General features: G+C 76.2%; 59 protein-coding genes, 1 tRNA gene and 1 riboswitch (2 of these 61 only partly in view). Of the genes, 30 read left to right on the forward strand and 30 right to left on the reverse strand.

Annotated elements, in window-relative coordinates:
* Positions 1 to 503 carry the 3' portion of an ABC-F family ATP-binding cassette domain-containing protein gene (locus tag BLQ97_RS06510; RefSeq protein WP_091364413.1) on the forward strand. It extends 1,306 nt beyond the left edge of the window, so only the last 503 of its 1,809 coding nucleotides appear in the window; its start codon lies off the left edge, out of view; it ends in the stop codon at positions 501 to 503.
* A 153-nt stretch (positions 504 to 656) separates the two neighbouring features.
* Here the strand turns inward: BLQ97_RS06510 and BLQ97_RS06515 are convergent, their stop codons facing one another.
* Positions 657 to 1,361 carry a hypothetical protein gene (locus tag BLQ97_RS06515; protein WP_091364415.1) on the reverse strand — a complete coding sequence of 235 codons (705 nt, stop codon included), beginning with the start codon at positions 1,359 to 1,361 and terminating at the stop codon, positions 657 to 659.
* Between the two features lie 185 nt (positions 1,362 to 1,546).
* On the opposite strand from BLQ97_RS06515, the gene BLQ97_RS06520 reads away from it, so the two are divergent.
* The 8 genes from BLQ97_RS06520 (at position 1,547) to mnhG (ending at position 9,793) form a co-directional block, all read left to right on the forward strand.
* On the forward strand, positions 1,547 to 2,716 hold the full coding sequence (locus BLQ97_RS06520) for a sensor histidine kinase (RefSeq protein WP_139173488.1): 1,170 nt from the start codon (positions 1,547 to 1,549) through the stop codon (positions 2,714 to 2,716).
* Entirely contained in the window at positions 2,713 to 3,372 is a 660-nt protein-coding gene (locus BLQ97_RS06525) for a response regulator (RefSeq protein WP_091364419.1), read from the forward strand. The genes BLQ97_RS06520 and BLQ97_RS06525 overlap by 4 nt, the downstream gene beginning before the upstream one ends.
* 72 nt (positions 3,373 to 3,444) lie before the next feature.
* On the forward strand, positions 3,445 to 6,321 hold the full coding sequence (locus BLQ97_RS06530; RefSeq protein ID WP_091364422.1) for a Na+/H+ antiporter subunit A: 2,877 nt from the start codon (positions 3,445 to 3,447) through the stop codon (positions 6,319 to 6,321).
* Complete coding sequence (locus BLQ97_RS06535; RefSeq protein ID WP_091364424.1) at positions 6,318 to 6,809, forward strand: Na(+)/H(+) antiporter subunit C; 492 nt, start codon at positions 6,318 to 6,320, stop codon at positions 6,807 to 6,809. The genes BLQ97_RS06530 and BLQ97_RS06535 overlap by 4 nt, the downstream gene beginning before the upstream one ends.
* A complete protein-coding gene (locus tag BLQ97_RS06540; RefSeq protein ID WP_175471625.1) occupies positions 6,806 to 8,503 on the forward strand; it encodes a Na+/H+ antiporter subunit D in 1,698 nt (565 codons plus the stop codon). The genes BLQ97_RS06535 and BLQ97_RS06540 overlap by 4 nt, the downstream gene beginning before the upstream one ends.
* A complete protein-coding gene (locus BLQ97_RS06545) occupies positions 8,500 to 9,063 on the forward strand; it encodes a Na+/H+ antiporter subunit E (RefSeq protein ID WP_091364426.1) in 564 nt (187 codons plus the stop codon). The genes BLQ97_RS06540 and BLQ97_RS06545 overlap by 4 nt, the downstream gene beginning before the upstream one ends.
* Positions 9,060 to 9,389: an MrpF/PhaF family protein gene (locus BLQ97_RS06550; RefSeq protein ID WP_091364428.1), complete on the forward strand. Its 330-nt coding sequence runs from the start codon at positions 9,060 to 9,062 to the stop codon at positions 9,387 to 9,389. Before BLQ97_RS06545 ends, BLQ97_RS06550 begins: the two co-directional genes overlap by 4 nt.
* Positions 9,386 to 9,793, forward strand: coding sequence for a monovalent cation/H(+) antiporter subunit G (gene mnhG / locus BLQ97_RS06555; protein WP_091364431.1), 408 nt, complete (start codon positions 9,386 to 9,388; stop codon positions 9,791 to 9,793). Before BLQ97_RS06550 ends, mnhG begins: the two co-directional genes overlap by 4 nt.
* A gap of 36 nt (positions 9,794 to 9,829) precedes the next feature.
* Here mnhG and leuA read toward each other — a convergent pair whose 3' ends face one another.
* The 3 genes from leuA to BLQ97_RS06570 form a co-directional block, all read right to left on the reverse strand.
* Positions 9,830 to 11,566, reverse strand: a complete 1,737-nt coding sequence (leuA, locus tag BLQ97_RS06560) for a 2-isopropylmalate synthase (RefSeq protein ID WP_245691924.1) — start codon at positions 11,564 to 11,566, stop codon at positions 9,830 to 9,832.
* A 179-nt stretch (positions 11,567 to 11,745) separates the two neighbouring features.
* Complete coding sequence (locus BLQ97_RS06565) at positions 11,746 to 12,381, reverse strand: helix-turn-helix domain-containing protein (protein WP_175471626.1); 636 nt, start codon at positions 12,379 to 12,381, stop codon at positions 11,746 to 11,748.
* Between the two features lie 207 nt (positions 12,382 to 12,588).
* Positions 12,589 to 14,181 carry a phospholipase D family protein gene (locus tag BLQ97_RS06570; protein WP_091364434.1) on the reverse strand — a complete coding sequence of 531 codons (1,593 nt, stop codon included), beginning with the start codon at positions 14,179 to 14,181 and terminating at the stop codon, positions 12,589 to 12,591.
* Between the two features lie 95 nt (positions 14,182 to 14,276).
* Here BLQ97_RS06570 and BLQ97_RS06575 point away from each other — a divergent pair, with 95 nt between their 5' ends.
* From BLQ97_RS06575 to BLQ97_RS06585, 3 genes are read left to right on the forward strand one after another with little or no spacing between them, the layout of a single operon-like run.
* The gene (locus tag BLQ97_RS06575; RefSeq protein ID WP_091364436.1) at positions 14,277 to 15,545 is read left to right on the forward strand and encodes an aspartate kinase; all 1,269 of its coding nucleotides are present in this window, start codon (positions 14,277 to 14,279) and stop codon (positions 15,543 to 15,545) included.
* Positions 15,542 to 16,597, forward strand: a complete 1,056-nt coding sequence (locus BLQ97_RS06580; protein WP_091364438.1) for an aspartate-semialdehyde dehydrogenase — start codon at positions 15,542 to 15,544, stop codon at positions 16,595 to 16,597. Before BLQ97_RS06575 ends, BLQ97_RS06580 begins: the two co-directional genes overlap by 4 nt.
* 19 nt (positions 16,598 to 16,616) lie before the next feature.
* The gene (locus tag BLQ97_RS06585) at positions 16,617 to 17,900 is read left to right on the forward strand and encodes a glycosyltransferase 87 family protein (RefSeq protein ID WP_217637081.1); all 1,284 of its coding nucleotides are present in this window, start codon (positions 16,617 to 16,619) and stop codon (positions 17,898 to 17,900) included.
* On the opposite strand, the gene BLQ97_RS06590 is transcribed toward BLQ97_RS06585, so the two are convergent.
* From BLQ97_RS06590 to BLQ97_RS06610, 5 genes are all read right to left on the reverse strand, one after another.
* Positions 17,833 to 19,665 carry a S9 family peptidase gene (locus BLQ97_RS06590; protein WP_217637082.1) on the reverse strand — a complete coding sequence of 611 codons (1,833 nt, stop codon included), beginning with the start codon at positions 19,663 to 19,665 and terminating at the stop codon, positions 17,833 to 17,835. The two genes, BLQ97_RS06585 and BLQ97_RS06590, sit on opposite strands and share 68 nt — an antisense overlap.
* 4 nt (positions 19,666 to 19,669) lie before the next feature.
* On the reverse strand, positions 19,670 to 20,773 hold the full coding sequence (locus BLQ97_RS06595) for a hemolysin family protein (protein ID WP_091364442.1): 1,104 nt from the start codon (positions 20,771 to 20,773) through the stop codon (positions 19,670 to 19,672).
* Positions 20,770 to 22,119: a hemolysin family protein gene (locus tag BLQ97_RS06600; RefSeq protein ID WP_091364444.1), complete on the reverse strand. Its 1,350-nt coding sequence runs from the start codon at positions 22,117 to 22,119 to the stop codon at positions 20,770 to 20,772. The genes BLQ97_RS06595 and BLQ97_RS06600 overlap by 4 nt, the downstream gene beginning before the upstream one ends.
* Positions 22,120 to 22,221: 102 nt before the next feature.
* Positions 22,222 to 22,295: transfer RNA gene (locus BLQ97_RS06605), tRNA-Pro, on the reverse strand.
* A 50-nt stretch (positions 22,296 to 22,345) separates the two neighbouring features.
* A complete protein-coding gene (locus tag BLQ97_RS06610; RefSeq protein ID WP_091364447.1) occupies positions 22,346 to 23,254 on the reverse strand; it encodes a metallophosphoesterase in 909 nt (302 codons plus the stop codon).
* 62 nt (positions 23,255 to 23,316) lie between these two features.
* On the opposite strand from BLQ97_RS06610, the gene BLQ97_RS06615 reads away from it, so the two are divergent.
* Positions 23,317 to 23,769: a GatB/YqeY domain-containing protein gene (locus BLQ97_RS06615; RefSeq protein ID WP_091364449.1), complete on the forward strand. Its 453-nt coding sequence runs from the start codon at positions 23,317 to 23,319 to the stop codon at positions 23,767 to 23,769.
* Positions 23,770 to 23,802: 33 nt separating this feature from the next.
* On the opposite strand, the gene BLQ97_RS06620 is transcribed toward BLQ97_RS06615, so the two are convergent.
* From BLQ97_RS06620 to bagA, 3 genes are read right to left on the reverse strand one after another with little or no spacing between them, the layout of a single operon-like run.
* Entirely contained in the window at positions 23,803 to 25,998 is a 2,196-nt protein-coding gene (locus BLQ97_RS06620) for a transglycosylase domain-containing protein (RefSeq protein WP_091365728.1), read from the reverse strand.
* Between the two features lie 43 nt (positions 25,999 to 26,041).
* The gene (gene bagB / locus BLQ97_RS06625; RefSeq protein ID WP_091364452.1) at positions 26,042 to 27,283 is read right to left on the reverse strand and encodes an ATPase BagB; all 1,242 of its coding nucleotides are present in this window, start codon (positions 27,281 to 27,283) and stop codon (positions 26,042 to 26,044) included.
* Positions 27,280 to 28,272: an ATPase BagA gene (gene bagA / locus BLQ97_RS06630; RefSeq protein WP_091364455.1), complete on the reverse strand. Its 993-nt coding sequence runs from the start codon at positions 28,270 to 28,272 to the stop codon at positions 27,280 to 27,282. The genes bagB and bagA overlap by 4 nt, the downstream gene beginning before the upstream one ends.
* 116 nt (positions 28,273 to 28,388) lie before the next feature.
* Here bagA and sp36 point away from each other — a divergent pair, with 116 nt between their 5' ends.
* From sp36 to BLQ97_RS06645, 3 genes are read left to right on the forward strand one after another with little or no spacing between them, the layout of a single operon-like run.
* Positions 28,389 to 28,562 (forward strand): Sp36 family protein, encoded by a 174-nt coding sequence (sp36, locus tag BLQ97_RS06635; RefSeq protein ID WP_091109157.1) that lies wholly within the window; start codon positions 28,389 to 28,391, stop codon positions 28,560 to 28,562.
* Positions 28,563 to 28,572: 10 nt separating this feature from the next.
* Entirely contained in the window at positions 28,573 to 29,061 is a 489-nt protein-coding gene (locus tag BLQ97_RS06640) for a RidA family protein (RefSeq protein WP_091364458.1), read from the forward strand.
* Positions 29,058 to 29,864 carry an NUDIX hydrolase gene (locus tag BLQ97_RS06645; RefSeq protein ID WP_091364461.1) on the forward strand — a complete coding sequence of 269 codons (807 nt, stop codon included), beginning with the start codon at positions 29,058 to 29,060 and terminating at the stop codon, positions 29,862 to 29,864. The genes BLQ97_RS06640 and BLQ97_RS06645 overlap by 4 nt, the downstream gene beginning before the upstream one ends.
* A 197-nt stretch (positions 29,865 to 30,061) precedes the next feature.
* Here BLQ97_RS06645 and BLQ97_RS06650 read toward each other — a convergent pair whose 3' ends face one another.
* The gene (locus BLQ97_RS06650; RefSeq protein WP_281181379.1) at positions 30,062 to 30,739 is read right to left on the reverse strand and encodes a Crp/Fnr family transcriptional regulator; all 678 of its coding nucleotides are present in this window, start codon (positions 30,737 to 30,739) and stop codon (positions 30,062 to 30,064) included.
* 148 nt (positions 30,740 to 30,887) lie between these two features.
* Positions 30,888 to 31,127 carry a hypothetical protein gene (locus BLQ97_RS06655; RefSeq protein WP_091365730.1) on the reverse strand — a complete coding sequence of 80 codons (240 nt, stop codon included), beginning with the start codon at positions 31,125 to 31,127 and terminating at the stop codon, positions 30,888 to 30,890.
* A gap of 107 nt (positions 31,128 to 31,234) precedes the next feature.
* Here BLQ97_RS06655 and nth point away from each other — a divergent pair, with 107 nt between their 5' ends.
* From nth to BLQ97_RS06680, 5 genes are read left to right on the forward strand one after another with little or no spacing between them, the layout of a single operon-like run.
* Complete coding sequence (gene nth, locus BLQ97_RS06660) at positions 31,235 to 32,017, forward strand: endonuclease III (protein ID WP_245691925.1); 783 nt, start codon at positions 31,235 to 31,237, stop codon at positions 32,015 to 32,017.
* Complete coding sequence (locus BLQ97_RS06665; protein ID WP_091364463.1) at positions 32,014 to 32,601, forward strand: TlpA family protein disulfide reductase; 588 nt, start codon at positions 32,014 to 32,016, stop codon at positions 32,599 to 32,601. Before nth ends, BLQ97_RS06665 begins: the two co-directional genes overlap by 4 nt.
* Complete coding sequence (locus BLQ97_RS06670; protein WP_245691926.1) at positions 32,598 to 33,368, forward strand: NUDIX hydrolase; 771 nt, start codon at positions 32,598 to 32,600, stop codon at positions 33,366 to 33,368. The genes BLQ97_RS06665 and BLQ97_RS06670 overlap by 4 nt, the downstream gene beginning before the upstream one ends.
* A complete protein-coding gene (locus tag BLQ97_RS06675; RefSeq protein WP_245691927.1) occupies positions 33,365 to 33,826 on the forward strand; it encodes a plastocyanin/azurin family copper-binding protein in 462 nt (153 codons plus the stop codon). The genes BLQ97_RS06670 and BLQ97_RS06675 overlap by 4 nt, the downstream gene beginning before the upstream one ends.
* Positions 33,827 to 33,829: 3 nt before the next feature.
* Positions 33,830 to 35,011 (forward strand): MarP family serine protease, encoded by a 1,182-nt coding sequence (locus tag BLQ97_RS06680; protein ID WP_091364465.1) that lies wholly within the window; start codon positions 33,830 to 33,832, stop codon positions 35,009 to 35,011.
* Positions 35,012 to 35,136: 125 nt separating this feature from the next.
* Here BLQ97_RS06680 and BLQ97_RS06685 read toward each other — a convergent pair whose 3' ends face one another.
* The 3 genes from BLQ97_RS06685 to acs form a co-directional block, all read right to left on the reverse strand.
* Positions 35,137 to 36,003, reverse strand: a complete 867-nt coding sequence (locus BLQ97_RS06685; protein WP_245691928.1) for an alpha/beta fold hydrolase — start codon at positions 36,001 to 36,003, stop codon at positions 35,137 to 35,139.
* A gap of 98 nt (positions 36,004 to 36,101) precedes the next feature.
* Complete coding sequence (locus tag BLQ97_RS06690) at positions 36,102 to 36,623, reverse strand: phage holin family protein (RefSeq protein ID WP_245691929.1); 522 nt, start codon at positions 36,621 to 36,623, stop codon at positions 36,102 to 36,104.
* A 135-nt stretch (positions 36,624 to 36,758) separates the two neighbouring features.
* Entirely contained in the window at positions 36,759 to 38,711 is a 1,953-nt protein-coding gene (gene acs / locus BLQ97_RS06695) for an acetate--CoA ligase (protein WP_091364469.1), read from the reverse strand.
* 135 nt (positions 38,712 to 38,846) lie between these two features.
* On the opposite strand from acs, the gene BLQ97_RS06700 reads away from it, so the two are divergent.
* Positions 38,847 to 39,554, forward strand: coding sequence for a (2Fe-2S)-binding protein (locus tag BLQ97_RS06700; RefSeq protein WP_245691930.1), 708 nt, complete (start codon positions 38,847 to 38,849; stop codon positions 39,552 to 39,554).
* 7 nt (positions 39,555 to 39,561) lie between these two features.
* Here the strand turns inward: BLQ97_RS06700 and BLQ97_RS06705 are convergent, their stop codons facing one another.
* Both BLQ97_RS06705 and BLQ97_RS06710 read right to left on the reverse strand, forming a co-directional pair.
* Positions 39,562 to 40,587, reverse strand: a complete 1,026-nt coding sequence (locus BLQ97_RS06705; RefSeq protein ID WP_091364472.1) for an S-adenosylmethionine:tRNA ribosyltransferase-isomerase — start codon at positions 40,585 to 40,587, stop codon at positions 39,562 to 39,564.
* Positions 40,584 to 41,330, reverse strand: a complete 747-nt coding sequence (locus BLQ97_RS06710; RefSeq protein ID WP_091364474.1) for an SDR family NAD(P)-dependent oxidoreductase — start codon at positions 41,328 to 41,330, stop codon at positions 40,584 to 40,586. The genes BLQ97_RS06705 and BLQ97_RS06710 overlap by 4 nt, the downstream gene beginning before the upstream one ends.
* A gap of 46 nt (positions 41,331 to 41,376) precedes the next feature.
* On the opposite strand from BLQ97_RS06710, the gene soxR reads away from it, so the two are divergent.
* Both soxR and ygiD read left to right on the forward strand, forming a co-directional pair.
* Complete coding sequence (gene soxR, locus BLQ97_RS06715) at positions 41,377 to 41,913, forward strand: redox-sensitive transcriptional activator SoxR (protein ID WP_091364475.1); 537 nt, start codon at positions 41,377 to 41,379, stop codon at positions 41,911 to 41,913.
* 10 nt (positions 41,914 to 41,923) lie between these two features.
* The gene (gene ygiD / locus BLQ97_RS06720) at positions 41,924 to 42,775 is read left to right on the forward strand and encodes a 4,5-DOPA-extradiol-dioxygenase (protein ID WP_175471627.1); all 852 of its coding nucleotides are present in this window, start codon (positions 41,924 to 41,926) and stop codon (positions 42,773 to 42,775) included.
* Here the strand turns inward: ygiD and cobA are convergent.
* Genes cobA through BLQ97_RS06765 form a run of 10 tightly spaced genes read right to left on the reverse strand, consistent with a single transcriptional unit; the run spans position 42,772 to position 52,022 of the window.
* Entirely contained in the window at positions 42,772 to 44,031 is a 1,260-nt protein-coding gene (gene cobA / locus BLQ97_RS06725; RefSeq protein WP_091364477.1) for a uroporphyrinogen-III C-methyltransferase, read from the reverse strand. The two genes, ygiD and cobA, sit on opposite strands and share 4 nt — an antisense overlap.
* Entirely contained in the window at positions 44,028 to 45,098 is a 1,071-nt protein-coding gene (gene cobC, locus BLQ97_RS06730) for an Rv2231c family histidinol phosphate aminotransferase CobC (RefSeq protein ID WP_175471628.1), read from the reverse strand. Before cobC ends, cobA begins: the two co-directional genes overlap by 4 nt.
* Positions 45,095 to 45,442, reverse strand: coding sequence for a cobalamin biosynthesis protein (locus tag BLQ97_RS23815; RefSeq protein ID WP_245691933.1), 348 nt, complete (start codon positions 45,440 to 45,442; stop codon positions 45,095 to 45,097). The genes cobC and BLQ97_RS23815 overlap by 4 nt, the downstream gene beginning before the upstream one ends.
* A complete protein-coding gene (locus BLQ97_RS06735; RefSeq protein ID WP_091364481.1) occupies positions 45,433 to 46,284 on the reverse strand; it encodes an energy-coupling factor ABC transporter ATP-binding protein in 852 nt (283 codons plus the stop codon). Before BLQ97_RS06735 ends, BLQ97_RS23815 begins: the two co-directional genes overlap by 10 nt.
* Positions 46,281 to 47,018: a cobalt ECF transporter T component CbiQ gene (gene cbiQ / locus BLQ97_RS06740; protein ID WP_091364482.1), complete on the reverse strand. Its 738-nt coding sequence runs from the start codon at positions 47,016 to 47,018 to the stop codon at positions 46,281 to 46,283. Before cbiQ ends, BLQ97_RS06735 begins: the two co-directional genes overlap by 4 nt.
* A complete protein-coding gene (locus tag BLQ97_RS06745; RefSeq protein ID WP_091364484.1) occupies positions 47,015 to 47,323 on the reverse strand; it encodes an energy-coupling factor ABC transporter substrate-binding protein in 309 nt (102 codons plus the stop codon). The genes cbiQ and BLQ97_RS06745 overlap by 4 nt, the downstream gene beginning before the upstream one ends.
* Positions 47,320 to 48,003 (reverse strand): energy-coupling factor ABC transporter permease, encoded by a 684-nt coding sequence (locus BLQ97_RS06750; protein WP_091364486.1) that lies wholly within the window; start codon positions 48,001 to 48,003, stop codon positions 47,320 to 47,322. The genes BLQ97_RS06745 and BLQ97_RS06750 overlap by 4 nt, the downstream gene beginning before the upstream one ends.
* On the reverse strand, positions 47,990 to 49,372 hold the full coding sequence (locus BLQ97_RS06755) for a cobyrinic acid a,c-diamide synthase CobB (RefSeq protein WP_091364488.1): 1,383 nt from the start codon (positions 49,370 to 49,372) through the stop codon (positions 47,990 to 47,992). The genes BLQ97_RS06750 and BLQ97_RS06755 overlap by 14 nt, the downstream gene beginning before the upstream one ends.
* Positions 49,369 to 49,983: a cob(I)yrinic acid a,c-diamide adenosyltransferase gene (cobO, locus tag BLQ97_RS06760; protein ID WP_091364489.1), complete on the reverse strand. Its 615-nt coding sequence runs from the start codon at positions 49,981 to 49,983 to the stop codon at positions 49,369 to 49,371. Before cobO ends, BLQ97_RS06755 begins: the two co-directional genes overlap by 4 nt.
* A 2-nt stretch (positions 49,984 to 49,985) precedes the next feature.
* Positions 49,986 to 52,022, reverse strand: a complete 2,037-nt coding sequence (locus tag BLQ97_RS06765) for a putative cobaltochelatase (RefSeq protein ID WP_091364491.1) — start codon at positions 52,020 to 52,022, stop codon at positions 49,986 to 49,988.
* Between the two features lie 61 nt (positions 52,023 to 52,083).
* A riboswitch (cobalamin riboswitch) is annotated at positions 52,084 to 52,164 on the reverse strand.
* Between the two features lie 105 nt (positions 52,165 to 52,269).
* Between BLQ97_RS06765 and BLQ97_RS06770 the strand changes: the two genes are divergently transcribed.
* From BLQ97_RS06770 to BLQ97_RS06795, 6 genes are all read left to right on the forward strand, one after another.
* Positions 52,270 to 52,740 carry a hypothetical protein gene (locus BLQ97_RS06770; RefSeq protein WP_139173494.1) on the forward strand — a complete coding sequence of 157 codons (471 nt, stop codon included), beginning with the start codon at positions 52,270 to 52,272 and terminating at the stop codon, positions 52,738 to 52,740.
* Complete coding sequence (locus BLQ97_RS06775; protein WP_091364495.1) at positions 52,737 to 53,204, forward strand: hypothetical protein; 468 nt, start codon at positions 52,737 to 52,739, stop codon at positions 53,202 to 53,204. Before BLQ97_RS06770 ends, BLQ97_RS06775 begins: the two co-directional genes overlap by 4 nt.
* Positions 53,201 to 53,494, forward strand: a complete 294-nt coding sequence (locus tag BLQ97_RS06780) for a transcriptional regulator (RefSeq protein WP_091364496.1) — start codon at positions 53,201 to 53,203, stop codon at positions 53,492 to 53,494. The genes BLQ97_RS06775 and BLQ97_RS06780 overlap by 4 nt, the downstream gene beginning before the upstream one ends.
* Positions 53,495 to 53,496: 2 nt before the next feature.
* Positions 53,497 to 54,558: an AbrB family transcriptional regulator gene (locus BLQ97_RS06785; protein ID WP_091364498.1), complete on the forward strand. Its 1,062-nt coding sequence runs from the start codon at positions 53,497 to 53,499 to the stop codon at positions 54,556 to 54,558.
* Between the two features lie 44 nt (positions 54,559 to 54,602).
* Positions 54,603 to 54,899, forward strand: a complete 297-nt coding sequence (locus tag BLQ97_RS06790; RefSeq protein ID WP_245691935.1) for a hypothetical protein — start codon at positions 54,603 to 54,605, stop codon at positions 54,897 to 54,899.
* A 68-nt stretch (positions 54,900 to 54,967) separates the two neighbouring features.
* Positions 54,968 to 55,291, forward strand: coding sequence for a hypothetical protein (locus BLQ97_RS06795; RefSeq protein WP_091364499.1), 324 nt, complete (start codon positions 54,968 to 54,970; stop codon positions 55,289 to 55,291).
* A gap of 4 nt (positions 55,292 to 55,295) precedes the next feature.
* Here BLQ97_RS06795 and BLQ97_RS06800 read toward each other — a convergent pair whose 3' ends face one another.
* Positions 55,296 to 55,387 carry the 3' portion of a type II toxin-antitoxin system PemK/MazF family toxin gene (locus BLQ97_RS06800; RefSeq protein WP_091364500.1) on the reverse strand. 418 nt of this gene lie beyond the right edge of the window, so only the last 92 of its 510 coding nucleotides appear in the window; its start codon lies off the right edge, out of view; it ends in the stop codon at positions 55,296 to 55,298.

Consider the following 55,387-nt stretch of genomic DNA (forward strand, 5'->3'; position numbering starts at 1 on the left):
TGCTGCTCGACGAGCCGACCAACGACCTCGACATCGACACGCTCACCCAGCTCGAGGACCTGCTCGACTCCTTCCCCGGCACCGTGCTGGTGGTCAGCCACGACCGGTACTTCGTCGACCGGGTGTGCGACTCGGTGGTGGCGCTGATGGGCGACGGCTCGCTGGCCGCGCTGCCCGGCGGGGTGGAGGAGTACCTCGACCGCCGGGCCGCGGGCGAGGCCGCGCTGCCCTCGGCGGCCACCGGGCCGGCCCCGGCCGCCGCGCCCGCGCCCGCCGGGCCCTCGGCGGCCGAGGTGCGGGCCGCCCGCAAGGAGGCCGCCCGCCTGGAGCGGCGGCTGGAGAAGCTCGGTGCCGAGGAGGAGCGGCTGCACGCCGACCTCGCCGCCGCGGCCACCGACCACGCGCGCGTGCTGGAGCTCGACGGCCGGCTGCGGGCGCTGCTGGCCGAGAAGGAGCAGGTGGAGACCGACTGGCTGGCCGCCGCGGAGCTCGCCGAGGGGTGATCCCCTCCTACCGCACCGCAGCGCGTCCTACCCGACGGTGGGCGGTCGGGTAGGACGCGCGACGTCTCAGGTGGCCTTCCTGCAGGGTCCCGCCGCGAGCTCGCGAGTGGCGGGGGGCAGGGAGGTCCTTCCTCTGGTCATGGCTCGCCCGGCTCAGGCGGCGACGGCGGCCTCGGCGCGGGCGCGCCGCACCATCCGCAGGCCGACGACGACCGTCGGTCCCGCGCCGACCGCGGCCAGGGCGCCGTGCACCAGCGGCGAGAAGGGGATCGCCGCGGAGGCCACCAGGCAGCCGACGGCCGGCAGCAGCAGCCACCAGCCGGTGACGCCGGCCCGGGCGAGGCCCGCGTAGCCCACGATCGGGCCGAGCAGTCCGAGCAGGGTCAGCACGCCCACGACCGCGACCCCGGTGTTGGCGCCGACGGCGTCGTAGAGGCCCAGGGCGGTCGCCGGGTCCAGCTCGCGGCCGATCGCGCCGGTCCAGTAGTCGTAGAGGACGAAGCCGGCCACGGTCACCAGGCCCAGCGCCGACATCAGCGCCCCGACCACGGTGGGGACGCGCCCCCGGCGGCCGCGGACCAGTGCGGGGACGCCCAGCCAGGCCAGGGCCAGGGCCGTGTTGCCGTAGTGCAGGAGCATCGCCGAGAGCGTGGTCCGGCCCTCGTCGCGGCCGAGCGCGGCGATGTAGTCGGCCGCCGCGGGGGAGTCCTGCGGCGGGGAGGTCACCATGCCGGCGACGTAGAGCAGTGATCCCGCGACGAGCGCGCCGCCGGCCAGCGTGAGCATCAGGGCGCCGGTGCCGCGCGCGGGGCGCTCGGTGGTGTCGGGGGTGCGGGTGGGGAGCGGGGAGGTGGTCATCGGTCCTCGTCGGTCGGGCACCGCATCGGTGCGGTGCGTCGGCGAGGACTCTGCGGCCGGGAGGGCGCCGGGCACGTCCGTCCCGGCGGACCGACCGGTCTCCGTCGTGAGGGGGAGGCGCGGCGCCCGTCCATCGGCCGCGCGGGTGATCCCGGCCGGTCCCGGCGGCCCCTAGCGTGCTCGCCGTGCCCCGCTGGTCCTCCTCCCCGTCCGTCCGCCGGCTGGCCTGGCCGGTCCTCGGCGCGCTGCTCGCGCTGCTCTCCGTCGTCGAGACGGCGACCGACGAGGCGTTCGACTACCCGCTGGCCACCTCGCTGCCCGGGGTCGCCGTGGGTGCGGTCGTCGCGCTGGGCGTCCGCCGGCCCGGGCCGGCCGCGGTGGCCGGCGCGCTGAGCGTGCTGGGCAACTACGCGCTGGGCACCCCCGGCCCGGGAGGTGCCCAGCTGATCGGGATGGCCGTGCTGGTCGGGCACGCCGCCGCCGTCCTGCCGGTCACCCGCGGGGTCCGCGCCGCCGCGCTGGCGACGGCGGTCGTCGTCGGGGCCGGCCTGGTGCTCGGGCCCTCGACGTGGGAGAGCGTCTTCTACCTCGTCGTCAGCGGGACCGCGTACGCCGTCGGGGCGCTGGTGCGGCGCTCGCGGGAGCGCGCCCGCGAGCTGCAGGTGCTCGCCGCGCGGCTGACCGAGCAGCAGGAGGCCGTGGCCGCCGCGGCCACCACCGCCGAGCGGGCCCGCATCGCCCGCGAGGTGCACGACTCGGTGGCGCACGCGGTGAGCGTGATGGTGCTGCAGATGGGCGGCCTGCGGCGGCTGCTGCCCGACCACCCCGAGGCCCAGGAGGTCCTGCTCGGGCTCGAGCGGCTCGGCCGCGAGTCGGTCGACGAGATGCGCCGGGTGGTCGGCATCCTGCGCGAGTCCCCCGGCGGGGACCCCGCGCCGCAGCCGTCGCTGTCGCGCCTCGACGCCGTGCTGGCCGAGCTGCGCGCCGGCGGGATGCCGGTCGAGCTGGCGGTCACCGGCGAGCCGGCCGAGCTCCCGCAGCTGGTCGACGTCTCCGCCGTCCGGGTGGTGCAGGAGGCGCTGTCCAACGTCGTCCGGCACGCCGGGGCCGCCGCCACCCGGGTGGAGGTCGCCTGGAGCCCGGGGCGGGTGACGGTCACCGTGACCGACGACGGCCGGCCCCGCGTGGAGCCGGTCCCGCACGCGCCCGGCGGGCACGGGCAGCTGCACATGCGCGAGCGGGTCGCCGTGGCCGGCGGCGACCTCGACGTCGGCCCGGTGCGCGGCGGCGGCTACCGGGTCCGGGCCGGGTTCCCGGTACCGGTGGTGTCCGCGCCCGCGGCGGTGGGGGCGTGACCATCCGGGTGGTGCTGGTCGACGACCAGTCGATGGTCCGCACCGGGCTGCGGATGGTGCTGGCCGCCGAGCCCGACATCGAGGTGGTCGGCGAGGCCGGCGACGGCGCGGCCGGCGTCCGGGTGGTCACCGAGACCCGGCCCGACGTCGTCCTGCTCGACGTCCGGATGCCCGGGGTGGACGGGCTGGAGGCCGCGCGGCGGATCGTCGACGCCGGCCTGCCCACGCGCGTCGTCGTGCTGACCACCTTCGACGAGGACGAGTACGTCGCCGCGGCGCTGCGGGCCGGGGTGAGCGGCTTCCTGCTGAAGGTGGCCCCGCCGGAGGACCTCGTCGCCGCCGTCCGCACGGTCGCCGCCGGCCAGGGCCTCCTCGACCCGGCGGTGACGCTGCGGGTGATCCGCTCCTTCGCCACCGCCCCGGCCCCCGACCCGGCCCGCGCGGGCGCCCTCGCGCAGCTGACCGAGCGGGAGACCGACGTCCTGGCGCTCGTGGCCGCCGGGCTGTCCAACGCCGAGATCGCCGCCCGCCTGTACCTGGGCGAGGCGACGGTGAAGACGCACGTGAGCCGGGTACTGCTCAAGCTGGGCCTGCGCGACCGGGTGCAGGCGGTGGCCTTCGCCTACGAGTCGGGGCTGATCACGCCCGGAAGGTAAGCTGAGGGCACCGCCGGCCGTCGTCGACCGACGTCTGTGGTCCCCGAGCCGCCCTCGACTCCCGGGAGACCCGTGATCGCACTGCTGTCCCTCCACCTGCTGGCCGCGCTGCTGGCTCCCCTTCTCGTGCGGTGGTGGGGCAGACAGGCCTTCCTCGTCCTGGCGCTGGTCCCGGCCGCGGGCCTCGTGTGGACGGTGCTGCAGCTGCGCGCGGTCCTCGCCGGCGACGACGTCCGCGAGACCGTGTCGTGGATCCCCGCGCTCGACCTCGACGTGGCGCTGCGCCTCGACGCCCTGGCGCTCACCTTCGCCGCGCTGGTCACCGGCGTCGGCGCCCTGGTCTTCGTCTACTGCGCCCGCTACTTCGGGCCCGACGACGAGGGCACCGGCCGCTTCGCCGGCAACCTGACCGCGTTCGCCGGGTCGATGCTCGGCCTGGTCCTCTGCGACGACATGCTGCTGCTCTACGTCTTCTGGGAGCTCACCACCGTCTTCTCGTTCCTGCTGATCGGGGGGTCGGGACGGCGGCTGGCCGCGCGGCGGGCGGCGTCGCAGGCGCTCATCCTGACCACCGCCGGCGGGCTGGCCATGCTGGTCGGGCTCATCCTCGTCGGGCAGGCCAGCGGCTCCTTCCTGCTCTCGGAGGTCGTCGCCGACCCGGGCAGCGGCACTGCCGTGGTCGCCGGGACGGCGCTGGTGCTGGCGGGCGCGGTCACCAAGTCGGCGATGGTCCCCTTCCACTTCTGGCTGCCCGCCGCGATGGAGGCCCCGACCCCGGTCAGCGCCTACCTGCACGCCGCCGCGATGGTGAAGGCCGGCGTCTACCTCGTCGCCCGGCTGGCCCCCGGGCTGGCCGACGTCCCCGGCTGGCGCCCGGTGGTGCTGGGCCTGGGCGTGGCGACCATGCTCGTCGGCGGCTACCGCGCGCTGCGCCAGAAGGACCTCAAGCTGCTGCTGGCCTTCGGCACGGTCAGCCAGCTCGGCTTCCTGCTCACGCTGGTCGGCGGGGGCAGCCGCGAGCTGGCCGCGGCCGGGCTGGCGATGACGCTGGCGCACGCGCTGTTCAAGTCCACGCTGTTCCTCACCGTCGGCGTCATCGACCACGCCACCGGGACCCGCGACCTGCGCCGGCTGTCCGGCCTCGGCCGGCGGCTGCCCGTGCTGGCCGCGATCGGGACGGCCGCCGCGGCGTCCATGGCCGGGCTGCCGCCGCTGCTGGGGTTCGTCGGCAAGGAGGCGGCGTTCGCGGCGCTGTGGGACGCGGGCCTGCCCGACCGCACCGCCGCGGCCGTCGTCCTCGCCGGGCTGGTCGCGGGGTCGGTGCTCACCGCCGCCTACACCGCGCGCTTCGTGTGGGGCGCCTTCGCGCGCAAGCCCGGCGTCGAGGGGGCCGGGGTCGGGCACCCGCCGGAGCCGCTGTTCCTCGCCGCCCCCGCCGTGCTGGCGCTGGCCGGGCTGGTCCTCGGGCCGGCCAGTCCGCTGCTGGAGCCGCTGGTGGCCGGCTACGCGGACACCCTGCCGCTGCTGGCGCCGGAACCGGAGCACCTGGGCCTGTGGCACGGCTGGCAGCCGGCGCTGGTGCTGTCGGCGGTGTCGATCGCCGGCGGTGCGGCGCTGTTCGCCGTCCGCGGGCGGGTGACGCAGCTGCAGCGGCGGCTGGCCGTCGGCGCCTCGGCCGACGAGGGCTACTGGAACGTCGTCCAGGCCGTCGACCGGCTCGCGGTGCTGGTCACCGGCACCACCCAGCGCGGCTCGCTGCCGGCCTACCTCGGCACCATCCTGGTCGCCGTCCTCGCGCTGCCCGGCACGCTGCTGCTCACCCGCGCGCCGTGGCCGGGGGAGTGGCGGGCGTGGGACACCCCGGTGCAGGCGGTGGTGGGCGTCGTCGTGGTGACCGCCGGTGCGCTGGCCCTGCGGATCCGGCAGCGGCTGTCCGCGGTGCTCGTCGTCGGCGTCACCGGCTACGGCCTCGCGGTCGTCTTCGCGTTGCAGGGCGCCCCCGACCTGGCGCTCACCCAGTTCCTCGTCGAGACGCTCACCCTCGTCGTCTTCGTGCTGGTGCTGCGCAAGCTGCCCAAGGACATCACCGAGCGGCACCGGCCCCGGGAGCGCGCCGTCCGCGGGGTGATCGCCGTCGCGGTCGGCGCCTTCATGGCCGCCGTCGGGGCGGTGGCGCTGTCCGCCCGCACCGCCGCGCCGGTGTCGCAGGACTGGCCCGGGCCGGCGTACGAGTTCGGCGGCGGCAAGAACGTGGTCAACGTGACGCTGGTCGACATCCGCGCCTGGGACACCCTCGGCGAGATCTCGCTGCTGGTCGTCGCGGCCACCGGCGTGGCCAGCCTGGTCTTCCTGCGACGGCGCACCGGCGGCGTCGACCGGGTCGACCGCGAGCAGCTGGCGCAGCGCCGGCAGCGCAGCCGGCGGGCGCCGCGCGACCGCTGGCTGGCCGCCACCTCGACCCTCGACCCGGCCCGGCGCTCGGTCGTCCTCGAGGTGGTCACCCGGATCCTGTTCCACACGATCGTCGTCTTCTCGCTCTACCTGGTGTTCAGCGGGCACAACGAGCCCGGCGGCGGCTTCGCCGGCGGGCTGGTCGCCGGCCTGGCGCTGGTGCTGCGGTACCTGGCCGGCGGGCGCTACGAGCTGGGCGAGGCCGCACCGGTGGCGCCCGGCCTGCTGCTGGGCTGCGGGCTGCTGTTCGCCGGCGGCACCGGGGTGGCCGGGCTGCTGCTCGGGGCCGGGGTGCTGCAGACGGCGGTCCTGGAGACGACGCTGCCCGTGCTCGGCGACGTCAAGCTCGTGACCTCGCTGTTCTTCGACCTCGGCGTGTACCTCATCGTCGTCGGGCTGGTCCTCGACGTGCTCCGCAGCCTGGGCGCGGAGCTGGACCGCCAGGAGGACCAGGAGGACCCGATCGAACTGACCCCCGGGGAGGTGGTGCTGCGATGACCCCCACGATCGTGCTGCCGGTGATGATCGGCGGGCTGTACGCGGCCGGGGTGTACCTGCTGCTCGACCGCAGCCTCACCCGCGTGCTGCTCGGCTTCGTGCTGCTCGGCAACGCGACCAACCTGCTGGTGCTGTCGGCCGGCGGGCCGTCCGGGCTGGCGCCGATCCTCGGCTACGGCGACCCGGAGGGGTTCAACGACCCGCTGCCGCAGGCGCTGATCCTGACCGCCATCGTCATCACGTTCGGCGTCTCGGCGTTCGTGCTGGCGATCATCCACCGCTCCTGGCGGCTGGCCCGCAACGAGGCCGTCGGCACCGACGAGGAGGACCGCCGGGTCGCCGCGCGGCGGGCCACGGACGCCGACGAGCTCGACCCCGACGACCTCGATCCGCAGGACCGCGCCGCCGGCCACGCCGACAGCCTGGCCGCGGACCCCGAGGACCTGGCCGACGACGTCGACGTGCCGGCGGGGAGCGGCACCCGGTGATCGAGGTCCTCGCCCCGCTGCCCGTGCTGCTCCCGCTGCTGGGGGCGGCCGGTGCCCTGCTGGTCTCCGGGCACCCCACCTACCAGCGCACCCTCAGCACGGTCGTGCTCGCCGTGGTGCTCGCCGTCTCGGTGACGCTGCTGTTCCTGGCCGACGGCGAGGGGGCGAGCGCGGTGTCCGTCGGCGGCTGGCCGGTGCCGCTGGGCATCGTGCTGGTCGTCGACCGCCTCTCGGCGCTGATGCTGGTGGTCGCCTCGACGGTGGCGCTGGGCGTCCTCGTGTTCGCCGTCGGCCAGGGCGCGGCCGACGGGTCGGAGGAGACGCCGCTGTCGATCTTCCACCCGACGTTCCTGGTCCTGGTGGCGGGCGTCGGGAACGCCTTCCTCGCCGGCGACCTGTTCAACCTCTACGTCGGCTTCGAGATCCTGCTGATGGCCTCCTACGTGCTGCTCACCCTCGGCGGCACGGCGGCGCGCATCCGCGGCGGGGTCACCTACGTCATCGTCAGCCTGACCAGCTCGCTGGTCTTCCTGGCCGGGATCGGCCTGGTCTACGCCGCGACCGGCACGGTGAACATGGCCCAGCTCGCCGTCCGCCTCGGCGAGCTGCCCGAGGGCACCCAGGTGCTGCTGCAGTCGATGCTGCTCATCGCGTTCGGCATCAAGGCCGCGGTGTTCCCGCTCTCGGCCTGGCTGCCCGACAGCTACCCGACCGCGCCGGCCCCGGTCACCGCCGTCTTCGCCGGCCTGCTCACCAAGGTCGGCGTCTACGCGATCATCCGCACGCAGACGCTGCTGTTCCCCGGCGGCGCGCTCGACGACGTGCTGATGTGGGCGGCGCTGGCCACGATGCTGGTCGGCATCCTCGGTGCCGTCGCGCAGAGCGACCTGCGCCGGATGCTGTCGTTCACCCTGGTCAGCCACATCGGCTACATGGTGTTCGGCATCGCCCTGGGGACGGCGGCGGGCCTGGCCGGCGCGGTCTTCTACGTCGCCCACCACATCGCCATCCAGACCACCCTGTTCCTCGTCGCCGGGCTGGTCGAGCGGCAGGGCGGCACCACCTCGGTCAACCGGCTCGGCGGGCTGGCCCGGCGCTCGCCGCTGCTGGCCGTGCTGTTCTTCGTGCCCGCGATGAACCTGGCCGGCATCCCGCCGCTGTCGGGGTTCATCGGCAAGCTGGGCCTGCTGCAGGCCGGCGTCGCCGACGGCAGCCCCGCGGCGCTCACGCTGGTCGCCGGCGGGGTGGTCACCAGCCTGCTCACCCTGCTCGCGGTCGCCCGCGTCTGGACCCGCGCCTTCTGGCGGTCCCCGAACCAGTCGCCGGCCGACGACACCGCCGCGGCCGCGGCCGCCGACGCCGGGCCGCAGCGGGCCGGAGGGGCGGACGGGGCCGACGACGACGGCGCGGCGCCCTCCGGCGACCGGCCGCGCACCGCCCTGCAGGACGCCTGGCGCCGGCACACCGCGGTGGCGACGGCGTCCGAGCCCGACCTCCCGCCCGCGGCGGGCGCCGTCCGGGCGCTGCGCCCGCTGCCCCGGACGATGGTGGGCGCCACTGCCGCGCTGGTCGCGCTCACCGTGGCCCTGACCGGTCTCGCCGGGCCGCTGTACGGCCTCGCCGACCGGGCCTCGGTCGACCTGGTCGAGCGCACGCCCTACGTCGCGTCGGTGCTGGACGAGGGGGACGGGTGAGCGTCGAGCCGGCCGCGACCCGCCTGCGCCACCAGGTCCCCCTGCTGGCCTGGCTGGTGCTGGTCTGGATGCTGCTGTGGGGGACCTGGTCGTGGGCGAACCTGCTCTCCGGCCTGGCCGTCGGGCTGACGGTGCTGGTGCTGCTCCCGCTGCCGCACGTGGTCGGCGGCGTGCGGCTGCGGCCCCTGCCGGTGCTGCTCTTCCTCGGCCACTTCGTCACCGACCTGGTGGTGTCCGGGGCCGAGGTCGCCTGGCAGGCGCTCCGGCCGCAGGGGCTGCGCCGGACCGCGATCGTGCAGGTGCAACTGCGGGCCGACTCCGACCTGCTGCTGACGATGGTCGCCGAGGCGACCTCCCTGGTCCCCGGCTCCCTGGTGCTGGACCTCGACCGGGACCAGCGGGTGATGACCCTGCACCTGCTGCCGGTCCGCGACCGCGACGACGTGGAGCGCAAGCGGGCGCACGTCCTCGTGGTCGAGGAGCGCCTGGTGCTGGCCTTCGGCTCGGCCGACGACGTCGCCGCCCTCGAGCGGGACCGGGCGGAGGTGGCGGCGCCGTGACGGTGGTGGCGGGCGCGCTGTACGCACTGATCGGCGGGGGAGCCCTCCTCGCCCTCGTCCGGCTGGCCCGCGGCCCCTCGCTGCTGGACCGGGTCGTGGCCACCGACACGCTGCTGGTGATCATCTCCGCCGGGCTGGCCGTCCACGCCGCGCTGGTGCGCGACCCGACCCTCGTGCCGGTGCTCGTCGTGGTCGCGCTGCTGGCCTTCGTCGGGTCGGTCTCGGTCGCCCGATACGTCGGCGGCATGCTGCTTCGGTCGCGGACCGAGGACGGCCGGGACGTCGGCCTGCCGGTGGCCGCCGAGGAACGGGAGAGCCGGTCGTGACCGCACTCGCCGACGTCGTGGCGTTCGCCTGCCTGCTGGCCGGCGCCTTCCTCTGCCTCACCGCCGGGCTGGGACTGGTCCGCTTCCCGGACGTGCTGTCCCGCATGCACGCCGGCACCAAGCCGCAGGTGGTGGGCGTGCTGCTGGTCATGGTCGGGGCCGCCATCCGGCTCGGCGGCTGGTCGAACGCCTGGATGCTCCTGCTGGTGGCGGCCTTCCAGCTGCTGACCGCACCGGTCAGCGCCCACCTGATCAGCCGGGTCGCCTACCGCCGCCGGCACGTCCGGCGCGACCTGCTGCTCGTCGACGAGTTCCGCGGTGCCGGCCACCAGGACGACGGTTACCGGGGCGACGAGCCCGGCGACGCCCCACCCGAGGACCCGGGGTCCCACCCGGGCGGCTGAGACCGGGGCGTGCACCGCACGCCCCGGTCCCGGCGCTCAGCGCTGCGCGCGGTTGACCGCGGAGACGACGGCACGCAGCGACGCGGAGACGATGTTCGGGTCGATCCCGACGCCCCACAGCACGCGGTCGCCGACGGCGCACTCGACGTAGGCCGCGGCGCGCGCGTCCCCACCGGCACTGAGCGCGTGCTCGGCGTAGTCCAGGACGCGGACGTCGACGTCCAGGGTCTTGAGCGCGTCGACGAAGGCCGCGATCGGGCCGTTGCCGCGGCCCTGCACGGTGACCGGGACGCCGTGGTCGGTCAGCTCCACGACCATCTCGTCGAGCTGGTCGCCGTGCGCGGTGTGCCGGTGGCCGGCCAGCGCGAAGCGGCCCCACGGGGCGTCGGGGTCGGGCAGGTACTCGCTGCTGAAGGCGGCCCACATCTGCTGCGCGGTGACCTCACCGCCCTCGTCGTCGGTGTGCCGCTGGATGACCGCGCTGAACTCGATCTGCAGCCGGCGCGGCAGGTCGAGCTGGTTCTCGGTCTTCATGATGTAGGCCACGCCGCCCTTGCCGGACTGGCTGTTGACCCGGATGACCGCCTCGTAGCTGCGGCCGACGTCCTTGGGGTCGATCGGCAGGTAGGGGACGGCCCACGGCATCTCGTCGACGGTCCTCCCCGCGGCCTGCGCGTCGGCGGCCAGGGCCGAGAAGCCCTTGTTGATGGCGTCCTGGTGGGAGCCGGAGAAGGCGGTGTAGACCAGGTCGCCGCCGTAGGGGTGCCGCTCGTGCACGCCGAGCTGGTTGCAGTACTCGACGGTGCGGCGGATCTCGTCGATGTCGGAGAAGTCGATCTGCGGGTCGATGCCCTGGCTGAACAGGTTCAGCCCCAGGGTGACCAGGTCGACGTTGCCGGTGCGCTCGCCGTTGCCGAACAGGCAGCCCTCGATGCGGTCGGCGCCGGCGCGGTAGCCCAGCTCCGCGGCCGCGACGGCGGTGCCCCGGTCGTTGTGCGGGTGCAGGCTGAGCACGATCGAGTCGCGGCGGCCGATGTTCCGGTGCACCCACTCGATCTGGTCGGCGTAGACCGTCGGCTCGGCCATCTCGACGGTGGCCGGCAGGTTGATGATCGTCGGCCGGTCGGGGGTGGGCTCCCACACGTCCGTGACCGCGTTGCAGATCTCGACGGCGAAGTCGAGCTCGGTGCCGGTGAACGACTCCGGGCTGTACTGGTAGCGGATCTCGGTGTCGCCCATGTCCTCGGCCAGCTTGCGCACCAGCTGGGCGCCGTGGACGGCGATGTCGACGATCCCGGCGCGGTCGGAGTTGAAGACCACCCGCCGCTGCAGCGTCGACGTCGAGTTGTAGAGGTGCACGATCGCCTGCTTGGCGCCGCGCAGGGACTCGAAGGTGCGCTCGATCAGCTCGTCACGGGCCTGGGTGAGCACCTGGATGGTGACGTCGTCGGGTACCAGGTCGTCCTCGATGAGCTGGCGGACGAAGTCGTAGTCGGTCTGGCTCGCGGCCGGGAAGCCGACCTCGATCTCCTTGTAGCCCATCCGCACGAGCAGCTCGAACATCCGCCGCTTGCGGTCGGGGGTCATCGGGTCGATCAGCGCCTGGTTGCCGTCCCGGAGGTCGACGGCGCACCAGCGCGGAGCCGTGGTCGTCACGGTCTCCGGCCAGGTGCGGTCGGGCAGGTCGACCGGCACGAACGGCGTGTAGCGGTGGACCGGCATCCGGGACGGGCGCTGGGGGTTGCGGGCGTGCGGGTGCTGCGGGGTGCTCACGGGGGACTCGACTCCTCTGGCGCGGGCTGGACTGTCGCTCCTGTGGGGCGGTCAGCAGGCGCCGGGGACGCACTCACGTCGCGGCGGGACTCCGCGGCGAGGGGGCCGACCTAGGAGAGGGCCTCGCCGCGGCGGGTAAGCAGGAGGCTGCCGCGCACGACGACCACGGTAGCAGCGGGTCAGCTCAGGTCACAGCCACAGGTGCAGTCCCGGGCGTGCCTCGGCGGCCCCGACCGGTCGTCGAGCTCGTCGCACTCCGGCGGGCAGGAGCAGTCGAAGCGCAGGTCGGCCGGTGCGAGTTCCCCGGCGTCGAGGCGGCGCCGGCGCTCCTCCTCCCGGGCCCGCCGCGCCGCCGCCCGTCGCGCCGCGGCCCGCTCGGCCAGACCGTCACCCGGCTGCGGCCGCTGGTGGTCGGGCGGTGTCCCGCGGAGCTCCCGGACCTCGTCGCGGGTCCGCCGATCACGGGTGAACGTGTACGTCACCGGTGGCCGGTCGTAGCGGTGCGGCCCGTGCCACCACCCCTCGTCGCCGTGCCGGGTGTCGAGGTGGGCGGGGTAGCGCCGGCCGCCCTCGTCCCGGACGGCGCCGGCGTCCATCGGCGCGACCACGGCGCCCTCGCCGTCGACCAGCGCCAGCCGCAACCCCGCCAGCCCTGCGACGCGGGACAGGACCCGTGCGTCGAGCCCGCGCTCACCGCTCTCGATGGCGGCGACCGAGGACTTGGACAGCCCGCAGGTCCGGGCCAGGTCGCGCTGGGACCAGTCCGCGGTCCGGCGGATGCGCCTGAGCAGGCCGGGGAGGTCGGCGTCCGTCACGTCCCCAGCCTCGGCCGCCCGATGGCCGGGGACACAGGCGACACGTCCACCTGGGGACGGTCGTGCTCTGCCCACAGGAGCGGGGCAGAGCACGAGCTCCCCGGTGGTAGGGAGTGCACCCTCCTTCGTGCTCTGCCCACGGTGGCGGGGCAGAGCACGACTCAGCTCGGGGGAAGGTGGGCGGTCCCGCCGGTGGGTCGGCCGGCGTCAGAAGTCGCCGCTGAGCCGGAGCCGGAGGGGGCGGCCGTCGGGGTCGTCGACGAGCCGGTAGAGCGGTGTGGCCCACAGCCGGGTGACCCGGGAGAGCTTCTCCGGCCGGTGGTGGCGCACCCGGCCGCGCGGTCGCGGGCCCCGGCGGCCGCCGGCGTGCCAGGCGTCGAGCTCGTCGGCGCAGGCCTCGAGCGTGGTGACGAACGCGTCGGGGTCGAGCAGGTCGGCGTCCTCGCTGCCGTCGTCGGCCCGGTCGGTGTGCTCGCGGGTCAGCCGCAGCCGCAGGTCGCGGGCGAAGGTGCGGGCGCCGTCGCCGGTGCCGGTGGGGTCGCGCGGTTCGCGGGGGTCGAGCGTGGTGTCGAGGACGGCGCTGGACAGCTCGCTGTCGTGCGTCCAGGACCGCCGGTTGAAGTTGTCGCTGCCCACGCTGGCCCAGACGTCGTCGACCACGCACACCTTGGCGTGCACGTACACCGGCGTGCCCTCGTGGTTCTCGAGGTCGAACACGTGCACGCGGTCGCGGCCGGCCCGGTGGCACATCTCCAGCGCCTGCCAGCGGCCCACGTACTGCGGTGTCCTGGCGATGGCGCCGTCCTGGTCGGGCACGCGCGGGACGACGACGACCAGGTGCAGGTCGGGGTTGTCGCGCAGCGCGTCGGCGAACAGTCGGGCGACGTCGGCCGACCACATGTACTGGTCCTCGAGGTAGATCAGCCGCCGGGCCCGCTGGATGGCCTTCGAGTAGCCGCGGGCGATGGAGCGCTCGCCGTCGGGCGCGAACCGGTAGCCCCGGCGCAGGGACGGGTAGGTGCGCAGGGTCTGCACCAGGTGCGGCCCCATGGGAGGCGGGGCGGGCAGCTGCGGGGCCAGCCGGTCGGCGTACATCCGGCTGCGGCGCAGGCGGTCGACGAGGTGGGCGACCGGGTTGCCCTCGTCGGGGTCCTTCGGGTCGTCCCACCGCTCGCGGAAGACCGTGTCCAGCGCCGCCACGGCCGGTCCCTGGACCATCAGCTGCACGTCGTGCCACGGCGGCGTGGGGCCGTAGGCCTTCGCCATCGGCAGCGACTGGGGGTCGCCGCGGTGGTCGGCGTCGTCGCGGCGGCTGTGGCACAGGTCGATGCCGCCGATGAAGGCGGCGTCCTTCGTGGCGTCCTGGTCGTGCCGGCAGACGACCAGCTTCTGGTGGTGGCTGCCGCCGCGGCGCACCCGCTGGTCGAGCACGACCAGCCCGCCGCCGTCCTCGACCTCCCGGTCCAGCGCCCGGTTCTCCCGCTTGCTGAACGACAGCCAGTCCACGTGCGAGCGCCAGACCAGCCCGCGCACGGTGACGCCCCGCCGCACCGCCTCGGTGAACAGCTGGGCGACCGTCGGACCGCCGGGGCGCAGCTGCTCGTCGGGGTCGCCGCGCCAGTCGGTGAAGAACAGGTGGTCGTCCTCGTCGAGCGCCTCGACGCACTCGACCAGCCGGTCGAAGTACTCGGCGCCGTGCACCAGCGGCACGGCGAGGTTGCCCTCGGTGTACGCGGGCAGGTCGGTCGCCGGGTTCCCCCGTTCCTCGGGGCTGAGCAGCCAGTCCTCGGGGTCGGTCACCCCGTGATCACAACGCGCGCGGCGGACGGGCGCAACGGGGTGGCGCCGGACGTCGCGCACGGGGACACGTGCGCCCATCGGTAGCCTCATGCCCCGTGGCCCTCGTCGTGCAGAAGTACGGTGGCTCCTCCGTGGCCTCCGCCGCCCACGTCAAGCGCGTCGCGGAGCGCATCGTCGCGGAGAAGGAGGCCGGCAACGACGTCGTCGTGGTCGTCTCCGCGATGGGCGACACCACCGACGAGCTGCTCGACCAGGCCAGCCAGATCACCGACGAGCCGCCCGGCCGCGAGCTGGACATGCTGCTCACCGCCGGCGAGCGGATCTCCATGGCGCTGCTGGCCATCGCGATCAGCACGCACGGCTACGAGGCGCGCTCGTTCACCGGCTCCCAGGCCGGGGTGATCACCACCTCCAGCCACGGCAAGGCGCGGATCATCGACGTCACGCCCGGCCGGCTGCGCTCGGCGCTCGACGAGGGCTCGATCGTCATCGTCGCCGGCTTCCAGGGCGTCAGCCAGGACACCAAGGACATCACCACGCTGGGCCGCGGCGGGTCGGACACCACCGCCGTCGCCGTCGCCGCCGCGCTGCGGGCCGACGTCTGCGAGATCTACACCGACGTCGACGGGGTCTTCACCGCCGACCCGCGGATCGTGCCCAACGCCCGGCGCCTGGAGACGGTCACCTACGAGGAGATGCTCGAGCTGGCCGCGTCCGGCGCCAAGGTGCTCATGCTGCGCTGCGTCGAGTACGCCCGCCGCTACGGCATCCCCGTGCACGTCCGCAGCTCCTACTCACAGCTCCCCGGCACCGTGGTGACCGGCTCGATGGAGGACCTCAGCGTGGAACAGGCGATCATCACCGGCGTCGCGCACGACCGCAGCGAGGGCAAGATCACCGTCTACGGCGTCCCGGACCGCCCGGGCGAGGCCGCGCAGATCTTCCGCGTGCTCGCCGACGCCGAGATCAACATCGACATGATCGTGCAGAACGTCTCGGCCGAGGCCAGCAAGCTCGCCGACATCTCCTTCACGCTGCCCAAGAGCGACGGCCCGGCGGCCATCGCGGCGCTCGAGCGGGTCAAGCACACCGTCGGGTACACCGACGTCCGCTTCGACCAGCACATCGGCAAGGTGAGCCTGGTCGGCGCCGGCATGCGCAGCCACCCCGGCGTCTCGGCCCGCTTCTTCGGCGCCCTGGCCGACGCCGGCGTCAACCTCGAGCTGATCAGCACCTCCGAGATCCGCATCTCGGTGGTCTGCCGCGACACCGACGTGGACGTCGCCGTCCGCGCCGTGCACGACGCCTTCGACCTCGGCACCGAGGAGGCCGAGGCCGTGGTCTACGGAGGGACCGGACGATGACCAGCACGAGGGACGACGGCCTGCGGGTCGGGATCGTCGGCGCGACCGGCCAGGTCGGCGCCGTGGTGCGGCGGCTGCTCGTCGAGCGGCGGTTCCCGCTCGCCGAGGTGCGCTTCTTCGCCTCCGCCCGCTCCGCCGGCAGCACCCTGCCGTGGGCGGACGGCGAGGTGACCGTCGAGGACGCCACGACCGCCGACCCCACCGGCCTCGACATCGCCATCTTCTCCGCGGGCGCCTCCACCTCGCGGGCGCAGGCGCCGCGGTTCGCCGAGGCCGGCGTCACGGTGATCGACAACAGCTCGGCCTGGCGGCGCGACCCCGACGTCCCGCTGGTGGTCAGCGAGGTGAACCCGCACGCCCTCGACGACGTCCCCAAGGGCATCATCGCGAACCCGAACTGCACCACGATGGCGGCGATGCCGGTGCTGCGGCCGCTGCACGACGAGGCCGGGCTGGTCCGCATCGTGGCCAGCACCTACCAGGCCGTCTCCGGCAGCGGCATCGCCGGCGTCGAGGAGCTCGACTCGCAGGTCCGGGCCGTCGTCGACAAGGCCGCCGAGCTGACCCACGACGGCGCCGCCGTGGCCTTCCCCGAGCCGCAGAAGTACGTGCGGCCGATCGCGTTCAACGTGCTGCCGATGGCCGGCTCGGTCGTCGACGACGGCTCGTTCGAGACCGACGAGGAGCAGAAGCTCCGCAACGAGAGCCGCAAGATCCTCGGCATCCCCGACCTGCGGGTCTCCGGCACCTGCGTGCGGGTGCCCGTCTTCACCGGGCACTCGCTGTCGCTCAACGTGGAGTTCGCCCGGCCGCTGTCGGTCGAGCGGGCCACCGAGCTGCTGTCCTCCGCGCCCGGCGTGCAGCTCACCGACGTGCCCACCCCGCTGCAGGCGGCCGGGCAGGACCCGAGCTACGTCGGCCGCGTCCGGCAGGACCCCGGTGTCGACGACGGCCGCGGCCTGGCGCTGTTCGTCAGCAACGACAACCTGCGCAAGGGCGCCGCGCTCAACACGGTGCAGATCGCCGAACTGCTGCTCGACCGGCGCCGCTAGCCCGCGCGACGGCGGCCCGGTGCGCAGCAGGTCCCGCCCCCGGGCCGCCGTGTCCCGGGCCGCCGTGTCCCGGGTCGCCGGCCAGGCGGGGGTCGTGCTGGCGCTGGTCGCCCTCGCCGCCGTCGTCTCGGTGGTGGCGCCCAACGACCCCTGGCACGACTTCTTCGACCTGCGGGTCTACCGCGGTGCGGTCGCCTCGTGGCTCGAGGGCCGGCCGCTCTACGACTACACCTACGGCCGCAGCCCCTACGGGTTCACCTACCCGCCGTTCGCCGCGCTGCTCGTGGCGCCGATGGCGGTGCTGCCCTACGCCGCCGTGGCCACCGGGCACACGCTGCTCAACCTCGCGGTGCTGGCCGGGCTGGCGTGGTGGCTCGTCACCCCGCTGGCGCGGCGGCACGGCCGGCCGCTGCCGTTCGCGTGGCTCGCGGCGCTGCCGGTGCTGTTCGTGCTCGAGCCGGTCCGGGAGACGATCGGCTTCGGGCAGGTCAACCTGCTCCTCGCCGCGCTCGTGCTCGCCGACGTCGCGGCCCTGCGCCGGGGCTCGCGCTGGGCGGGGGTGGGCACCGGCCTGGCCGCGGCGGTGAAGCTGACCCCGGGCCTGTTCGTCGTGTACCTGCTGCTCACCGGGCGGCGGCGGGCCGCCGGGGTCGCCGCGGCCACCGCGGCGGCGGCCACCCTGCTGGCGTTCGCGGTCGCCCCCGCGACGTCGTGGCGGTTCTGGACGCAGACGCTGTGGCAGACCGAGCGGGTCGGCCGGCTGGACAAGACCTCCAACCAGTCGCTGCTGGGCGGTCTGGCCCGGCTCACCGACCCGGCCGACCCGCCGCGGGCGGTCTGGGCGGTGCTCGCGGCCGTCGTCCTGGTGGCCGTCGTGGCCCGCGCCGTGCGGGCGGCGCGGGCAGGTGACGAGCTGGCCGGGGTGGCGCTCACCGGGCTGGCCGCGTGCCTGGTCAGCCCGATCTCCTGGTCGCACCACTTCGTCTGGCTGGTGCCGGCGCTCGTCGTCCTCGTCGACGTCGCCGCGGGCAGCCCCACCGCACCCGGCCGGTGGCAGGCCCGCTCCCGCGTCGCGGCCGGGGCGCTGGCCGCCGTCGCCGCGGGGGTGCTGGCCTCCTCGGCGATCTGGTTCGCCGAGGCCGACCCCGGCTCCCACCACGACCTCGGCGTCGCCGGGCTGCTCGTCGAGGACCTGTGGCTGCTGCTGACCCTCGTCGTGGTGGTGGCCCTGCCGGTCAGGGCCGGACGTGCCGCAGCGCGAACGACAGCGCCGTCTCCACCTGCCGGATCGTCTCCTCGATGACCAGTGAGCCGTGGCCGGCGTCGAACCGGTACACCTCGTGCGGCTTGCCGAGCTCCCCGAGCCGGGCCAGGTAGTTGTCGATCTGCCGGATCGGGCAGCGCGGGTCGTTGGCGCCGGCCACGACGAGCACCGGCGCGGCGACGTCGGCGACGTAGGTGATCGGCGAGGAGCGCACGTAGACGTCGCGCACCTCCTCCGGCGAGCCGCCGAACAGCGCCCGGTCGTAGGCCCGCAGCCCCTCCATCTCGTCCTCGTAGGCGGCGAGGTAGTCGGCCACCGGCACCTCGGCGATGCCCGCGGCCCACCGCCCGGGCTGCGTGCCCAGTCCCAGCAGGGTGAGGAAGCCGCCCCAGGAGCCGCCGGTGAGCACCGCGCGCCCGGGGTCGAGGAGGCCCTCGGCGGCCAGCGCGTCGTACACCGCGGCGACGTCCTCGAGCTCGGTGAGCCCCGGGCGGCCGGTGAGCGCGTCGCGCCACGCGCTGCCGTAGCCGGTGGACCCGCGGTAGTTGACGTGCACCACGGCGTACCCGGCGTCCACGTAGGCCGCCCGGCGGGCGCGGTAGGAGTCGTCGTCGGCCGCCTCGGGGCCGCCGTGCACGAGGAAGGCGGTGGCGTACGGCGGAGGACCGGCCGGCCGGACGACGAGCGCGTGCACGTCCCCGCCGGGACCGGGCACCCAGCGGTCCTCCACCGGGTACGCGGCGGGCGGCTCCTCGCCGGGCGCGGCCAGCACCACCGGCCCGTCGGCGCGGCGGACCACCGGCGGCCGCTCGGACGACGACCAGGCCAGCTCCACCGTGCCGTCGGGCCGGGCGGTGGCCCCGCGGACGACGCCGGGCGGGGTGTCCAGCCGCTCCAGCGTCCCGCTGGCCAGGTCGTAGCGGTACAGCTCGCTGCGGGCGGCGTGGTCGTGGCCCACCAGCAGCGCGGACCCGTCGGGGTACCAGCCGGCGGTCACGTCGCCGGGCAGGTCGAGGACGATCTCGGTCTCGGTGCCGTCGGCGACGTCCCAGACCAGCAGCTCCTCGCGGCCACGGCGCTCGTGGCCGACCAGCAGCCGCCGGTCGCCGGGGAGCGGCGCGAACTCCAGCGCGTGCAGCCCCCGGCCCTCGCCGTCCCACTTCTCCGCCACCACGTCGGGCGCGTCCTCGGTGGTCGTGGCGGTGCGCAGCACTCGCAGCGCCGGGTAGCGCGGGTCACCGTGCTCGGAGTGCGAGACCACCAGCAGCTCGTCGTCGAGCGTCAGCGCGTCCACCGACGCCGGGTCCGGGTGCCGGTACACCACCCGCGGCGTGCCGCCCGCGGGCGCCAGCCACAGCTCGCTGCCGTCGTCGGTGGAGCGGCCGACCGCCACGAGCGAGGAGCCGATCTCCAGGCCGGCCGGGTACGCGGGGCCCACCTCGGGGACGGCGACCCGGTCCTCACCGCCGGCGAAGGGCTGCACCATCCAGACGCCGAACTCGTCGCCGTCGGTGTCGGCGAACCACCAGACGGTCTCGCCGTCGGGGGAGAGCGTGCCGATCAGCGTGCCGTTGGGCCGGTCGGTGACCTGGCGGTGGGTGTCGGTGGTGCGGTCCCAGGCGTACTGCTCGACGACGCCGCTGACGTCGGAGGCGTACAGGTTGCGGTGCGGGGCGTGCAGCGCCCAGTCGGGCAGGCTCACGCGGGGCGCCCGGAACCGGGCCTGCCACCGGGCGGTGACCTCGGGCGGGAGGGCGGGGGTCACGGACGCGCTGGCGGACGCGGTGGCGGGCTCGGCACTCACCCGGTCATCGTCCCCCGGCGCCCGCCCCGGCCGCGGACCCGGTCCGACTGCTCCGCTCGGCCAGCACCCGGGTGTGCTCGGCCGCGGCGTCGCGGACGTCGCCGATCAGCAGCTCCAGCACGTCCTCCAGCGCCACCAGCCCCGTCGTCTGCCGGTCGGTCACCACACCGCCCAGGTGCGCCCCCTGGGCGCGCATCTCGGCGAGCACCTCGGGCAGCTGCGTGCCGGGGGCCAGGGGCACCAGCGGGGTGACGTGCTCCTCGGGGACCGGCCGGTCGCGCCCCTCCGGGCCGATGCCCAGCACGTCCTTGACGTGCACGAAGCCGACCAGGCGGCCGTCGTCCTCCTGCACCGGGTAGCGGCTGAAGCCGTGCTCGGCGACGACGGCCTCGAGCTGACGGGGCGTGGTCGAGCGCGGCACGGTGACCACGGTGTCCATCGGCAGCAGCACGTCCTCGACGGTGTGCTGCTCGAACTGCAGCGCGCCGGCGGCCAGCTCGCTGACCTCGGTGCCCAGCAGGCCCTCGCGCCGCGACTGGGTGATCATCGAGCGGATCTCGGCCTCGTCGAAGCTGGCCGCCACCTCGTCGGTGGGCGTGGCGCCGAAGAGCCGCACGAACGCGTTGGCCGTGGTGTTGAAGAACCAGATGACCGGCTTGAGCAGCCGGCTGAAGGTGGCCAGCGCCGGCCCGAGCACCAGGGCCGCGCGGTCGGGCCCGGCGATGGTGATGTTCTTGGGCACCATCTCGCCGAGCACCATGTGCAGCACGGTCACCAGCGACAGCGCGACGACCAGCGCGATCGGGTGCAGCAGCGCGTCGGGGACGTGCAGGGCGTGCAGCGGCGCCTCGATCAGGTGGGCCACGGCCGGCTCGCCGACCGCCCCCAGCCCGAGCGAGCACAGCGTGATGCCCAGCTGCGCGCCGGCCATGTTCTGCGAGACGTTGCGCATCGCGGCCAGGGTCTTGCCCGCCCGGGCCGAGCCCTCCGCGACCCGCGGCTCGATCTGGTCGGCGCGGGCGGACACCAGCGCGAACTCCGCGGCCACGAAGAAGGCGTTGCCCAGCAGCAGCGCGACCAGCACCAGGAGGCTCACCGCGTCGCTCACGCCGCGGCCTCCGCCCGCGCCCGGGCCCGCGAGGCCGTCGCGCCCGGTGGCAGCACCACCGTGCGCTCGGCGCGCACCCGCGCCACCCGCCGTCCGTCCAGCGACTCGACGGTGAGCCGGGCGCCGTCGAGCTCCACGGTGTCGCCCACCTCGGGCAGCCGCTGCAGCACCTCGGCCAGGTAGCCGGCCAGCGTCTCGTAGCGGCCCTCGGGCACCGGGATGCCGGTGCGCTCGAGGACCTCGTCGGGGCGCAGCAGCCCCGACAGCAGCCAGCGCCCGTCGTCGACCCGGCGCAGCGTGCGCAGCGGCCGGTCGGTCTCGTCGGTGATCTCGCCGACCAGCTCCTCGACGATGTCCTCCAGCGTCACCACGCCGTGCGTGGCGCCCCACTCGTCGACCACCAGCGCGATCTGCAGGCCCTGCTCGCGCAGCAGGTCCAGCAGCCGTTCCAGCCGCAGCGACGAGGGGACGGCGAGCACCGGGGCGGCCAGCTCCCCGGCGGTGCGCAGGTGCCGCTCGTCCTCGGGGACGGCGACCGCGCGCTTGACGTGCACCACGCCGGTCACCTCGTCGAGGTCGGAGCCGTAGACGGGGAAGCGGGAGTTGCCCGACTCGGTGGCCGCCGCGAGCACGTCGGCCGCGGTGGCGCTGGCCCGCACCGTCCACAGCCGGGTGCGCGGCGTCATCACGTCGGTGGCGTACTTCTGCCGCAGGCCGAGGGAGCGCTCCAGCAGGCGGGCGGCGACGGGGGAGAGATCGCCCTCCTCGGCCGACCGACGCGCCACCGAGGCCAGCTCGTCGGCGCCGCGGGCGGAGTCGAGCTCCTCGCGCGGCTCGAAGCCCAGCCGCCGCACGATCGCGTTGGCCAGCCGCTGCAGCGCGGTGACGACGACCCCGGAGACGGCGGTGAACGCCCGCATCCCCGGGGACACCACCTTGGCGGTGCGCAGCGGGTCGGCGATCGCGAGGTTCTTGGGACCGAGCTCGCCGAGCAGCATCTGCAGCGTGGTGGCCAGCGCCAGCGCCAGGCCGTAGGAGACCGCGGTGACCGCGCCGCCGGACAGGCCGACCGCCTCCAGCGGGCTGCGCAGCAGCTGCCCCAGCGCCGGCTCGGCCAGGTAGCCGACCACCAGCGTGGTGAGGGTGATGCCCAGCTGGGCGGCGGAGAGCTGGGTGGACAGGGACCGCAGCGCGGTCACCACGCTGCCGGCCGCCGCGTCACCGGCCCGGGCGGCCTCCTCGGCGCGCCCGCGGTCGACGGTGGTGAGCGAGAACTCGGCGGCGACGAAGAAGCCGGTGAGTGCGGTGAGCACCACGGCGGCGAGGAGGAGCAACCACTCGGTCATCGCGCTCCCCGGTGCCCGCCACGGGGGCCGCCCAACCGGGAACGGCCGATCCGGGTCCGGAGACGACTCAGGGGCCGCCCGGAGGCGGCCCCTGAGGGAGGGTCGGGGTGACAGGATTTGAACCTGCGGCCTCGTCGTCCCGAACGACGCGCGCTACCAAGCTGCGCCACACCCCGGTCGTGCCTGGACCACTCTAGCCGAGCCGCGCCACCGGCCCGGCCCCGGGTCACCCGGGCCGGGCGGTCAGCGTGAGCAGCGTCGCCTCGGGCGGGCAGGCGAAGCGGGCCGGGGCGTAGGGGCTGGTGCCGAGCCCGGCCGAGACGTGCAGCCAGGTGCCGTTGGGCCGGCCGGGTGCGGGCGGGGTCCACCGGTGCAGCCAGCGGACGCGGGCCCGGTCGATGCCGCAGTTGGTCACCAGCGCGCCGTAGAACGGGACCCGCAGCTGGCCGCCGTGGGTGTGCCCGCACAGCAGCAGGTCGTAGCCGTCGGCGGCGAACCGGTCGAGCACCCGGGGCTCGGGGGAGTGGGCCAGCCCGACCCGCAGGTCGGCGGCCGGGTCGGCCGGCCCCGCGACGAGGTCGTAGCGGTCCCGCCGCAGGTGCGAGTCGTCGACCCCGGCGAAGGAGATCCGCCGCCCGGCCACGGTGAGCTCACCGGCGGCGTTGGTGAGGTCCAGCCAGCCGCGGGCGGTCAGCCCGTCGCGCAGGTCGCGCCAGGGCAGCGGGTCGCCGTGCACCCGCTTGTGGTCGCGCTTGAAGTACTTCAGCGGGTTCTTCGGCCGGGGCGCGAAGTAGTCGTTGGACGCCGTCACGAAAGCGCCGGGCCGGTCCAGCAGCGGGTCGAGGGCGCGCAGCGTCGGGCCGACGGCGTCGACGCCGGCCAGGTTGTCCCCGGTGTCGACGACGAGGTCGGGCTCGAGCTCGGCCAGCGCGGCCACCCACTCCTGCTTGGACCGCTGGCCGGCGGTCATGTGCAGGTCGGACAGGTGCAGCACGGTCAGCGGCGCGGAGCCGGGCGCCAGCACCGGGACGTCGAAGCGGCGCAGCGTCCACCGGGTGCGCTCGTACAGCGAGGCGTAGGCCAGCGTCGTGGTGCCCGCCGCGACGGCGGCCGTGGGCAGCGTGTACCAGCGCACGGCGCCGAGCGTACGGGCCGGGCCGCGGCGGGGTGCTTGCCCGGTCGTGCCAGGCTGGGGCCGTGTCCGCCCTCAAGGACCGGCTCCGCGCCGACCTCACCAGTGCCATGAAGTCCCGCGACGAGCTGCGCACCGCGACGCTGCGCATGGTGCTCGCCGCGGTCAGCGCCGAGGAGGTCGCGGGCAAGGAGGCGCGGGAGCTCTCCGACGACGAGGTGCTGGCCGTGCTGCGGCGCGAGGCCAAGCGACGTCGCGAGGCGGCCGAGGCGTTCGGCGGCGCCGGCCGCGCCGAGCAGGCCGACCGGGAGCGCGCCGAGGGCGAGGTCGTGGCCGGCTACCTGCCCGCCCAGCTCGAGGACGCCGACCTCGCCGCGCTGGTCGCCGACGTGGTCACCCGCACCGGGGCCACCGGCATGAAGGACATGGGCCGGGTCATGGGCGCGGCCAACGCCGAGGTGGCCGGCCGGGCCGAGGGCTCCCGGGTGGCCGCGGAGGTGCGCCGCCAGCTCGGCTGAGCGGCGCACCCCTCCGGCAGGAGGGTCCCCGCCTCAGTTCCCGCGACCGCCGCCGCCACCCCAGTTGCCGCGGCCGCCGCCGTTGCCCCCGCCGTCGTTGCCGCCACCGTTGCCGTCGTCGTCCCCGTCGTCGCCGCCACCCTGGGGAGCGGCGCCGCTGTCGGCGGCCGGAGCCGGGGCCGGCGGCGGCGCGGCGGGGCCGAGCAGGGCCGGGTCGCTCGGCGGGAACGCCGAGGTGGGCTTGTCGGCCAGGTAGGGCGCGAAGGCGTTGTGCCAGATGGTGGCCGGCAGGTTGCCGCCGTAACCGCCGACGTCCTGCTGCTCCTTAGGGTTGAAGACCATGACGCTGGCCGCGTACTCCGGCATGACACCGACGAAGGCCACCGAGTCCCGGCCCTGCGCGGTACCGGTCTTGCCGGCGATCACGTGGCCGGGGACGGCGGCGCGGGTGCCGGTGCCCTCGGGGCTGGCGGTGTCGCCGACGAGGATGTTGGCCAGCGTGTTCGCGATGTTCGGCGGGATCGCCTCCGGCGTGCAGTTGCCCTCGGTGACCAGCGGCTGGCCGTCCTCGCCGGTGAGCGGCTGGCCGGCGCGGTCGAGCACCTGCTGCACCGGCACCGGGTCGCACTGGGTGCCCTGGGCGCCGAGCGTGGAGTAGGCGGTGACCAGGTCCAGCGGGCTGGTGGCCTCGGCGCCGAGGGTGAAGGACCCGAAGTTGCCGTCGATGATCTCGTCCGCGGAGTTCTGCGTGGGCTGGTCGAACGTCATGCCCATCCGCTCGGCCATGCGCACCGGGCCCTCGACGCTGCCGAGGCGGTCCTCCAGCGCGAGGAAGTAGGTGTTCGACGACCGGACCAGCGCGCCCACCATGTCGAGGGTGTCGGGGTAGTTGCCGACGTTCTCCACGCAGTACATGCCGTCGGACTGCTCGCGGTCCCCGCCGCACGAGGGGCCGCGGAACACCCGGGAGGTGTACTGGTTGCCCGGCGTGCTGATCACCGTGCTGGCCGGGATGCCGGCCTCCAGCGCCGCGGCGGCGGTGAACACCTTGTAGGTCGACCCGGCGCCCTTGCTGGCGGCCGAGTGCAGCACGACCGACTCGCACTGCGGGTCCGAGCAGCCGAACTGCCGGTTCACGCTCATCGCCAGCACGTCGCCGCTGCCCGGGCGGACCGCGGTGAACACGCCGGCGAGCCGGTCACCCATGGGCAGGGACTGCAGCACGGCCTGGTCGCCGAGGGCCTGCAGCTGCGGGTCCAGCGTCGTCTGGATGGTCAGCCCGCCGTTGTCCAGCTGGTCCTGGGTGATGCCCAGGACGCCGGTGAGGTAGCCCTGCAGGTAGGCGCAGAAGAAGCCGCCGAGGACGGCGTCGATGCAGCCGTTGGGCGGGTTGATGCCCGGCGCGACCTGCACCGGCTGGGCGGAGATCTCGGTCAGCTCGGCCTCGCTGACGTGGCCGAGGTCGAACATCCGCTGCAGCACCTGGTTGCGCCGGGTCTGCGCGTTCTCGGGGTTGGTGATCGGGTCGTCGTTGGCCGGGCTCTGCACCAGGCCGGCCAGCATCGCCGCCTGGGGCAGGCTGAGGTCGGCGGCGTTGACGCTGAAGTACTTCTGCGCGGCGGCCTGGATGCCGTAGGCGCCCTGCCCGAAGTACACGATGTTGAGGTAGCGGGTGAGGATCTCGTCCTTGGAGTAGGTCTCCTCCAGGGCCAGCGCCAGCCGGGCCTCGCGGAGCTTGCGGGAGATGTCCTGCTCGGTGGCGGCCTGCCGCTCCTCGGGGGTGTCGGCGGTCTCCAGCAGGGTCTGCTTCACCAGCTGCTGGGTCAGCGTCGAGCCGCCCTCCTGCACCGACCCCGCGGCGACGTTGGTGACCGCGGCACGCAGCGTCCCCTGCACGTCGAGCCCGTTGTGCTGGTAGAAGCGCGAGTCCTCGATGTCGACCAGCGCCTGCTTCATCACGTCGGCGATCTGGTCGGCCGTCACCACGGTGCGGTTGTTGGCGTAGAAGTTGGTGATCAGCGAGCCGTCGGCGGCCAGCACGCGGGAGTTGCCCGCCGGCGTGGCGTCGGTGAGCTCGACCGGCAGCGCGTCGAGCAGCGAGGCGGAGTCGCGGGCGACGAGGCCGCCGCCGGCGACGACGGGCGCCAGCACACCGGCGACGAGGGCACCGGCGACGACGATCATCGCGGCGAGCTTGGCCAGGACCCTGGCGCGGGCGGGAGTCGACATCACCCGCCAGGGTACGGCGCGCCGACCCTCCCGGAGCCCGAGCTCAGGCGCGGCGCGCGGGCAGCACCCGGGTGCGCGGGACGCCCGTCGGCGTGTCGCCGTCGGGACCGGTCAGCGCCTCGGCCATCACCTGCAGCCCGTCGAGGTCGTGGACGTCGCCCGCGGCCGCCGGCACCGTCCGCAGCGCCACCTCGGGGTGGGCGCTGGTGAACCGGTCGGCCAGCCGCTGCTCGCGGGCGGCCAGCGTCATCCGCTCCGCGTGCACGCGCAGGGCCCCGGCGGCCAGCGCGCCGGCCGGGTCGCCGTCGTCCCCGATCGCCTCGGCGGCGGCCTCCGCCCGGGTGGCCGACAGCGCGGTGCTCGCCGGCGGGTGGGTGCGGTTGAGCACCAGCCCGGCCAGCGGCATGCCCTCGGCCGAGAGCCGGTCGACGAAGTAGGACGCCTCGCGCAGCGCGTCGGGCTCGGGCGTGGCGACGACGACGAACCAGGTGCCCGGCCGGCGCAGCAGCTCGTAGGTGGCGGTGGCCCGCTCGCGGAAGCCGCCGAACATCGTGTCCAGCGCGGTGACGAAGGCGGAGATGTCGCGCAGCAGCTGCCCGCCCAGGACCTTGCTGATGATCCGGGTGAAGACCAGGAAGCCGGCGCTGGCGAACCGGAACCCGGCCCGGCTCGGCGCGGTGAGCAGCCGGATCATCGTGCCGTCGAGGAAGCGGCTCATCCGGTTCGGGGCGTCGAGGAAGTCCAGCGCCGACCGCGACGGCGGGGTGTCGACGACGATGAGGTCCCACTGGCCGCCGGCCCGCAGCTGGCCCAGCTTCTCCATCGCCATGTACTCCTGCGTCCCGGCGAAGGACGACGACAGGGTCTGGTAGAAGGGGTTGGCCAGGATCTGCTCGGCCCGCTCCGGGGTCGAGTGCGCCACGACGATGTCGTCGAACGTGCGCTTCATGTCCAGCATCATCGCGTGCAGCTCGCCCGCGGCCCCCGGGACGTCGACCCGCCGCGGCTCGTTGTCCAGCTCCACCAGACCCAGCGACTGGGCCAGCCGGCGGGCGGGGTCGATGGTGAGGACGACGACCCGCCGGCCGGCCTCCGCGGCGGCCAGCGCCAGGGCGGCCGACGTCGTCGTCTTGCCGACGCCACCGGAGCCGCAGCAGACGACGATCCGGGTGTCCTCCGCGGCGATCAGCGCCGCGAGGTCCATGGGTGGGGCCAGCCGGTCGGCCGCGGCGCGCGAGCGGGCCGGTCGTCCCGCGGTGCCCGGGGTCTCCTCCGCCGCGCTCATGCCGCCACCTCCGCGCCCAGGTGCTCCTCCAGCCGGCCGGCCAGCTCGAACAGGCAGCCGAGGTCGATCGGGGCGGCCAGCAGGGGCAGCTCCGCCGTCGGCCGGCCCAGCGACTCCACCCGGGCGCGCAGCGCGTCCTGGGCGGCCCACGTCCGGGCGTGCTCGACGGCCTCGGCGGCCAGCGCGTCGGCCAGCGCGCCGTCGCCGCGCAGCCCGGCCGCGGTGAGCCCGGGCGCGAGGTCGGCGCCGGTCAGCCCGCCGTCGGCGGCCCGGGCCAGGCCCTCGGTCGGCAGCGCCGGCTCGGTGGCCATGTTGACGATCACCGAGCCCACCGGCAGGCCGACCTCGCCCAGCTCGGCGATCGCGTCGGCGGTCTCCTGCACCGGCATGTCCTCGAGCAGGGTGACCAGGTGCACCGCCGTCTGCGGGGAGCGCAGCACGGCCATGACGCCGTCGCTCTGCGTCTTGATCGGACCGGAGCGGGCCAGGCCGGCCATCTCGCCGGTGACGTTGAGGAAGCGGGTGATCCGCCCGGTCGGCGGGGCGTCGACGACGACGGCGTCGTAGACCTGCCGGCCGCCCTGCCGGCGGGTGACCGCCTCCTTGATCTTCCCGGTGATCAGCACGTCGCGCAGGCCCGGGGCGATCGTCGTGGCGAAGTCGACGGCGCCCATCCGGCGCAGCGCCCGGCCCGCGCGCCGCAGGTTGTAGAACATCTCGAGGTACTCCAGCAGGGCCTCCTCGACGTCGATGGCGAGGGCCCGGACCTCGCCGCCGCCGCGGGTGACCGCCACGCGGCGCTCCTCGTAGGGCAACGGCGGGGTGTCGAAGAGCTGGGCGATGCCCTGGCGGCCCTCGCACTCGACGAGCAGCACGGTGCGCCCCTCCGCGGCCAGGGCGAGGGCGAGGGCGGCCGCGACCGTCGTCTTGCCGGTCCCGCCCTTCCCGGTGACGACGTGACAGCGCACGGGCAGGGGCGAGGGGCTCACCCCGACCAGCCTAGGAGCCGCGGGACCGGCCTGCTCCCCGCTGTCCGCGAGCTCACGGCGGGACGGCGCAGCAGGGCCCGGAGCGCGGTCGTCGGCCTGCGCTAGCGTCGTCCCCCATGAGCGAACCGGCCCGCCGCCGCTGGGAGTACGCCACCATCCCGCTGCTGATCCACAACACCAAGGCGATCCTCGACTCCTGGGGCACCGACGGGTGGGAGCTGGTGACGGTGCTGCCCGGCCCGGGCGGCGCCGAGCAGCTGGTCGCCTACCTCAAGCGCCCGGTCGGCTGAGGCGCCCGCGATGACCCAGGCGCAGGGCGCTCCGGCGCCGGCCCAGAGCTGGACCCGGCGGCTCGCCGAGCTCGGCATCCGGCTGCCTCCGGTGGCGGCCCCCGTCGCCTCCTACGTGCCCGCGGTGCGCAGCGGCCAGCTGGTGTTCACCTCCGGCCAGCTGCCCTTCGTCGAGGGCGGCCTGCGGCGCACCGGCAAGGTCGGCGGGTCGGTCGACCCCGAGGACGCCGCCGCCGACGCCAAGCTGTGCGCGCTCAACGCGCTGGCCGCCGTGCACGAGCTCGTCGGCCTGGACTCCGTCGCCCGGATCGTGCGGGTGGTCGGCTACGTGGCCAGCGCCGAGGGCTTCACCGGCCAGCCGCGGGTGGTCAACGGGGCCAGCGAGCTGCTCGGCAAGGTGTTCGGCGAGGCCGGCCAGCACGCCCGCAGCGCCGTCGGCGTCGCCGAGCTGCCCCTGGGGGCGCCGGTCGAGGTCGAGCTCACCGTCGAGCTGCGGTGAGCCAGGAGATCAGGCCCGCGGCCACCGTGCTGCTGCTGCGCGACGGCGCGGCCGGCCTCGAGGTCCACCTGCTCCGGCGGACCCGGGGGATGCCGTTCGCCGGCGGCATGACCGCCTACCCCGGCGGCGGGGTGGACCCGCGCGACGCCGACACCGACGTGGCCTGGGCCGGCCCGGAACCGGCCGTGTGGGCGGCCTCGCTGGGCTGCGACGAGCGGCTGGCCCGCGAGCTGGTCTGCGCCGCCGTCCGGGAGACCTTCGAGGAGGCCGGCGTGCTGCTGGCCGGCTCGCCCGACGGCAGCGGCGGGGCGGCCGGCATCGTGCCGTCGGTGACCGGCGACGACTGGGAGGCGCAGCGGCAGGCGCTGCTCACCCGGGAGCTGTCCCTGGCCGAGCTCCTGGCCGCCCGCGGCCTGGCGCTGCGGGCCGACCTGCTGCGGCCCTTCGCGCACTGGGTGACGCCGCCGGCCGAGACGCGGCGCTACGACACCCGCTTCTTCGCCGCGGCGCTGCCCGTGGGGCAGGAGGCCCGCGACGTCTCCGGCGAGGCCGACGAGGTGAGCTGGCTGACACCGGAGGCCGCGCTGGCCGAGATGCGCGCCGGCACCCGGCCGATGCTGCCGCCGACGATCCACACCCTCGGCCAGCTCGCCGCCTTCCCCGACGTCGCCGCCGCGCTGGCCGGCAGCCCGCCCGAGCCGCTGAGCCCGATCATGCCGACCTTCGCCGAGGAGCCCGACGGCCGCTGGGCCGTGCTGCCCGACGGCACCCGCATCCGCCTGGTCGTGCCGCTCCCGTCGTGACCCTCCGGGCCCGTCCCCGGGCACGGCACCGGGCCTGCGCGAGAGCCCCCGGTCCGGTCGGAGCGAGGGCTCTCGGGTGTGGACCGGTCGCGGGGGCCCGGAGGGTCTCCCGACCGGGACACGGGGAGCGGCTCGGCTCAGGCCGGGACGGCACCTGGCCGCGGTGCGGTCCGGTGGGACCGCGGTGTCATCGCGTCCTACCGCGCGCGGCGGCGGAGGCGGTCCTCGTCGAGGACGACGACCGACTTGCCCTGCAGCTGGATCCAGCCGCGGTGCACGAAGTCGGCCAGCGCCTTGTTCACCGTCTCGCGGGAGGCGCCCACCAGCTGGGCCAGCTCCTCCTGGGTGAGGTCGTGCTTGACCCGCAGGCCGTCGGCCTCGCGGCTGCCGAAGCGGTCGGCCATCTGCAGCAGCGCCTTGGCCACGCGGCCGGGGACGTCGGTGAAGATCAGGTCGGCCACCGAGTCGTTGGTGCGCCGCAGCCGGCGGGCCAGCACGCGCAGCAGCTGCTCGCCGATCTCCGGGTGCGCCTCGATCCACGGGCGCAGCACCGACTGCGGCATCTTGGCCAGCCGGACGTCGGTGACCGCGGTGGCGGTCGCGGTGCGCGGCCCCGGGTCGAACACCGACAGCTCGCCGAACTGGTCGGACGGCCCCATGACGGCGAGCACGTTCTCCCGGCCGTCGGGGGAGCGCCGCGAGAGCTTGATCTTGCCGCTCAGCACGATGTAGAGGCTGTCGCCGGGCTCACCCTCGTTGAAGACGACCCGGCCCCGGGGCAGCGTGATCGTCTCCAGCCGGTTGGCGACCGGGTCGACGGCCTCCTCCGAGAGCCCCTGGAAGATCCCGGACTGGGCCAGCACCTCGTCCACCACGTCGTCTCTCCACCCCACCGTCGCTCGACCCGCGGGGCAGCAGCACCCGCATCCGCAGGCAGTCTAGGGGGCTGTGCCGACCGTCACCCCTCCGGCGGGGGGCACCTGACCCGCGCGGGGGAGGCGGTCCGGCCGCGGGAGGTCGGGCTCAGACGAGCGGTTCGGCGCCCTGGCGCACCCGTGACCGGCGGCGACGCCGCCAGCGGGCCATGGCGCGGCGGATACCGGAGGCGGCCAGCGTGTCCACCTCGCCGGGCGTCGCCGACTCGAGGAACTCGGCCACCTCGCGCGGCGACGTCGGCCGGCGCAGGGGCTCCTCCACGCGCTCCATGACGAGCAGGAAGGCGATGACCATCGGGGGGAAGAGGATGACGATGAGCGCGACCACGTCCACCTCCCGGGTCCGGTCGCGAGCGGGCACGCCCTGGTGGGGCCCGGTACCGCCATGGTGGCACGGCCCGGACGGTGTCGCTGGCGACGCCTACCCTCGACCGCGTGTCCCCGCCGGCCTACGCCCGCCCGTCGGAGCGCCGCGCTCCCGCCCGCCGCCCGGCCGGCCCGCCCTTCGACCCCGACGAGACGCCGCTGGCCCGCACCCGGCGGGCCCGCCGGATGGCGCGCGAGCTGGCCGTCCTGCACCCCGACGCGCACTGCGAGCTCGACTTCACCAACGCCTTCGAGCTGCTGGTGGCCACCGTCCTGTCCGCGCAGACCACCGACAAGACGGTGAACAAGGTCACCCCGGCGCTGTTCGCGCGCTACCCCGACCCGGTGGCGCTGGCCGGGGCCGACCGCGCCGAGGTCGAGGCGATCCTCAAGCCCACCGGCTTCTTCCGCGCCAAGGCCACCTCGGTGCTCGGCCTGGCGCAGGCGCTGGTCGAGCGGTTCGACGGCGAGGTGCCGGAGCGGATGGCCGACCTGGTGACGCTGCCCGGGGTGGGCCGCAAAACGGCGAACGTCGTGCTGGGCAACGCCTTCGGCGTGCCGGGGCTGACCGTCGACACCCACTTCGGCCGGCTGGTCCGCCGGTTCGGCTGGACCGCCGAGGAGGACCCGGTCAAGGTCGAGGCCGAGATCGCCGGCCTCGTCCCCAAGCGCGACTGGACCATGTTCAGCCACCGCGTGATCTTCCACGGCCGTCGGGTCTGCCACGCGAAGAAGGCCGCCTGCGGCGCCTGTGGCCTGGCCCGCTGGTGCCCGTCGTACGGCATCGGCCCCACCGACCCCGAGGCGGCGACGAAGCTGGTGAAGACGCCCGCGGCGTCGGACACCGAGTGAGCACCGGACGGCGGGCGGGCGCGCTGCTGCTCGGGCTCGTGGCCCTGCTGCCGGCCTGCACCGCGTCCGGCGAGGACGACGGCGGGACGGCGGCGGCCGCACCGACGACCTGGCGCGCCCCCCTGGCGGCCTGCCCCGAGCAGCCCGACCGCCCCGCGGCCGGCGCCGAGACGCTGCCGCCGGTGGAGCTCGGCTGCCCGGGCGGCGGCACCCTCGACCTGGGCCGCGCGCCCGGTGTCCCCGCGGTGGTCAACCTCTGGGCGAGCTGGTGCGGCCCGTGCCGGGAGGAGCTGCCGCTGGTGCAGGACCTCGCCGACCTGGCCGGCGACCGGCTGTCGGTGGTCGGCGTGATCAGCAAGGACGGCGTCCCGCAGGCGGACAGCTTCGCCGCCGACGCCGGCGCCACCTTCCCCAGCGCCTACGACCGCGACGGCACCCTGATGTCCGAGCTCGGCATCCAGGCGCTGCCGTTCACCTACCTGCTCGACGCCGACGGCGCCCTGGTCCACACGCAGGTCGGGCCGGTCGCGTCGGTGGACGAGCTGCGCACGCTGGTCGCCGAGCACCTCGGGGTCCAGCTGTGACGGGGGTGCTGCCCGACGCCGACCTCACCGGCCTGCCGGGCCCGGTGCGCCGGCTGCTCGACGCCGGCCCCGACCTGCCGCTGCGCCACCGGATGCCCCGCCCCTCGGCCACCGCGCGGCGGTCGGCGGTGCTCATCCTCTTCGGCGAGGGGCCGCACGGCACCGACGTCCTGCTCATCGAGAAGTCGGCGCGGCTGCGCACCCACGCCGGGCAGCCGGCCTTCCCCGGCGGCGGCGCCGACCCGGGGGAGGACTACCCGGTCGGGACGGCGCTGCGCGAGGCGCAGGAGGAGGCCGGCGTCGACCCGGACGGCGTCCGCGTGCTGGCCACCCTGCCGGAGCTGTTCCTCGGCCCGTCGGACAACCTCGTCGTCCCGGTCGTCGCCTGGTGGGACGACCCGAGCGACGTCGTGGTCGGCGACCCGCGGGAGGTGGCCCGGGTGGCCCGCGTGCCGCTGGCCGAGCTCGCCGACCCGGCCAACCGGTTCCGGGTGCGCCACCCGTCGGGCTACGTCGGCCCGGCGTTCGGCGTCGCCGACATGGTCGTGTGGGGGTTCACCGCCGGGCTGCTCGAGGCGCTGCTGGAGGCCGCCGGGCTGGCGCGGCCGTGGGACGTGCGCGACGTGCGCCCGCTGGAGGAGTCCGGCACCCGGCCGGCCGCCGTCCCCGGTGCCCTCGGCGAGGGCGGTGCCGAGGACGCCGCCGCGCCGACGGTGGCGAGCCCCGCACCGGACGGCGGTCCGGCGCGTACGGTTCCGCGGCGATGAGCGCGACGAGGGGACCGGCCGGTCGCGGCCGGGCGCTGCTGGGCGGCCTGCTGCTGGCGGCCGGTCTGCTGGCCGGCTGCGGGTCCGGCGACGACGGCGGCCCGGCCGCGGCGCCGGCCGCGACCGACCCGTCGCTGGGCACCGTGACCGTGGCCGAGGACGGCGTCCAGGAGGTCACGATCCAGACCCCGGACGACTACGTCTTCCTGCCCGACGCCTTCACCGTCGCGCCCGGCCGGGTGCGGCTGACCGTGGAGAGCACCGCCACGCAGGCCACCCACAACTTCCGCTTCACGCCCGGCGCCGGCCCCGAGGAGATCGCCGAGGAGATCCCGCTGCTGGCCGCGGGGGAGTCCCGGACCATCGAGTTCGAGGTCACCGCGCCCGGCGAGCACCCGTACGAGTGCAGCTTCCACGTGCAGCTCGGGCAGACCGGCGTCATGACGGTGTCGGGCTGATCCGTGTCGCTGGTCGACCTCGTCCTCGTCGCGCTCGCCCTGGTCTTCGCCTTCTCCGGCTTCCGCCAGGGCCTGCTGGTCTCGGCCACCTCCTTCCTGGGCTTCCTGGGCGGCGCGGTGCTCGGCGCGCAGCTGTCCGGCCCGGTGGCCGACCGCCTCGACGGCTCCCCGGTCACCCGGGTGTTCGCCGCCCTGGTCGTGGTCCTGGCCGGGGCGCTGCTCGGGCAGGTGCTGGCCGGCGCGGTCGGCCGGGCGGTGCGCCGCCGGGTCACCTGGGAGCCGGCCGAGGTGGTCGACGCCGTCGCCGGCGCGGTGGTCTCGGCGGTCGCCGTGCTGCTCGTGGCGTGGATGGTCGCCACGCCGCTGGCCACCGCGCCCTTCCCGGCGGTCGCCGGCCAGGTCCGGAACTCGGCGCTGGTGCAGGCGGTCGACCGGGCCGTGCCCGACAGCGTCCGCGCGGTGTACGACTCGCTGCGCGAGGCCATCGACCGGCGGGGCCTGCCCGACGTCCTCGACCCGCTCACCCCCACCCAGGCCCGCGAGGTCGAGGTGCCCGACGAGGCGCTGCGGTCGAGTCCCGTCGTCGGCCGGGTGCAGGGCTCGGTGGTGAAGATCAGCGGCGTCGCGCCGTCGTGCTCGCGGCAGATCGACGGGTCGGGCTTCGTCTACGCCCGGGAGCGGGTGATGACCAACGCGCACGTGCTGGCCGGCGTCGGCGACCCCGTGGTGCTGGCCGAGGGCGAGGAGTACGCGGCGACGCCGGTGTACGTCGACGAGGAGATCGACGTCGCGGTGCTCGCCGTCCCCGGCCTGCCGCAGGTGCCGCTCGCCTTCGCGCCCGAGCCGGTGACCACCGGCGACGACGCGATCATCATGGGCTACCCCGGCGGCGGGGACCTGTTCGTCGGCCCGGCCCGCGTCCGCGACCGCGGCGACATCAGCGGCCCCGACTTCCGCAACGCGCAGACCGTCGAGCGCGAGGTCTACGCCCTGTTCGGCGAGGTGCGGGCCGGCAACTCCGGCGGCCCGCTGTTCGACCCGGCCGGCCAGGTCCTCGGCGTCGTCTTCGCCTCCGCGATCGACGACCCGTCGACCGGCTACGCGCTCACCGCCGAGCAGGTCGCGTCGGCCGCCCGCCAGGGTGCGGCCGGCACCGCCCCCGTGGACACCGGCCCCTGCGAGTAGAAGGACCTCCTCGCCCCCTGGAAGGACCTCCCTGCCCCCCACCGCTCGCAGGCTCGCGGCGGGCCCCTGCAGGGAGGCCGACAGCCGCTCGTGGCGGGCCCCTGCGAGGAGGCCGTTCCAGCGCGTTACTTGGCCCAGGTGGTGATGGCGTCGTTGACCTCGGCGGGGGTCTCCTCGGGCGGGAAGTGCCCGGTGCCGGGCAGCTCGCGCCACGCGTAGGCCCCGGCGACGTAGCGGCCCGAGCCGCGGGCGGTGCGCGGCAGCACCAGCGGGTCGGCGGTGCCGTGCAGCTGCAGCGTCGGCGCGGTGACCGGCGAGGCCATCCGGCGGGCGTAGCGCAGCCCGTCGGGGCGCAGCTGGGAGCGGCCGGCCCAGCGGAAGTACTCCATCGACCCGTACGCGGCCTGCGGGATCCGCGCCGCCGACCGGTAGCGCCGCACCGCCTCGGCGAAGTCGGCGGTCTGCGTCCAGGCCGGCCCCGCCCACCGGCGCAGGTACTCCGCGACCGGGTCGTCGTCGGCCCGGGTCAGCCGGTGCTCGGGCCAGCGCGGCACCTGGAAGCCCAGGACGTGCCGCAGCGCGCGCCGCTGGGCGCGGTCGGCGAGCCCGGCGCGCAGCAGCCGCGGGTGGGCCATCGAGACGACGACCAGCCGGCGGACGCTGCGCGGGTGCAGCGCGGCCATCGTCCAGGCCACCAGCGCACCCCAGTCGTGCCCGACGACGACGGCGTCGCGCTCCCCGAGCGCCCGGACCAGCGCCGCCGCGTCGCTCGCCGCCGTCGGCAGGTCGTACCCGCGCGGGGGCTTGTCGCTGGCGCCGTAGCCGCGCAGGTCCGGGGCGACGGCCCGGAAGCCGGCGTCGGCGAGCGCGGGGAGCTGGGCCCGCCAGGTCCACCAGTACTGCGGGAACCCGTGCAGCAGCAGCACCAGCGGACCCTCGCCGGCCTCGGCCAGGTGCAGCCGGACCCCGTTGGCGGAGGTGTCGCGGTGCACCCACGGCCCCGGCAGCAGGACGCTGGTGGCGTCGGGCCGCTCGTCGGTGGGGACGGCGGCCGGGGCCGGGCGCCCGCCGCGCCGCCCGGGAGCGGGACTCAGACCAGGTAGGTGTCGGGGCCGCGGCGCTCGACCCGGCCGTTGCTCACCGTCGGCAGGGCGCGGCGGCGCTGACCGGGCTCCTCGCGGTGCATGACGTCGGGCAGCTCGCGCAGCGACTCGAGGGTGCGCTCCGGCTTGTCGATCTTCTTGAGCATCCGCAGGCCGACCAGCCCGGCCACGCCGGCGATGACGAGCAGCAGGACGGTGACGATGAGGTAGGACACCCAGCGCGGCAGGCCGAGCGCGGTCAGCGCCTCGGCCAGGGTGACGAACAGGTAGATGCCGGCGAAGGCCAGCAGCACGCCGGCGACGGCGAACAGCGCGATGCTGACACCGGCCTTCTTCGCCGAGCGGCCGATCTCGGCCTTGGCCAGCTCGATCTCGCCGCGGACCAGCGTGGACACGTCGGCCATCGCGCTCTGCACCAGCGCGCCCACCGACGGGTCGGTGTGCGCGGAGACGGCGGACGTGGCGTGGCGCCCGCTGGCCGGGGTGGACGAGGACACGCTGTGGGCCACGGGGGCTCCTCCCTGCTCTGGCGACCGCGGCGCGGCCTGTCGCAGGTGATCGTCCCGCATCCCGGACGGACCCGCGCCCCGACCTCCCCGATCGTGCACGGGGGAGGCCGGGACGGGTCGGTCCGTCGGTCCTCGCTAGTCCTCGGAGGAGGAGTTGGCGGGGAGCTTGTCCTTGATCAGGTTCATCACCGAGGAGTCGGTCAGCGTGGTGACGTCGCCGAGCTCGCGGTTCTCGGCGATGTCGCGGAGCAGCCGGCGCATGATCTTGCCCGAGCGGGTCTTGGGCAGCTCCTGCACGACCATGATCTGGCGCGGCTTGGCGATCGGGCCGATGTCCCGGGCCACGTGGGTGCGCAGCGTCTGCACCAGCTCGTCCCCCGAGTCCTCGGCGCTGCCGCGGAGGATGACGAACGCGACGATGCCCTGGCCGGTGGTCGGGTCGCTGGCACCGACGACCGCGGCCTCCGCCACCGCCGGGTGGGCGACGAGGGAGGACTCCACCTCGGTGGTGGAGATGCGGTGCCCGGACACGTTCATGACGTCGTCCACCCGGCCGAGCAGCCAGATGTCGCCGTCGTCGTCCTTCTTGGCGCCGTCCCCGGCGAAGTAGACCTCCGTGCCGAACCGCGACCAGTAGGTGTCGACGTAGCGGTCGTCGTCGCCCCAGATGGTGCGCAGCATCGACGGCCACGGCTCGGTGAGCACCAGCAGGCCGGTGGTGTCGTCGCCGAGCTCGTTGCCCTCGTCGTCGACGACCTTGGCCGAGATGCCGGGGAAGGGCGTCTGCGCCGAGCCGGGCTTGAGGTCCGTCACGCCGGGCAGCGGGTTGATCATGTGCGCGCCGGTCTCGGTCTGCCACCAGGTGTCCACGATCGGGCAGCGGCCGCCGCCGATGTTCTTGTGGTACCAGAGCCAGGCCTCGGGGTTGATCGGTTCTCCGACCGAGCCGAGCACGCGCAGGCTGGACAGGTCGAACCCCGCCGGGACGTCCTCGCCCCACTTCATGAAGGTCCGGATCACCGTGGGCGCGGTGTAGAGGATCGTCACCCCGTACTTCTCGATGATCTCGAACCAGCGGCCGCGGTGCGGGGTCTCCGGGGTGCCCTCGTACATGATCGAGGTGGCCCGGTTGGCCAGCGGCCCGTAGACGATGTAGCTGTGCCCGGTGACCCAGCCGATGTCGGCCGAGGTCCAGAAGACGTCGGTGTCGGGCTTGAGGTCGAAGGACGCCCAGTGCGAGTACGCGACCTGGGTGAGGTAGCCGCCCGAGGTGTGCAGGATGCCCTTGGGCTTCGCCGTCGTCCCGGACGTGTACATGATGTAGAGCGGGTGCTCGGCGTCGAAGGCCTCGGGCGTGTGCTCGGTCGACTGCCGGTCGACGACGTCGTGCCACCACAGGTCGCGGCCCTCGGTCCACTCGACGTCCTGCTCGGTGCGGCGGACGACGAGCACGTTGCGCACGCTGTCGGTGCGCGCGACCGCCTCGTCCACCGCCGGCTTCAGCGCGCTGGGCGCACCGCGCCGGTAGCCGCCGTCGGAGGTGACGACGACGACGGCGCCGGAGTCGGTGATCCGGCTGGCCAGCGCGTCGCTGGAGAAACCGCCGAACACGACCATGTGGACGGCGCCGATGCGGGCGCAGGCCAGCATGGCCACGACCGCCTCGGGGATCATCGGCATGTAGACGGCCACCCGGTCGCCGGCCTGCACCCCGAGCTCGAGCAGCGCGTTGGCCGCCTTGCACACCTCGTCCTTGAGCTGGGCGTAGGTGATCGTGCGGGTGTCGCCGGGCTCGCCTTCCCAGTGGTAGGCGACCTGCTCGCCGTGGCCGTCCTCGACGTGCCGGTCGACGCAGTTGTAGGCGATGTTGAGCTTGCCGCCGACGAACCACTTGGCGAAGGGCGGGTTGCTCCAGTCGAGCACCTGGTCCCACTCCTGCGCCCAGCTCAGCCGGCGGGCGGCGGACTCCCAGAACGCCAGGCGGTCGCGCTCGGCCTCGGCGTAGACGTCGGCGCCGACGTTCGCCTGCGCGGCCAGCTGCTCCGGCGCCGGGAAGCGGTGGCCCTCCTGCACGTCCGACTCGCTCACGGTGCGGCTCCCTCCATGTCGTGCGTGGGGTCGCCCCGTCGCGACCCGGCGTGTCCCAGCACACACCGTAGGGCCCGCCCGGATGGTGCGTGAGCCCCCGCAACGTCGGTGCAGCGGGACGGCCAGACTGGGCCGGTGGACGGCGGCCCGCAGGCGCAGGTGGCGGCCCGGGTGCCCGGCGCGGCCGGCCTCGGGCTGCTGGCGCCGCCGTCGGCCCGGCCGCTGCCCGCGGAGCTGCTCGCCGACCCGGCCTGGACCGCGCGGCGGGTCGCGGCGCTGGGCCGCCGGTACCGCAGCGCCGACCGCCGCGTGCTGGCCACCGTCTGGTGGTACTCGGCATCGGCGGTGCTGCTCGCGCCCCTCGCCGCCGGGCTGGCCACCGGCCGGCCCCTCTCGGCACGGCTGGCCGACACCACGCTGTACGAGCTGGCCGGCGGGCCGCTGGTCGCCGCGGTCTCGGCCGCGCCGGCCGGACCGGACCCGGCGGGGGAGCTGCGCGCGGCACTCGCCGCGGCGGTCGCCGCGGTGGCCGAGGCGGGCGGGGTGCGCGAGCGGCCGCTGTGGGCGGTGGCCGCCGACTCCCTCGCCGGCCGGCTGCTCGCCGTGGGCCGGGCGCTGGACGCCGTCGGCCCGATGACCGCACTGGCCGCCCCGGTGGCCGCGGCCGTGGGGTCCCCGTTGCCGGCGCCGCGGTTCACCGACGTCGGCGGCACCCGCTTCGTCCGGCGGGTCTCCTGCTGCCTGCTCTACCGGCTGCCGCCCGAGCCGATGTGCACCGCCTGCCCGGGCCGTCCCCCCGAGCACCGGCGGGTGCTGCTGGAGGCCGCCGCCGGGCAGTGGTGACGGGCGGCTACGGCAGGAACAGCATCGAGTCGCCGTACTCGTGCCACAGCCAGCCCCCCGCGGTGGCCGCCCGGTACGCGGTGTCCACGAGCTCCGTCCCGGCCACGGCGTGCAGGAGCAGCAGGTGGCTGGCCTCGGGGGCGTGCAGGCCGGTGACGAGGCCGGTGACCGCGCGCGCCGGGTGGTCGGGGCCCAGCACCAGGTCGGTCCAGCCCTCGCCGGGCCGGGTGACCCCGTCGTCCCCGGTCACCGTCTCCAGCGCGCGGGTCGCCGTGGTGCCCACCGCGACCACCCGCCTCCCCGCCGCCCGGGTGGCGTTGACCAGCCGCGCGGTCACCTCCGGGACGCGGTAGCGCTCGGGCGCCGGCGGCTCGTGCAGCTCGGGGCTGGAGACGCCGGCGTGCAGCACCAGCGGCACCACGGGGACCCCGCGGGCCAGGAGCCGCACCAGCAGCCGGTCGGTGAACGGCCGCCCGGCGCTGGCGTTCTCGGCGCTGCCGGGCTCGGTGGCGTACACGTTCTGCGCCTCGGCCAGCCGCACCGGCGCCCGCAGGTAGCCGTAGCGCACCGGCTGCCCGTGCTCGGCGAGGTAGGGCACCAGCGCGACGGCCGGCGTCACGTGCGCCCGCCAGAGCCGCGACGGGCGCGCCGGGTCGGGGAAGCCGGTGCGCAATCGCAACCGCACACCGCCGGGCAGGCCGAGCTCCGTGCCGGGCTCCAGGCCGGTCTCCGGGCCGTCGTTGCCGGGGCGGCGGACCTCGACCACCCAGCTGCCGTCGTCGAGCGCCGTCGACACGTGCAGCGGCACGACCCGCCCGTCGGCGCGGCGGGCCTCGAGCCGGGCGGCCAGCGTGGCCGAGGTGTTGACCACCAGCAGGTCGCCGGGCTCGAGCAGGTCGGGCAGGTCGCGGAAGCGGGCGGCGGTGGTGCTGCCGGGCCGCACGGCCATCAGCCGGACGCCGTCGCGAGACAGCCCGCGGTGCTCCGGCGGCTCGGTGGCCTCGCTGCCGGGCGGGAGGGCGAAGGCGGTCACCGCGCCGCCTCCGCCGGGAGGAGGTCCGCGGCGCGCAGCCGGCCGCTGGGCGGCGGGTCGTCGAGCAGCCGCAGGAACGCCGGGACGACGTCCTCCGGGGCGGGCAGTGGAAGGACCTCCCCGCCCCCCGCCACTCGCGAGCTCGCGGCGGGCCCCTGCGCGGAGGCCACGGGCGCGGCGGCCCGGTGCATGTCGGTGGCCATGTCGCCGGGGTCGACGGCGTACACCCGCAGCGCGGGGTGCTCGACGGCGAGGACGGCGGTCAGCAGGTCCAGGGCGGCCTTGCCGGCGCCGTACCCGCCCCAGCCCGGGTAGGCCTCCACCGCGGCGTCGCTGCTGACCGACACCACCGTGCCGCCGGCCCGCTCGAGCGCCGGGAGCACCGCCTGCACCAGCGCCAGCGGCGCCACGGTGTTCACGGCCAGCACCCGCTCGAGGGCGGCGGGCGGGAGGTCGGCCAGCCGGGGCAGCGGGGTCGGGCCGAGGTCGCTGGCGTTGTTCACCAGCAGGTCGAGCCGGTCGCCCACGGCGGCGGCGAGGTCGGCGCGGTGGGCGGGGTCGGTGACGTCACCGGGCAGGGCGGTGACCCGGCAGGCAGCGGGCAGGGCGGCGACGGTGCGGGTGAGCCGGCCGGCGTCGCGGGCGTCGACGACGAGCCGCCAGCCGCGGGCGGCGAGGGCGGCGGCCAGGGCGGCGCCGAGGCCGCGGGAGGCACCGGTGACGAGTGCGGTGGGAGGTGTCATGGCGCTACCCTCGAACTTCAAGTCCACTTGAGGTCAAGGGGGTGCGGTGGACGGGCTGTCGATCGGTGAGGTGGCCGCCCGGGCCGGGCTGGCGCCGTCGGCGCTGCGCCACTACGAGGCGCAGGGGCTGGTCACCGCCACCCGCACGGCCGGCGGCGCCCGGCGCTTCCCGCGGTCGGTGCTGCGGCGGCTGGCCTTCGTGCGGGCGGCGCAGAACGTGGGGCTCTCGCTGCCGGAGATCCGCGAGGCGCTCGGCACGCTGCCCGAGGGGCGGACGCCGTCGGCGCGCGACTGGGCGCGCCTGTCGCGCGGCTGGCGCGACCGGCTCGACGCGCAGATCGCGGCGCTGGAGCAGCTGCGCGACGGGCTGTCCTCGTGCATCGGGTGCGGCTGCCTGTCGCTCACCGCCTGCGCGCTGTCCAACCCGGGCGACGCCGCCGCGGGGGAGGGGACCGGCGCGCGCCGGCTCTCGCCACTGCTGCGCCGCACACCGCCGGCGAGCAACGCCGTCCCGGCACCTCGCGCACCGAGGCACGGCGGGGCAGGATCCGGGACGGGGCCGTCCACCCCGTCCACCGGATGAGGAGAGCCGCATGACGCTCATGCCCGCCGCCTTCATCGGTCACGGCAACCCGATGAACGCCCTCGAGCGCAACCGCTACACCGACGCCTGGCGGGCCCTGGGGCGCTCGGTGCCCCGGCCGCGGGCCATCCTGGTGGTCTCGGCCCACTGGTACGTGCACGCGACGGCGGTGACGGCGATGGCCAGGCCGCGCACCATCCACGACTTCTTCGGCTTCCCGCCGGAGCTGTTCGACGTCAGCTACGACGCCCCGGGGCTGCCGGAGCTGCACGAGCAGGTGGCCGACGTCGTCTCCCCGACCTGGGTGGGCGCCGACCTCGACAGCTGGGGCATCGACCACGGCACCTGGTCGGTGCTGCTGCACGCGTTCCCCGAGGCCGACATCCCGGTCGTGCAGCTGTCCATCAACGCCCTCAAGGGCGCCGACTACCACCTGCAGATGGGCGCCGCGCTGGCCCCGCTGCGCGAGGACGGCGTCCTGGTGGTCGGCAGCGGGAACGTGGTGCACAACCTCGGCGGGGTCAGCCGCGCCATGCCCGACGCCGGGTTCGACTGGGCGCAGCGCTTCGACGAGCAGGTCAAGGAGCTCATGCTCACCGACCCGGCCGCGGTGGCCCGCCTCGACGGGCACCGCGACTTCGACCTCGCCGTCCCGACGCCCGACCACTTCCTGCCGCTGCTCTACGTGGCCGGCATGGCCGGCGCCACCGGGACGACGGCGGACGTGCTCGTCGACGGCTACGCCTACGGGTCGCTGTCGATGACCTCCTACACCGTGGGCACGCCCGCGCCGAAGGCCGAGGGCAGCGGCTTCGCCGCCCCGCTGCCCGAGGCGCCGCCCCCGGACGGCGCCAACATCTAGCGCGCCGGGCCGGGCTCGGTGGCCAGCCGCACGACCTCGCCGACCACCCAGACGGCCGGCGGGCGGACGCCCTCGTCGGCGAGCGCCCGCGCGAGGCCGGTGAGCGTGGTGCGGACGACCCGCTGGGTGGCCGTCGACCCGTCGGCGACGACGGCGACCGGGGTGTCCGGCGCGCGGCCGTGCTCGACGAGCGCCGCGGCGATCGCGCCGGCGGTGTCGACGCCCATGAGCACCACCACGGTGCCGCGCAGCCGGCCCAGCGCCGGCCAGTCGACCAGCGAGGCCGGGTGGCCGGGCGGCACGTGCCCGGAGACGACGACGAACTCGTGGGTCAGCCCGCGGTGGGTGACCGGGATGCCGGCCAGCCCCGGGACGCCGATCGCGCTGGTCACGCCCGGCACGACCTCGACCGGCACGCCCGCCGCGACGCAGGCCTCGAGCTCCTCCATGCCGCGGCCGAAGACGAAGGGGTCGCCGCCCTTGAGCCGCACCACCCGCTTGCCGGCCAGCGCGTGCTCGACCAGCAGCGCGTTGATCTGCTCCTGCGCCATCGACCGGCCGCGCGGCAGCTTCGAGGCGTCGATGACCTCGACCTCCGGGGGCAGCGAGGACAGCAGCGACTGCGGCGCCAGGTGGTCGGCGAGGACGACGTCGGCCTGGGCGACCGCCTGCTGGCCGCGCACGGTGATCAGCCCCGGGTCGCCCGGGCCGCCGCCGACGAGCACGACGCTGCCGGCCCGCCCGCCCTCGGGCTCGCGGGCGGCGCGGTCGCGGATGCTGCCGTCGGTCAGCCCGGCGACGACGGCGTCGCGGACGCCCACCGCCCGCTGCGGGTCCCCGCCGCCGTGCACGCCGACGACGAGGTCGCCCTGCCGCCCGACCGCCGGCGTCCACACGCTGGACGCCGACCGGTCGTCGGCGCGGGCGCAGAACACCCGCAGCCGCTCGGCCTCCCCGGCGACGGCCGCGTTCACGGCGGGGTCGTCGGTGGCGGCCACGGCGTACCAGGCGCCGTCGAGGTCGCCGGGCTCGTAGCGGCGGCGCACCCAGGTCAGCGACCCCGGGGCCACCAGCGCCTCCAGCGCGGGGGTCACCTCGGGGCTGACGACGGTGACGCGGGCGCGGGCCTCGAGCAGGCCGGCGACCCGCCGGTGCGCGACCTGCCCGCCGCCGACCACGACGACGCGGCGGTCGAGCAGGCGCAGGCCGACGGGGTAGACGACGCCGCTCGCGGGGTCGACGGGCGTGGCGCTCAGCGGTGCTCCTCCGGGACGGCGGCCGGCAGCGACGTCGTCGTCGGCAGCGGACCAGGGATCTCCGCACCAAGGATCGCAGCGAGGTCCGCGGCGAACGCACGCGAGGTGCCCGGGTCACGGACGGCGACCCGGAGGTGGTCGGCGTCGAGCCCGGGGAAGGTGTCGCCGCGGCGCACCGCCCAGCCCCGCTGCCGCAGCGCGGCGCGCACCCGCGCGCCGCCGGGGACGCGCAGCAGCACGAACGACGAGCGCGGCTCCCCGACGACCAGGCCGGGCGGCAGCGCGGCCAGCAGCGCGGCGCGGTGCTCCGCGAGCTCGCGCGCCGCGGCGTCGGCCTCCGCGCGGGCGGCGGGCGTGGTGCAGGCGGCCGCGGCGGCCAGCGCCGGCGTGGACAGCGGCCAGTGCGGCTGGGCGGCGGCCAGCGCGGCGACGAGCTCCGGCGGGCCGAGCGCGTAGCCGACCCGCAGGCCGGCCAGACCCCAGGTCTTGGTCAGGCTGCGCACCACGAGGAGGCCCGGCAGGTCGTGGCGGGCGGCGAGCGACCCGGGCTCGCCGGGCACGGTGTCGGCGAACGCCTCGTCGACCAGCAGCACCCGGCCCGGGCGGGCCAGCGCGGCGACCTCGGCGGCCGGGTGCAGGACCGAGGTGGGGTTGGTCGGGTTGCCGAGCACGACCAGGTCGGCGTCGACCGGCACCGGCCCCAGGCGGTGGGCGGGCGGCTCGAGCAGCAGCCGCTGCACCGGGTGCCCGGCCGCGCGCAGCGCCGCCTCCGGCTCCGTGAACGACGGGTGCACGACCACCGCCCGCCGAGGCCGGAGCGCCCGGGCGGCCAGCACGAACGCCTCGGCGGCGCCGGCGGTCAGCAGCACCTCGGCGGGGTCGCGGCCGTGCGCGGCGGCCACCGCGGCGCGGGCGGGACCGGCGTCGGGGTAGGCGGCGACGTCGTCGAGGGCGCGCCGCAGCACGTCGCGCAGCCACGGCGGGGGCGTGCCGGCGCGGACGTTGACGGCGAGGTCGACCAGGCCGGGGGCCAGCTCGCGGTCGCCGTGGTGGTGCAGGTCGGTCACGCGGCCACCGCGACGGTGACCCGCCCGTGCACGGTCTTGCCGACGACCAGCCGGGCGCCGCCGAGCAGCGCGGCCGCCTCGGCCACCGACGCCGTCCCCACCGCGGCGGCCACCCGCGCGGACGGCGAGGGGACGGGCACCCCGGCGAGCGCCGCGGCCGGGTGCCCGACCAGCGGCCAGCCGCGGGTGGCGGCGGCCGCGGCCACCCCGGGCTCGGCCGCGCGCACGTCGAGGGTGGCCAGCGCGGTCACCCGGGCGCCGGCGGGCAGGACGGCGTCGACGGCGGCCAGCACCTCCGCGGCGGCCACGCCCGCGACGGCGCCCACGCCGACGGTCACGTCCACGTGCCGACGCCCGGCCGGTCGGGCAGCGCCGCGAGCAGCGCGGCGGCGTCGCGGGGGAGCGGGCCGCCGGGCAGCAGCCCGAGCGCCTGCAGCCGGGCGCCGACGGTGAGCGCCCAGGGCCGGTCGAGGCGGGCGCGGGCGAGCAGGTCGTCGTCGGCGAGGAGGCGCTCGGGCCGGCCCTGCACCACCCGGCGGTCGACGACGACGGCGACCTCGTCGGCCCAGCGCAGCGCGAGGTCGACGTCGTGGGTGCTCATCACGACGGTGGAGCCCGACCCCCGCAGCCGCTCCAGCGCCGCCAGCGCCTCGGTGACGGCGGAGGGGTCCAGGCCCGCCGTCGGCTCGTCGAGCAGCAGCACGCACGGGCGCATCGCGACCGCCCCGGCGATGGCCACCCGCTTGCGCTCGCCGTAGGACAGCTGGTGGGTGGGCCGGGCCGCCAGCGCCTCGACGGCGAGCAGCCGCAGCGCCTCGGCCACCCGCTCGCGCACCTGCTCCTCGGTCAGGCCGAGGTTGAGCGGGCCGAAGGACACGTCCTGGGCCACCGAGGCGCTGAACAGCTGGTCGTCGGGGTCCTGCAGGACCAGCTGCACCTCCTGCCGGTGCGACCGCAGCCCGCCACGGGTGTGCCGCAGCAGCGCGCCGTCGACGGCGACCGCGCCCGCGTCGGGCCGCAGTGCCCCGGACAGGCAGCGCAGCAGCGTCGTCTTGCCCGAGCCGTTGGCGCCCAGCACCGCCAGCCGGCGCCCGGCGGGGACGGTGAGCGAGGCGCCGTCGAGCACCCGGCGCCCGCGCTCGTAGCCCACGACCAGCCCCTCGGCGGTCAGCGACCGGTGACTCACGCCACCCAGCCCACGGTGAGCAGCGCGGCCAGCCCGGCGGCGGAGGCGGCGAGGAAGGCGGGGGAGGACGGCAGCGCCTCGGGCAGCACCCGGAGGCCCGTCTCCATCCCGCGGCCGGCCAGCCCCTCCTGCATGCGGCGGGCGCGGTCGAAGGAGCGGGTGAGCACCGCGGCGGCCAGCGCGCCGGAGGAGCGGTAGGAGCGGCGCACCGAGGAGTAGCCCATCCGGTCGGCCTGCGCCTCGCGGATCGTGCGCAGGCTGCCCAGCAGCACGAACAGCAGCCGGTAGGTCACCGACGCGACCTCGACCACGGCCGCCGGGACCCGCAGCCGGCGCAGCGCGGGCAGCAGGTCGCTCATCGGCGTGGTGGTTGCCAGCAGCAGCACCGCGGCGCCGCCGGCCACCGAGTGCCCGGCCAGGTCGCCCGCCCGAGCGGCCGCGCCGGGCGCCCAGCCCAGGCCGCCGCCGTCCACCGAGACGACGGCGGTCAGCGCGCTGGTGGCGACGAACGCCAGCGGCCAGCGCACCGCCCGGCCGAAGGTGCGCGCCGGCACCCGCGCCGGGCCGAGCGCGAGGACGACGGCGGTGAGCGCCACCAGCACGCTGCCCGGCCACGCCGGGAGCACCAGGGCGCAGACGACCAGGCCGCCGCAGAGCGCCAGCTTGTCCAGCGGCGCGCGCGTGCGCCAGGCGCTGGCCCAGGCGGCGTCGTCGACCGCCAGCCCGGCGCTCACGTCTCGTCCGTGGGCTGCCGCTCGGGCGGGGCGGCCCGGCGGCGGCCGCGCAGCCGGCCGAGCACGTAGCCGAGCACCCCGCCGCCGACCGCGGCCTGCAGGGCGAACAGCCCCGACTCCACCTCCTTCGACGACGGCGCGAACACCGACTCGAACCACGGGGTGTAGCCGGACTCCTCGATCGCCGCGCTGGCCTGCCCGTCGGTGCCCGCGTACCCGGCGTCCCCGCGGAACGCGAGCGGCAGGGCGACCAGCGCCAGCACCGCGAGCACCAGCAGCGCGGTGACCAGCCGGCGGCGGGTCACCCGCGCTCCTCCGCCGGCGCCGGTGCCAGCAGGCCCAGGCGCTCGAGGTCGGGCCGGGCGCTGACGGTCAGCACCCGGAACAGCAGCACGCCGAGCAGGCCCTCGGCCACCGCCAGCGGCACCTGGGTGAGGGCGAAGACACCGAGGAACTTCACCGCGGCGCCGGCGAACCCGCTCGCCGCGTCGGGGAAGGCCAGCGCGAGCTGCAGCGACGTCGTGACGTAGGTGGCGAGGTCGGCCAGCGCGAGGGCGACGAAGACGCCGGGCAGCAGCCCGGCGCCCAGGGCGCGCGCCAGCCGGTAGGCGCCGTAGCCGGCCCACGGCCCGACGACGGCGAAGGCGAACGCGTTGGCGCCCAGGGTGGTCAGCCCGCCGTGCGCCAGCAGCAGCGCCTGGAAGAGCAGGACGACGGTGCCCAGCAGCGCCATCACCGGCGGCCGGAACAGCACCGCCCCGGCGCCGGTGCCGGTCGGGTGGCTGGAGCTGCCGGTGACCGAGGGCAGCTTGATCGCGCTGAGCACGAAGGTGAACGCGCCGGCCGCACCGAGCAGCAGCGTGGACTCCGGGTGCTCGCGCACCTCCCGCACCACCGCGCGGGCGCCGTGGACCACGAACGGGGCGGCCGCGACCGTCCAGCCGATCGCGTGCGGGGCGGGCAGGAACCCCTCAGCGATGTGCACGCCGCACCTCCTCCGGGACGGCCGCCGCGCAGGCGGCCACGAACCGCTCGGGCAGGGCGGGGGACCCGGCCCAGTGCAGGTGCAGGTAGGAGGCGTGCACCGAGCCGGTGGCGAAGCCCTCCGGGCCGGCCTGCGCCCACTGCCAGGCCGGGGTGGCGCCGGCGCCGGGTCGCGCGTGGGTGCGGTGGAACTCGTGGCCCCGCACCCGGGTACCGGCCGGGGCGAGCACGCTGTCGGCGACGGCGACCGCGGCCCGGTAGCCGAGGGTCAGCCGGGGCGACATCGCCGTCGCCACGTCCAGGACGCCGCACATCGGGTGCCCGTCGAGCTCGCGCGAGAGGTAGAGCAGGCCGGCGCACTCGGCGGCGACCGGGCCGCCGCGGGCGGCGAGCGCGGCGACGTCGGCGCGCAGGGCCGCGTTGGCCGACAGCGCCTCGGCGTACACCTCGGGGAAGCCGCCGCCCACCACCAGCCCCGCGGTGCCCGGGGGGAGGGCCTCGTCGCGGAGCGGGTCGACGGTCACCACCTCGGCCCCGGCGGCGGCGAGCAGCTCGGCGTTCTCGGCGTAGCCGAAGGTGAAGGCGGGCCCCCCGGCGACGGCGACCCGCGGCCGGCCCTCGACCGGGGTGACCTCGGCGGCCGGGTCCCAGGGGACGGCGTCCAGGGCGGGCGCGGTGCGGGTCAGGCGCAGCACGGCGTCGAGGTCGACGCCGCCGGCCACCACCTCGCCGAGCCGCGCGACGGTGGCCAGTGCCTCGGCCGACCGCTCGGCCGCCGGGACCAGTCCCAGGTGCCGCGACGGCGTGCCGAGCTCGGCCAGCCGCCGGACCGCGCCCAGCACCGGCACCCCGGCCGCGCCCAGCGCCTCGCGCAGGATCTCCTCGTGCCGGTCGCTGCCGACCCGGTTGAGCACCACGCCGCCCAGCCGCACGCGGGGGTCGAAGGTGGCGAACCCGTGCACCAGCGCGGCCACGCTCTGCGCCTGCGCGCTCGCGTCGACGACCAGCACCACCGGCGCCCGCAGCAGCCGGGCCACGTGCGCGGTGGAGGCGAACCCCGGCTCGACGTCGGGGGAGGTGGCGCCGTCGAACAGGCCCATGACGCCCTCGACGACGGCGACGTCGGCCCCGCGGGCGCCGTGCAGGAACAGCGGCACGACGCGCTGCTCGCCCTGCAGCACCGGGTCGAGGTTGCGGCCCGGGCGCCCGGCGGCCAGGCCGGTGTAGCCGGGGTCGATGTAGTCGGGGCCGACCTTGTGCGGGGAGACGGCCAGTCCGCGGGCACTGAGCGCGGCGACCAGGCCGGTGGCGACCGACGTCTTGCCCGCGTTGCTCGACGGGGCCGCGACGACGACGCGCGGGATGCTCACCACTCGATCCCCCGCTGACCCTTCTGGCCGGCGTCCATGGGGTGCTTGACCTTGGTCATCTCCACGACGAGGTCGGCGGCCTCGACCAGAGCGGGCGGGGCGTCCCGGCCGGTGACGACGACGTGCTGCGCGCCGGGCCGCTGCGTCAGCGTCTCGACGACGTCGTCGACGTCCACCCAGCCCCACTTCAGCGGGTAGGTGAACTCGTCGAGGACGTAGAAGCGGTGCGCCTCGGCGGCGAGGTCGCGCTTGATCTGCGCCCAGCCCTCGGCGGCGTCGGCGGCGTGGTCGACCTCGGTGCCCTGCCGGCGCGACCAGCTCCAGCCCGAGCCCATCTTGTGCCAGACCACCGGCCCGCCCTCGCCCGTCTCGGCGTGCAGCCGGCCGAGCGCGGTGAGCGCGTTCTCCTCGCCCACCCTCCACTTGGCGCTCTTGACGAACTGGTAGACCGCGATCGACCAGCCCTGGTTCCACGCGCGCATGGCCATGCCGAACGCGGCGGTGGACTTGCCCTTCATCTCGCCGGTGTGCACGGCCAGCAGCGGCCGGTTGCGCCGCTGCCGCGTGGTCAGCCCGTCCTGCGGCGTGACGGCGACCTGTCCCTGCGGCACCGTCAGGCCGCCTCTCGGACGGCGCGCACGGTGCCGGCGAGCGTCTCGGCCGCCAGCTCCTCCAGCCGCAGCGTCTGCGCCCCGAAGTGGGCGCCGAGGACGCCGGCGAGCCCGAGCCGCACCGGTCCCGACTCGCAGTCGACGACGACGCCCGCCGTGCCCTCGGCGGCCAGCCGCTGCGCGACCGCGTGCGCGGCGCCGACGGCGTCGGTGCCCCGGGTGCCGGTGGCCCGCCCGTCGGTGACCACGACCAGCAGCGGCCGGCGCCGCGGGTCGCGCACCCGCTCCACCCGCAGGGTCTCGGCGGCGCGCAGCAGGCCCGCGGCCAGCGGGGTGCGGCCGCCGGTGGGCAGCTCGCGGAGCCGGGCCGCGGCCGCCTCGACCGACCAGGTGGGCGGCAGCGCCAGCTCGGCGTCGGCGCCGCGGAAGGTGACCAGGCCGACCTTGTCCCGGCGCTGGTAGGCGTCCAGGAGCAGCGACAGCACGGCGCCCTTGACCGCGCCCATCCGCGCCCGGGAGCCCATGGAGCCGCTGGCGTCGACGACGAACAGCACGAGGTTGCCCTCGCGGCCCTCGAGGGTGGCCTGGCGCAGGTCCTCGCGGGCCACCCGCAGGCCGGGACCGCTGCGCCCGCGGGCGACCTGGTGCGGCGCGGCGGCCAGCACGGTGTCGACCAGGTGCAGCCGGGTCACCGGGCCCGAGGGGCGGGTGGAGCCCACGACGCGCCCGCGCTCGGCCCGCGCCTTCGACCGCCGTCCCGCCGCGCCCGCACCGACGCCCGGGACCTCCAGCCGCCGGGCGCGGAACGGGTCCGACGGCGCGACCGCGGCCCGCTCGGACGCCGACGCCGACCCGCCCGTCCGGTCGAGATCGCGCGATCTCGGCTCCCCGTCCGCGGGGCCGGCGTCGAGATCGCGCGATCTCGACGGGGAGTCCGGGCCGGCGCCGTCGCTGTCGTCCGGGCCCGCGGGCGGCGGGGGAGCGCCCCCACCGCCGCCGTCCGGGCCGTCGGGAGGCGGGGGCTCCTCGTCCGGGCGGCTGTCCTCGAGCGCCTGGTCGAGGGTGTCGTCGTCGAGACCGGGGGCGTCGAAGGGGTTGCGCCGGCGCCGGTGGGGGAGGGCGAGGCGGGCGGCCACGCGGACGTCGTCCTCGGTGACGGCGTCGCGGCCGCACCAGGCGGCGTGCGCGATCGCGGCGCGGGCGGTGACCAGGTCGGCGCGCAGCCCGTCGACGTCGAACGCGGCGCACACGGCGGTCACCTGGCGCAGCGCGTCGTCGGAGAGGACGACGTGCGGCAGCCGGGCCCGGGCGTCGGCGATCCGGGCGGCCAGCGCGGTCTCCTCGCCCGCCCACGCCGCGGCGAACCCGGCGGGGTCGGCGTCGTGCGCGAAGCGGCGGCGGACCACCTCGGCGCGCTCGGCCGGGTCGCGCGGCGCGGCCACCTCGACGGTGAGGCCGAAGCGGTCGAGCAGCTGCGGCCGCAGCTCCCCCTCCTCGGGGTTCATCGTCCCGACCAGCAGGAAGCGGGCGGCGTGGCGCACCGAGACGCCCTCGCGCTCGACGTAGGCGGTGCCCAGCGCGGCGGCGTCCAGCAGCAGGTCGACGAGGTGGTCGTGCAGCAGGTTGACCTCGTCGACGTAGAGCACCCCGCGGTGGGCGGCGGCCAGCAGCCCGGGCTCGAAGGCCTTCACGCCCTCGGTGAGCGCCCGCTCGAGGTCCAGCGAGCCGACCACGCGGTCCTCCGAGGCGCCCACCGGCAGCTCGACCAGCCGCGCCGGGCGGGTCAGCCCCGGGGCACCGGGGTCGTGCGGGCCGTCGGGGCAGGCCGGGTCGGGGACGGCGGGGTCACAGGCGAAGCGGCAGCCGGGCACCACGGCGACCGGCGGGAGGACGGCGGCCAGCGCGCGCACCGTCGTCGACTTCGCGGTGCCCTTCTCGCCGCGCACGAGTACGCCGCCGATGGCCGGGGAGACGGCGTTGAGCAGCAGGGCCAGCCGCATGTCGTCCATGCCGACGACGGCGCCGAAGGGGTACGTCATGCGGGGGCACGGGTCCTCTCCCCGGGTGTCCACGCCCGGAGGTGGCAGGAGGCGGCGGCGGGAGTTCCTGACTCCCCGGCCTCCTGGTCGGGAGGCCGGGTCACAGTGGCGGGACCGCGCCGGAGTCGCACCGGGCTTCCTCCACTGCCGTCGCTGTGGCCCGGTCATGGAACCACGCGGGGTCGCGCCCGCGACAGGGCGGGCCGGTCACTTGACGGAACGGAAAACGACCGCCAGTCTTTCCGACATGGAAAGCAACGACGTGGACCGGGACGCCGCCGCCGCGCAGCTCGCCGCCCTGCAGGCCGACCGGGCGGCGCTGGCCGACCGGCTCGAGCACTCCGGGGTGTGGTGGCCGTGGGACGTCGGTCTCGGTGTCTGGGTGTTCCTCCTGTTCGGTGCCCAGTCACTGCGCGGCACGTGGGCGGCCGTGGTCACGGTCGTCCTGACCGTCGTCGGCGTCTGGGGCGCTCGGTTCGCGTTCCGGCGGACCACCGGCACGTGGATCAGCGGCTGGCGCCGGGGCCGGACGCAGCGGGTGGTGTGGTCGTGGGTCGCCTTCGTCCTCGTCGTGTTCGTGACCGCGTCGTTCGCCGAGCACGAGGTGGGTCTGCGCGGGGCGATGGCGGTCGCCGGTGCCGTGCTCGGCGTGGCGCTCGCCGCCGTCAACCGCTGGTGGGTGCGCGTCTACGCCGTCGAGCTGCGGAGCGGGGTGTGACCGCCGACAGGCACGACCTCGGGGCGGCCGACGCCGCCGCGCAGCTCGCCGCCCTGCAGGCCGACCGGGCGGCGCTGGCCGACCGCGTCGTGCAGCCGTGGTGGTACGACGCGCTGCTCGGCGCCCTGATCGCGGGCTTCCTCGCCAGCTACTCGCTGCACAGCACCTGGGCCACCGCCGTCGCGCTCGTGGTCCTGGTGGTCGCGATGCGGCTGATGGTGGCTCTCTACACCCGGCTGACCGGCCTGTGGGTGAACGGGTTCCGCGCGGGACCCACCCGGCGGGCGATCCGCGTGTGGGTCGTCCTGTACGCCGTCGTGCTGGGCGCCGCCGCGGTCGCGGAGTACCTCCTCGACCTCCGCGGTGCGATGGCCGTGGGCGGCGTGGTGATCGGGATCGGCCTGGCGCTGATCAGCCGGTGGTGGACGCGGATCTACGTCGCCGAGCTGCGGAGCGGGGTGTGACCGCGGTCGCGCCGCACTTCGACGCGGTCATCCACCCGCCGCCGCGGCTGCAGATCTGCGGGCTGCTCGCCGCCGTCGACACGGTGGAGTTCGCCGCCGTCCGCGACCGGGTCGGGGTGAGCGACTCGGTGCTGTCCAAGCACGTCAAGCAGCTGGAGGAGGCCGGCTACGTCCGGGTCAGCAAGGCGACCGTCGCCTCCCGCCAGCGGACCAGCCTGTCGCTGACCCGCGCGGGACGGCGGGCGTTCGACGCCCACGTCGCCGAGCTGCGCCGCATCGCCGGCGTCTGAGCGTGGCGCGCGTCCCCCCGCGCCGGCTCGCCGACGCCGCCGGCGTGGTCGCCGGGGCGGCGCTGGCCAGCGTGCTGCTCGACGTCGCCGGGCTGCCCTCCGCGCCGCTGTTCGGCGGGCTGCTCGCCGGCCTGGTCCGCGGGCTGGCCGGCCGCACCCGCCCGGCGGTGCCCCGGGCCGCCACCGCCGCCGCGCAGGCCGTCGTCGGCGTCTCGATCGGGACGCTGGTCGACCTCGCCACGCTGGCCGCGATCGGCGAGGACTGGCTGCCCGTCCTGCTGGTCACGCTGGCCACGCTGCTGCTCACCGTGGCCGCCGGGCTGCTGCTCCGGCTGCAGCCGGGGATCAGCCCGGTCACCGGCGCGTTCGCGATGATCGCCGGCGGCGCCTCGGGCATCACCGCCATGGCCCGCGACCTCGGCGCCGACGACCGCATGGTCGCCGTCCTGCAGTACCTGCGGGTGCTGCTCATCGTCGTGCTCATGCCGGTGGTGGCGACGGCGCTCTACGGCGCCGACCCCGGCGCCGGCGGCACCGTCGCCGCCCCGGACGGCCCGGGCCCGGCCGCCGGGGCCGCCTTCACCGCCGCCTGCGGGGTGGCCGGGTACGGGCTGGCGCGGCTGGTGCGGCTGCCGGTGCCGGCCCTGCTCGGCCCGATGCTGGTGGCCGCCGCCGTCGACCTCGGCGGGCTCTCGGGCGGCGCGACCGTGCCCGGGGCGGTGGAGGCGGTGGCCTTCGGCGTCATCGGCCTGCAGGTCGGGCTGGCCTTCAGCCGGGAGAGCCTGCGCACCATCGGGCGGGCCCTGCCGCTCGCCCTGGCGATCATCGTGGGCCTGGTCGCCGCCTGCGCCGGGCTGGGCGCGGTGCTCGCGGCGGCCACCGGCGTCCCCCAGCTCGACGCCTACCTCGCGACGACGCCCGGCGGCCTCTACGCGGTGCTCGCCACGGCCACCGGCACGGGCGCGGACACGACGTTCGTGCTCGCCGTCCAGGTGCTGCGGCTGTTCGTCATGCTGCTGGCCGCGCCCCTGATCGCGCGCCGGCTGCGCCGCCGACCGGCCTGAGCGGCGCCCCTGACCGGTGGCACCGCGCGCCTACCCTCGACCGGGTGAGCCGCGCGCCGGAGGAGGAGACCGAGCTGTCCGACGTGGAGACTGCCGTCGTGGACGCCACCGCCGAGGAGCAGGACGCCGTCCTGCTGTTCGTGGGCGGCCCCCTCGACGGGCGGGTGGAGGTCCGCGCCGCCCGCCACGGCGACCCGCTGCCCACGGTCACGCACGTGCACCTGCACGACGGGCCGAAGGTCGTCTCGCGCTACGACCTCCAGCCGCTGCCCGGCCGCGCCGGCGTCTACCACCTGCGGTCCGCGGCGCCCCGCCCCGGCCCGGCCGGCCGCACCGGCTGACACCCGTCACCACCCCCGGTGGCGGCCGGCACTGCCGTCCCGGCGGTCGTCGGGGCCAGCGTGGGGCCGTGCGCGAGACGGTGCCGCTGCTCCACGTCGCGGCCGGGACCGCCACCGGCTGCTCCCTGGCGCTCACGGCGCGGGGACCGGGCTGGCTGGTGGCCCCCGGTGTCCTCGCCGCGGGGCTCGCGGGGGCCGGCGCACTGGCCCGCAGGCGTGGCTGGCCGCACTGGCCGACCGCACAGCCACACCCGCTGGGCGACTCCCACGTCGCGCTGGCCACCGGCCTGCTCGTCGCGCAGACCGGCAGCCCGGTGGTCTGGGTCCTGCCCACCCTCGTCGCCCAGGTGCCCGTCGCGCGGGCGAAGCGCCGACTGGCCGCGACCGCCTGACGCCTCACCAGCCCTGGGTGCGCCGCGCCGCCGCCACCACCTGCCCGAAGAGCGCACGGTCGAGCGCCGCGCCCTCCCGCCGCACCGCGGCCGGGT

It is taken from the genome of Geodermatophilus telluris, from assembly GCF_900102745.1.
Taxonomy (GTDB): Bacteria; Actinomycetota; Actinomycetes; order Mycobacteriales; family Geodermatophilaceae; genus Geodermatophilus; species Geodermatophilus telluris.

Excerpts from the sequence above, each read along its gene's own strand:
- BLQ97_RS06515 (WP_091364415.1), bottom strand. The coding sequence starts at position 1,361 with ATGACCACCTCCCCGCTCCCCACCCGCACCCCCGACACCACCGAGCGC.
- BLQ97_RS06535 (WP_091364424.1), top strand. The coding sequence starts at position 6,318 with ATGACCCCCACGATCGTGCTGCCGGTGATGATCGGCGGGCTGTACGCG.
- BLQ97_RS06580 (WP_091364438.1), top strand. The coding sequence starts at position 15,542 with ATGACCAGCACGAGGGACGACGGCCTGCGGGTCGGGATCGTCGGCGCG.
- BLQ97_RS06600 (WP_091364444.1), bottom strand. The coding sequence starts at position 22,119 with ATGACCGAGTGGTTGCTCCTCCTCGCCGCCGTGGTGCTCACCGCACTC.
- BLQ97_RS06620 (WP_091365728.1), bottom strand. The coding sequence starts at position 25,998 with ATGTCGACTCCCGCCCGCGCCAGGGTCCTGGCCAAGCTCGCCGCGATG.
- bagB (WP_091364452.1), bottom strand. The coding sequence starts at position 27,283 with ATGAGCGCGGCGGAGGAGACCCCGGGCACCGCGGGACGACCGGCCCGC.
- sp36 (WP_091109157.1), top strand. The coding sequence starts at position 28,389 with ATGAGCGAACCGGCCCGCCGCCGCTGGGAGTACGCCACCATCCCGCTG.
- BLQ97_RS06640 (WP_091364458.1), top strand. The coding sequence starts at position 28,573 with ATGACCCAGGCGCAGGGCGCTCCGGCGCCGGCCCAGAGCTGGACCCGG.
- BLQ97_RS06675 (WP_245691927.1), top strand. The coding sequence starts at position 33,365 with ATGAGCGCGACGAGGGGACCGGCCGGTCGCGGCCGGGCGCTGCTGGGC.
- BLQ97_RS06710 (WP_091364474.1), bottom strand. The coding sequence starts at position 41,330 with ATGACACCTCCCACCGCACTCGTCACCGGTGCCTCCCGCGGCCTCGGC.
- ygiD (WP_175471627.1), top strand. The coding sequence starts at position 41,924 with ATGACGCTCATGCCCGCCGCCTTCATCGGTCACGGCAACCCGATGAAC.
- BLQ97_RS06765 (WP_091364491.1), bottom strand. The coding sequence starts at position 52,022 with ATGACGTACCCCTTCGGCGCCGTCGTCGGCATGGACGACATGCGGCTG.
- BLQ97_RS06770 (WP_139173494.1), top strand. The coding sequence starts at position 52,270 with ATGGAAAGCAACGACGTGGACCGGGACGCCGCCGCCGCGCAGCTCGCC.